The sequence below is a fragment of the Bacillus sp. TL12 genome (genome assembly GCF_022625245.1).
GTDB lineage: Bacteria > Bacillota > Bacilli > Bacillales > Bacillaceae_G > Bacillus_A.
The window spans coordinates 1-56,843 of sequence record NZ_JAJJBY010000026.1 but is presented as its reverse complement, the minus strand read 5'-3'; the positions used below and the strand labels follow the sequence as shown (position 1 = coordinate 56,843).

Here is a 56,843-nt window from a genome sequence, read left to right as displayed (position 1 = left end):
AGGTGGTGTTGGTGATACAACTACGCTTGTGTTAGGTCCGTTAGTAGCTGCTTTAGATGTACCAGTTGCAAAAATGTCTGGCCGTGGTTTAGGACATACAGGTGGTACGATTGATAAATTAGAAGCAGTTCCAGGATTCCATGTAGAAATTGAAAATGACGAATTTATTCGTCTTGTAAATGAAAATAAAATTGCAGTTATCGGGCAAAGTGGAAACTTAACACCTGCTGATAAAAAGTTATATGCACTTCGCGATGTAACAGCGACAGTAAACTCTATTCCGCTTATTGCAAGCTCTATTATGAGTAAAAAAATTGCTGCTGGTGCAGATGCAATTGTGCTTGACGTAAAAACAGGTGCAGGTGCATTTATGAAAACAGATGAAGATGCAAAACGTTTAGCAGAAGCAATGGTACGCATTGGTAATAACGTTGGCCGTAAAACGATGGCAGTTATTTCGGATATGAGTCAACCGCTTGGCGAAGCAATCGGTAACGCATTAGAAGTGAAAGAAGCAATTGATACACTGCAAGGTAAAGGGCCGAAAGATTTAGAAGAGTTATGTTTAACACTTGGAAGTCAAATGGTATACCTTGCTGGAAAAGCATCTTCTTTAGAAGATGCTCGTGAAAAACTAATTGAAGTAATGAACAATGGAAAAGCGTTAGACGCATTTAAAACGTTCTTAGCAGCGCAAGGCGGAGATGCTTCAGTTGTTGATGACCCTTCTAAGCTTCCACAAGCACAATACAAAATTGAAGTAGAAGCAAAAGAAGACGGATACGTATCTGAAATTGTTGCAGATGAAATTGGTACAGCGGCGATGCTTTTAGGTGCAGGACGTGCAACAAAGGAATCTGAGATTGATTTAGCAGTTGGGCTTATGCTTCGCAAAAAAGTGGGCGATAGCGTGAAAAAAGGTGACTCACTTGTTTCAATTTACGCAAACCGTGAAAATGTAGAAGATGTAAAAGCAAAAATTTATGAGAACATGAAAATTGCGAAAGACCATGTTGATGCACCGAAACTCGTGCATGGCATTGTAACGAAATAATCTAAAAAGCTAAGGAGCCTTCTCCTTGGCTTTTTTTGTTGGTTTTTGTTTATAATAATAACGGGTGAAATTATGATTAGAATTTGCGCAGTAACGAAAGAAGATGAAGTATTATATGATGTTTCATTAGAAGACACAAAGAGAGAAGATATTGTATGGTATTGGCTCGATTTATATAAGCCAACAAAAGAAGAGTATACATATATTTTACGAGATCATTTTAAGTTCCATCCCCTGGCGATTGAAGATTGTGTAGAGTATGTACAGAGGCCAAAAGTGGATTTCTATGATGGATATAACTTTTTAGTTCTCCATGCATTTGGAGAAGATGGATTAGAGCCACATGAAATTGACTTATTTGTTAGTGAAAGTTATATCGTCTCTTTCCATTTCTCACATAATAATGCGATTGAAAGAGTGTGGAAAACGCTCGGTGAGAAGAAACGGATTAAGAAGAGTCCTTTGCATGTAGCGCATACGATCATTGACCAAATTGTTGATGATTATTTTGCACCTGTTTATTATATTGAGGATCATTTAAATGCGATTGATGATAATTTAACAGGAGATACAGCAGGAAGTGTATTAGAAGAAGTATTCGATATTCGGGCAGATTTATCGAAGCTTCGTCGTACGATTATTCCGATGCGTGATTTGTTGTATCGTATTTTAAACTCAACTCGTTTTTATGGTGTGAGTGATCATGAAATTTATTTTAAAGATATTCATGATCATTTGTTAAAACTTTCGGAAATGATTGAAGCAAGTCGAGAGTTAACAGCGGACATTCGAGATAGCTACTTTTCGTTAAACTCGCATCATATGAACAACATAATGAAAACATTAACCGTATTCTCGACTATTTTTATGCCATTAACATTTATTGTTGGTGTATATGGGATGAATTTCGATAATATGCCAGAATTAAAATGGGAGTATGGTTATTTTATTTGTTTAGCACTTATGGCCTTTATAGGTGGGGGCATGATGGTTTGGTTTTATAAAAAAGGATGGTTTAAGTAAACAACCGCTAGGGAGTTTAGTTTCCCTAGCGATTGTTTTATTAGCCAATAGCATGTAAGACAAACATTGCTAAGAATAGGCATGTAATAATATACATGGACGGTGCGACTTCTTTATGCTTTCCAAGAGCAACCTTTAAAATAGGATAAGCAATAAATCCGAACGCAATACCATCAGCGATGCTATATGTGAGTGGAATCATAACGATGATTAAAAACGCTGGAAATCCTTCTGAAAAGTCATTAAGAGGGATTTGTAGAATGTTTGTAATCATTAGACCACCAATAATAATTAAGATCGGTGCAATGGCACTATCAGGAATTAACTTGACAAACGGAAGAGCAAACAGTGATGCGAAGAATAACATCCCTGTAACGATAGACGTCAGACCTGTTTTTCCTCCCGCGGCAATACCGGCAGCACTTTCTACTGTGGAAACGGTAGGGCTTGTGCCAAATAGACCACATGTCATTGCTGAAATTGCATTTGCTTGATAAGCACGTGGGAATTTACGATCGTCTTCTAATAATCCGTGCAATAGCCCCATGTTCTCAAAAATAAGTACCATGCTTAAGGAGAATGTTGCAATCCAAAACGGTAAGGAAGAAAGTTTTCCAAATGACATAGCTCCGAATACATCTCCGTAGTTAGCGAATGAAAATGAGCTATTCCCTACTTGGCTTGTATCAACAAGACCAAATAGCCACGCAATACCAGTTCCAATTGCAATCGTCCATAAAAAGTTTCCACGTACGTTACGAATAAATAAGACAAGTGCAACAATAAGAGTAAGTAGTGTTGCAAGAACAACAGGGCTACTTAATTTTCCTAATGCAACAGCAGTGTTCGGATGCGAAACGACTAAACCACCTTTTTGCAATCCGATGAAAGCTAGGAATAAACCGATGCCGACAGTTATTGCTTCTTTTAACGATTTTGGAATCGATAGTGAAAGCGTGCGAGCAATCGGTGTAAACGCGGCAATTGCAAAAATAATACCGGCGATAAAGACAGCTGCTAATGCCTCTTGCCAACTTAATCCAAGCGTATGCACAGCTGTGTAAGTGAAAAATGCATTTACACCCATACCTGGTACAAGAATAGCAGGTGCATTTGCCCAAAATGCCATCATTAGACATCCGACAAATGAACTAAAAACAGTTGCCAAAATTCCAGCTTCAAGTGGAATGCCGGCATCTGATAAAATAGACGCGTTGACAATCATAATATAAACGATTGTAAAAAATGACGTTACTCCAGCTAATATTTCTTGTTTTGTTGATGTGTGGTGTAGGTCTAATTTAAATGTTCTTTCAAGAATTCCTTTCATGTTAAACCTTCTTTTTTATATCCCTCTCCCACCCGTGATATCCCTTTTGTAAAGAGCTCACCGTTCTTTATTATATCAGAACATAATCTTTTTACAATAAATAAAATGAGAACGTTTACTTAAAAGCTAACTGGTGCTACAAATAAGTAAAAATCGCACGAACAGTAGAGATAATTTCTAGTTCCCCAGATTGAATTGGAGGAGCAGCTTGTGCTTGTAAAGTAGCATGAGTCGTAAATTCGCGCGGCAATTGTGCCGATTCTTCGACGAGTGACAGAGGAACAGGATTAATATTTAAATTATATGAATTCGCAATGATGCGAGCCTTCTCTTGAGCATGCTGAACTGCTTGTAAGAGTGCTTGTTGATAATACGCGTTTGGATGGGAAATACGGAAGCGTAGTCCTCTTGCGACATTTGCTCCATTTGTAACGGCTATATCATATACTTCCCCAGCTTTCTGTACATTTAAAACGGTAATTTCATACAAATGCTCTACTCGGTAACCTTGTAATAATGCTTTTTCATTTACGTATTCATATTGAGGAGTAATTGTATAGGAGATGGTTTCTATATCTTTATCGGCGATACCAATTTGTTTAAGTGCAGCAAGTAATTGATTAGATTGGATTGCATTTTCCTCTTGTGCTTGTTTGACATCTTTATTATCTGTTCGAATACCGATTGTTAATATAACAACATTTGGTTTTGCTTTTATAACGCCTTCTCCTTGTACAGTAATCGTTGCTTGCTTTCCATTACGGACATCGGGTGAATAAGGATTCATGCCAACCTGCATTTTTGCTCACCGTCCTTTTTTATATGTATATGAGTAAAAGTGTGAGAAAATTGTATGTAAAAAGTTACATAATTGAGAATCAACAGGAAAGAAAACATATACAACGTAGGCATTTATAGATTATAATATGTATAAATATGATGAAAAAGGGTCGAGGCTAGTGAACGAAAAAAGAGAAGCGCTGATTTTAGATTTATCTACATCATTTCGAAAGATGATACGTTTATTACAAAATGATATCAATACACGTTTTTCAGAGCATATGCCATATAATGAATTTTCTGTATTGCGTGCATTGTTCTTGAAAAGCCCGCAAATGGCTTCGCAAATAGCTAGTGAAGTAAATGTAACATCCAGCCATATTACAGCAGTAACAGATCGGCTTGTACGAAAAGGTTTTGTAACGAGAAAACGTTCTGATTCAGATCGTCGTATCGTGTATTTAGAAATTACAGAGCATGGAAAAGAAGTTACACAAAAACTTGAAGCTGTACGTAAAGAATACTATAAAGAGAAATTTAAAGAGTGGAGCGATCAAGAGGTTGAGATGGTATTAGAACTATTTGGTCGTGTACTATAATTACGATAAATGAGGATAGGAGGCAACATGCTTTCCTATCTTTTTCTTTTGAATAAAAATATTTTGAAATTCCAATACTTTAAGTAAAAAGTATTCGGAGGAAAAATAATGAAATATATCGTTTCACTTGCAATTATTATTGGAAGTTTTATATGCTCAAGCACGTTAAGTTATGCAAAAACACCAATCCAAGTTGTACAAAAAGAACTACATTATATTACGAGTGATCAGCCTATTCTATATTCAAAACTATGGATTCGTTCTATGCAGAATACTATTCTTTTTCAACATAGTAATAACATTCGTGAGCAGGATACAATGCGTAATGTCAAGAATTCTTCTCTCGTAAAAGTGAAACAGCTTTCCCTTGAAAAGGCTTCACATTACATCCCGAGATTATCTCAATATGTCTCTAAGTTTGAAAATAAAAATGTTCAAGTTTATTACGTTGCTGTTCGTTATGAAGTGAAAAAAGAAACTCCATATCAATTGAATGGAATGAATTACTTTCTTCAAGTATTTGTACAAGAACAAGGTGATTGGAGGATTGCTGAAAGTATTGTAGCTCCTACAGATCAAATGATAGAGAATGGTGATGGATTTGGGATGAAAGAAGAGAAGGAGTATGGAAAAAGAAGAGAGAGCGTGAAATAATCTTTTATATAGTAATAAGGCATTGCTCGGAAGCAATGCCTTGTTTATTTTGCATATAAAGAAAGTTTATGCTTTAAAAGTAGCTGCAAGATAACATATGTCAGTACGCCAGACCCTATAAAATAAATATAGTAAAGAGGTAAAGAATTACTACCATCAATAAAAACTGTACCACCAAGAAGCCCAAAACAAAGAGAAGTACAAATTAAGAAATACTTATGAAGTTTTGGATATAGCAGTATTTTTCCGTTATGCTCGTTTGGAGCACGCGTATATAAATAAGTTCCTAGTGGAAGAAAGATGAGTATATAGATAACAGGGCTTAATAGTATCCAAGCGGACGGGATGTGATGGTAAGTAGGTCCTGTATGTCTGTTTCCGTATTCATCTTCTATAGGCTCCCTTTGTAGATTGTAGTCATAGTTAATGCGAAAATGAGTAAGAGGAGATACAATACTTACATTTTCTGTATAAAGGGCATATTTATTATAATTATAATTGTACTCTTCTCGTGATAAATCTATATGTAGTGCGAAAAAAGGGAACGCGAGCTGAAAGATGTATGAAGGTAAAATGATAATAATGTAACTTAAAGCGCTTTGTGAGATAAGGTTCCCTGTAATCGCCCCAATAAAGAGCGTAAATGTATAAACTGCAATTAGTGTAATGATTGTATAAGCAAAGTATACATGAAATAGTGAAAAGGATTGATACTGAGCATGTATCGTATTCTTGTGAATAATATACATAAGAAACCAACTAAGGCTAAGGGCACCTACGATATGAACGATGCCTAGTAACCATTTTGATAAAAATAAGTGTGACCGTTTAAATGGCATAGACCAAAGGAAATCGATTGTTTGATTATTGCGTTCCCATCCGATTAAAAGAATCGCTAATCCCATTAAAAGAAGAGCTGGGAATAGTATGTTAGCTCCTTGTAAAAAATAGTTGTAATAAGTATCTGTTGTGTCGCGTAAATACTCAGTAGTGTGCTGTGCATTCATATAATATTTATATGGTAAGGCGTATAAAGTGCTTAGCCAAAAAAAAACAATGACATATTTCCCCTGCTTATAGTTTCGTATCCATAAAGCTTTATGAAACATATATCCACCACCTCAATTTGTATTTATCCCGCATTAACGGGCAGTAAGACCCACACCTCAAAATTCAGAGAAAAACGAGGAAGATAGGTAGGGGATCAACTGCCCGTAAAAGCCCGATTGGTTCAACTAATATTCAGTGGGGGATACAGAAAATCCCTACTGAATAAAGTTTCACTTTATTTCCCTCCAAAAGCAAACTTCAATTTTAATAGACGTGTAAAAATGAAGTAACTTATGATAGCGAATAGGAAAAATCCAATATAATAAGACAGGAGTGCATCTCGTCCACCTAATATTCTACCGCCAAGTAATCCGAAGCACAGAACCGTACAAAGCATGAACCACTTTTGTAAGTTAGGAAATAATAGTATTTTTCCGTTTTGTTCGTTGGGTGTACGTGTATATAGAAAAATTGATAATGGTAAAAGGATCATGATGTAAGCAAATGGTGTTAATAGTGTCCAAGGAGAAGGCACAGAAGTATGCTCCATTGGATTGTCCTGTGGTACACTAGAAAGTTTATTTCCATAGTCATCAAATGTTTCTACCGGGTGGTAATCATAATTAATAGAAAAAGATTCTAATGGTGAAATAATCCCTACATGTTGTAAGTACTCATGAGTCTGCACCTCTATTTCTCCCATCGCCTCTAAAGACCATTGTGTATGGGTATAAATGAATCCAGAGATTAATAATATGGAACCGTATGGTAAAAATAATAAAATTGCTGTTAAGCTACTTTGGGAGAAAATATTTCCAGTAATCGTTCCGATAAATAAAGTGAATGTATAAATAGCAATGAGTACAACCGTAGCATATACAAAGTAACTATGAAACGGAGTAAAGACTTGATACTCATTGTGAAACGATATGTTTTTTATTCCGTACATGCTAATCCAGCAAATTACGTGTACTGTAATGATATTCAAAACGCCAAACAACCATTTTGTTAAGAAAATATCTTTTCGCTTAAAAGGCATCGAGAATAGAAAATCAGTAGATTGATTGTTACGTTCCCATCCAATTAAAAGACAAGCGAGCACAATAAGAGCAGCTCCTTGAAAGAGGACGGCACCATCGGATGTTTGAAAATAGTAGGAGTAGTAGTACGTATAGTCATCAATCTTCATTTTCGAATGATTTAGCGCCATTTGTGCTGCTTGATAATATTTATAAGGGAGTTGATACAAACTAATTAACCAAAACAATAGAATTATATATTTTCCTTGTTTCCATTGCCTCATCCATAAAGCTTTATGAAACATGCGAATCCTCCTCAAACGTTGTGACAAAAATATCTTCGAGTGACATTGGTAATTCTTCTAATAAAAGGGGCTGTTCTTTATGAAACTTTTCTAATGTAGCTGCTACGTTTCCTTCAATTAAGATGGTATATACTTTTCCAGTTTGATTTAATATTTTTATATTTGCTAAGTTTTCTAGTTTTTGTGGTAGTGAACGCTCGTAAGCAACTTGGATTTTTGCATAATGAGATTTCGTATCTTCTAATGCTGTAATCGATGCGATTGTATGATCTTTTAAAATAATAACCGTGTCAGCAATCTTTTCTACTTCATCTAAGTGGTGAGTCGAAATGAGAATGGTAATTTCACGATCTGCTACTTCTTCAATTAAAAATTGTAAAATTTGTCTTTTTACAATTGGGTCAAGTCCATTGGTTGGCTCATCTAAAATAATGTATTCTACACCTGTACAAAACGCTAAAATCATAGCAAGAAGTGCTTTCATACCGCGTGAATAACTACGAATGCGTTTTTCAGGTAATTTGAAGCGTTCTAGCAGCTGATAGAAATGTTCTTCATTAAAATTGTGATAAACAGCCTTATAAAACTTCGCAATTTCCTTTACTGTATATCCGCTTAATATATTAGTAGAATCCGGCACATAAGCTATCTTCTGCTTTATTTCTGGATGCCCATGAACATCCACATCATCATATGTAACAGTACCTTCATCTGGATCTAAAATGCCAACAAGTGTCCGAAGTAAAGTCGTTTTCCCCGCACCGTTTCTTCCGAGTAATCCAACAATACTTCCTTTTTGTAATGTGAAAGAAATATTGTCTAAAATGACTTGGTTATCAATTGTTTTCCCTAGATTCGTCACTTTTAGCATTTTTATTTCCCCCTAGTTCTTTATAGTATGAATCTATCCAATCGTGAATTTTCTCTTTCGTAATTCCAAGGTAAGAAGCTTCTAGTAGTAATTGATGGAATTGTTTTTCAACCATGGCGATTTTCCTTTCATCTAATATTGGTGTGATCGATTGGGAGACAAATGTCCCTTTTCCTCGCAGTGTTTCAATAATTCCTTGCCGTTCTAATTCTTGATACGCTTTGCTTACTGTATTTGGATTAATGACAAGAAGTGAAGCGAGTTCACGTACAGATGGTAGTTTATCTGTTGGAGCTAACATATTTTTTAGTACAAGCTCTTTTATATTGTGAACGATTTGTTCCCATATCGGAGTGTTGCTTCTCGGATCGAGTTGAATGTGCAAGAGCAATGTCTCCTTCCTAATGTTTTTAGTGTGCTACTACATGTAATACACTTAATACAATATATGTGGTATATTTGTTTGTCAATATAATTTTATAGGAAAATATGGTATAAAAACGAACAATTTGGAAAAAATAGGTTTGATATAGAATGGAGGGTTAGTCATGAGGCGAGTTTTTGGAATACTTGTTTGTTTCATGTTGTTATTTTCTGGTGTTTCTGTTGGCTTTGCACAGTCTGAGAAAGCACAGTCTGAGAAAAAAGAAGTAGAAACAGGGCCGAATTTAGCAGAGCAAGCATCGTCAGCGATTGTGATTGAGCAAGATACAGGAAAAGTTCTATTTGAGAAAAATCCAAATGAAAAACTACCACCTGCTAGTATGACGAAGATTATGACGATGCTACTGATTATGGAACAAGTTGAAAAGGGAAAACTAAAACTAGAAGATAAAGTCAGAACAAGTGAACATGCAGCATCAATGGGTGGTTCGCAAATTTTTCTTGAGCCAGGTGAAGAAATGACAGTGAATGAAATGCTAAAAGGAATTGCGATTGCATCGGGAAATGATGCATCTGTTGCGGTTGCTGAGCATATCGCTGGTTCAGAAGAAGGCTTTGTAAACATGATGAATAAAAAAACAAAGGGTTTAGGACTGAAAAATACACATTTCCAAAATCCAACGGGTCTTCCGGCGAAAGATCATTATTCAACAGCATATGATATGTCAATTATGGCGAAAGAATTGATGAAGTATCCACTCATTCGAAAATATACAGGAAAGTATGAAGATTATTTACGTGAAAATACAGAGAAAAAATTTTGGCTTGTGAATACAAATAAATTAGTTCGTTTTTATCCAGGGGTAGATGGGGTGAAAACAGGTTTCACGACAGAAGCAAAATATTGTTTAACTGCATCAGCTGAGAAAAATGGCATGCGTGTTATTTCTGTTGTCATGGGAGCGCCAACATCAAAAGAACGTAACAACCAGGTAACAAAGCTCCTTGATTATGCATTTGGACAGTATACAACGAAAAAATTGTATAAGCGCGGTGAAAAAATTCAAACTGTAAAAGTAGGAAAAGGTAAGAAAGAAAATGTAGATTTAGTGGCATCGGATAATGTATCTCTTCTTATGAAAAAAGGCGAGAATATGGACAAGGTAAAACAGGAAGTTATTGCTGAAAAGAAAGTAAAAGCACCAATTAAAAAAGGTGATGCACTCGGTACACTTGTTATTAAAAAAGATAAAGATGTTTTATTAAAGCAAACGATTGTAGCGAAAGAAGATGTTGCCGCAGCAAGCTGGTGGGAATTGTTTAAAAGAAGTTTAGGAATGTTTTCAACATCGAAATAGCGACAAATAGATTGTTGCTTTTCTATATGCATGCATGAAAAAAGTAGAATAATTGCTGAAAGTTTTCACATTATGGCGAAATAGTACTTCTTTTGTCAACAGGAAGGATTCTTATTTTATTTTCACGAAAAGTTACCTTATGTAAATGAGTAAAGTTTAAGCGTAAGGAGGAAATTGTGTGAGTCTTTCCATGCATTTAGAAATAAAGCGTGATGTCTTATGTGTTCGGTTAGCGGGTGAACTAGATCATCATACTGCTGAAGAGTTGCGAGCAAAAGTAACAGATATGATTGAGACGCATCGCGCTCATCATATTGTACTAAGTTTAGAGAAGTTAACATTTATGGACAGTTCTGGTCTTGGTGTTATATTAGGCAGATATAAGCATGTTAAAGGTTTAGGAGGGGAGATGGTCGTTTGTGCAATCTCACCTCCTGTAAAACGTTTATTTGAAATGTCAGGTCTGTTTAAAATCATTCGCTTAGAAGAAAGTGAAGCGCATGCGCTCGCGACATTGGGGGTGGCATAAATGAGAAATGAAATGAACCTTCAATTTTCAGCATTAAGTCAAAATGAATCGTTCGCTCGCGTTACAGTTGCTGCTTTTATCGCACAATTAGATCCAACAATGGAGGAATTGACAGAGATTAAAACGGTTGTATCTGAAGCAGTCACAAATGCAATTATTCACGGATATGAAGGGAATGCAGAAGGTCTTGTTTACATTTCAGTGATTTTGGAAGAAGCAATGGTGAAACTCACGATTCGAGATGAAGGGGTTGGCATTTTTAACTTAGACGAGGCAAGGCAACCTCTTTTTACAACTAAACCTGAATTAGAGCGTTCCGGAATGGGATTTACTATCATGGAAAATTTTATGGATGAAGTAGAAGTTATTTCAAATGAATCTTTCGGGACAACAATCCATTTGACAAAATACTTATCAAATAGTAACGCTCTATGCAATTAAGGAGAATTGCCTATGGACATAGAGGTCAGAAATGAGAAAAAGAAACCTCAGTTAAAGGACCACGAGTTAAAAGCGTTAATTCAAAAAAGTCAAGATGGAGATCAAGGGGCGAGGGATACGATAGTCCAAAGCAATATGCGTCTTGTATGGTCAGTTGTACAACGATTCCTCAATCGAGGATATGAACCAGATGATTTATTTCAAATTGGCTGTATTGGACTCTTGAAGTCGGTAGACAAATTTGATTTGTCTTTCGAAGTGAAATTTTCAACTTATGCAGTTCCAATGATTATTGGCGAAATACAGCGCTTCTTGCGAGATGATGGATCCGTGAAAGTAAGCCGTTCTTTAAAGGAGACTGGAAATAAAATCCGGAAAATGAAGGATGAACTTTCTAAAGAATATGGTAGGGCTCCAACGATTAATGAGGTTGCTGAAGCACTCGAACTGACGCCAGAAGAAGTTGTTCTTGCGCAGGAAGCGAGTCGTACTCCGTCATCCATACATGAAACGGTTTATGAAAATGATGGGGATCCCATTACGATATTAGATCAAATTGCAGATCAAACAGAAACGAAATGGTTCGAAAAAATCGCACTAAAAGAGGCGATTCGAGAACTAGATGAGCGCGAACGTCTAATTGTGTATTTGCGCTATTATAAAGATCAAACTCAATCGGAAGTAGCGGAGCGAATTGGGATTTCACAAGTTCAAGTATCAAGGCTTGAAAAGAAAATATTAAAACAGATGAAAGATCGAATAGATGAATAGCCATCTATTCGATTTTTTGTTTTGGACTAGAAGGTGGCAATATTTCAGATCAACTTTTGAAAAAGCTGAATCTTGTGTTATTGATGTTATCTTTTCCGAAATCTAAAATTTAACTCGTTCAAAAAATTAACAGAATTTATTGATAATTTAGTAAATTCAAAATATAATCCAAGTATAAACTTGTTATAAAGGGGGAAGAAAACATGGAAACAAGGCAGCAATGGGGAACGAGAGCTGGATTTATTTTTGCAGCAATCGGCTCTGCAGTCGGACTAGGGAATATATGGCGTTTTCCGTACACTGCGTATGAAAACGGAGGGGGCGCATTCTTTTTACCGTACTTATTTGCATTATTAACGACTGGTATTTCATTATTAGCTTTTGAATTTGCTCTTGGGCATCGTCACCGTGGATCAGCGCCACTCACATTCTTTCGCATAAATCCACGTGCTGAATTTATTGGCTGGTGGCAAATGGCTGTTACATTTATTGTTTCTACGTATTATGCCGTTATTATTGCATGGTCGATTTCTTATACGTATTTCTCGATTACTGGAGCATGGGGGAAAGATACAGAAGCCTTTCTATTTAAAGAGTATTTACAAGTTGCTGATAAGCCAGGACAATTTGGGGGCCTTGTACCTGAAGTGTTAATTCCACTTGCGCTTGTTTGGATTATTGTACTTGGTGTAGCATTTAAAGGAGTTAAAAAAGGGATTGAGGTTGTAAACCGTATTTTTATTCCTTTACTTGTTGTAATGTTTCTAGTTATTGTTGTTCGAGCTGTCACGATGGAAGGAGCAATGCAAGGGCTTGATGCCTTTTTTAAACCAGACTGGAGTCGGATTTTAGATGGGAAAGTATGGCTTGCCGCTTACGGACAAATTTTCTTTAGTTTATCGTTAGCATTTGGAATTATGATTACTTACTCTAGTTATTTACCGAAAAACTCTGATACAACAAATAACGCTTTTATTACTGGTTTTGCGAATTCGGGATTTGAATTATTAGCTGGGATTGGTGTCTTTGCAGCACTTGGCTTTATGGCAAATAACATGGGGGTACCAGTTGATAAAGTAGCGAGTGCTGGCGTTGGACTTGCGTTTGTTGTATTCCCGCAAATTATTAATGAATTACCGATGTCGCCACTATTTGGCGTATTATTCTTCCTATCTTTAACTGTAGCTGGAATTACATCGCTCATCTCATTAGCAGAAGTATGTTTTGCAGCTGTATCTGAGAAATTTAGTCTAAGCCGTGAAAAGACAATTGGAATTATGGGTACTCTTCTTGTGCTAGTTTCACTTGTATTTGCGACACGTGGTGGACTTATGTTCCTAGATGTTGTAGATTATTTTGCAAATAACTTTGGACTTATTGTAATTGCATTGGTAGAGGTTGTTACGGTAGGACTTATCCTTCGCCGTTTACCAGTATATCAAAATCATGCGAATTTCACATCGGATATTAAACTAGGGATGTTCTGGAGAGTTAGTTTACTTGTTATTACACCGCTTATGTTAGGATATATGCTTATTGATGGTACGATTCAAAACATTCAAAAGAACTATGGTGATTATCCGACACAATTTGTCGTGACGTATGGTTGGGTTCTAGTAGCAGCGTTTCTGGTTGTTGCATTGATTATTAGTTTGAAAAAATGGAATTCGCAAATACATTCAGATTCTGCCCAGCTTGAAAAAGAATGGAAAGATCGAGGTGTTTCATAATGAGTGGATCAGCAATTATGATGATGATCATTGGAATTGTAGTCATTTGGGGAGGATTAGCTTTAAGTATTATGAATTTATTTAGAAAAAAGAAGGCATAAAGAAAAAACATCTGCGCCAAAAAAGGTGCAGATGTTTTTTCTTTAAATGTGTGGGGAAACAGGAGTCAGCAGGCTTCTGTTTTTATTGTTATTTGTGGCAATGTCGATATATTTGAAATTGTACCGATAAAATTTCACTCACCATTTTCTTCCATACAATCCTATTACTAAAATTTCTGTTTTCTTTATTCACTGTGATTGTTGATAAAAATTCACCGTACAAAGTTTATTTTATAAAAATGTTGTATTAGAAAATTTTCCAAAAACCATACTACAACTACGAGGAAAAGTGAAGAGGTGAGCTTTAAGTGGAACAAACAATCTATCTTAAAATGCGAAATCGTCTGCAAGTATCACCTTCATATGAGGTGAAGATTGAAGATGTTGCACAAGTAGTTGGAGAGTCTGATGTAGTAGAAAAAATAAAAAAACAGCTCGTCTATAAAATCACAAAACGTGATAAAACACATGTCGTAATTGATGCGATGAAAATTATTCAAGTCATTGGGCAAACTACGCAGCATACACAAATTAATTTAGTTGGTCCTGGACAAACACTTGTTGAAATCGTCTATGAAAAAAAGAAAGTAAACCCCGTTTTCTTTGGATTGGTTTGGATATTACTTTTTGTCGGGGCGGCTCTGGCAATTATTTATTTTCATGAGGACGTAAGTATGCAACAAGTACATGGACGTCTATATTACATGATTACAGGAGAAATCAACTATAAACCGCTCTTATTTCAAATTCCTTATTCTTTAGGACTTGGATTAGGGATGGTCCTATTTTTTAATCATGTGTTTCAAAAACGAATTAATGAAGAGCCAAGTCCGTTAGAAGTGGAAATGTTCCAGTATCAACAGTCACTCGATCAATATGTCATGATTAATGAAAATAAAGAGAGTGCAAAACAAATTGCAGATGACTGAATATGGTTTGGTAATCGTAATGGGGCTTGCTGGTGGTATTGCAGTTGGAGGGGGATATGTTGCATTTTTAGCTGTGCTCGGCGTTATTCCGCGATTAGCTCAGTTAACAAGGAGTGGCCATCGTATTCAAATTTTTGAATGGGCTGTAATTGGTGGTTCTTTGGCCGGGGCATGGTGCAGTTTAAGAGATATAACCTTTCAAGTATCTCAGTATTGGCTTATTTTACTTGGCTTATTTTGCGGAACATTCATTGGTATGCTTGCTGCGGCTTTGACAGAAGTATTAAATGTTTTACCTATATTAGCTAAACGGGTAGGAGTAGATGGGAAAATTGTTATTTTACTCGTTGCACTTGTACTTGGAAAGGTAATGGGTTCTTTATTTCATTGGATTTATTTTGCATGGTAGGAGGCAGCAAGATGACACAAGATAAATTAAAAGATGATTACATAAATAAAGTAAAAGATTATCATCCAAAGCCAAATTATGTGATGAATTGTGTGAAAGCGTTTGTTGTAGGAGGAGCAATTTGTACAGTAGGAGAATGCTTGATGAAGTTTTATATGCATTATTTTCATTTCAGTGAGAAAACTGCGGGGAATCCTACTATAGCAACGCTCGTACTATTATCGGCCATATTAACTGGATTTGGTGTATACGATAAAATTGGTCAGTTCGGAGGAGCTGGTTCAGCAGTTCCTGTTACTGGGTTTGCAAATTCAATGGCAAGCGCAGCAATGGAACATCGTAGTGAAGGAATTGTACTTGGAGTTGCTACAAATATGTTTAAGCTTGCTGGAAGTGTAATTGTATTTGGAGTTGTTGGAGCATACATTGTTGGACTCATTCGATATACGTTTAAACTTTGGCTGTCTTAAAGGAGACTAGATATGAGATTGACAGGAAAGCAAACATGGGTATTTCAAAATCATATATTTGTGAATGCAACAGGTACTGCTGTCGGTCCAAAAGAAGCGGAAGGTCCTCTTGGAAAGTGTTTTGATATTTCATACGATGACTTACACTGCGAGGAAGAAAATTGGGAGCTCGCTGAAAGAAGGTTGATGAATGATTCAATTCAGCAGGTTATGCGAAAGGGGGATATAAAACCTTCCCAAATTGATTTTTTTTTAGCAGGTGACTTATTAAACCAAACCGTTACAGCGAATTATGTGGCACGAGAGCTCGGAATTCCTTTTTTAGGTATGTTTAGTGCTTGTGCAACCTCGATGGAGACACTAGCAATTGGATCGGCTTTTATTGATGGCGGCTTTGCTAACCGTGTGATAGCTACGGTTAGTAGTCATAATGCAACTGCAGAACGGCAATTTCGTTATCCAACAGAATATGGGGGGCAAAGGCCTGGTACAGCTACATCAACTGTTACAGGGGCGGGAACAGCTTTAATTAGTAAAGAACCGAGCAATATTAAAATAACAGCTGCCACCATTGGGAAAGTGCAAGATTTAGGAATTACAAATCCTTTTGATATGGGATCGGCAATGGCGCCTGCAGCTGCTCATACGATTCAACAACATTTTGAAGATTTAGGGAGAAGTGCAGCTGATTATGATCTTATTGTTACAGGTGATTTATCAGGTGTTGGAGCGCCAATTACGAAGCAGCTTTTACTTGAGGAAGGATATGATTTAGGGCATGTATATAATGATTGCGGATTAATGATTTATCACAAGGATCAAGAAGAGGTTTTTGCAGGTGGAAGTGGTTGCGGTTGTTCGGCAGTTGTAACATACGGTCATTTACTAGAAGAAATGAAAAAAGGAAACTTACAGCGTATTTTTGTAGTTGCAACAGGGGCATTGTTAAGCCCGATTATGATACAGCAAAAAGAAACGATTCCAACAATTGCACATGGCGTTGTATTTGAAAGGGTAAAAGGAGTGTGAATTGTGGATTTTGTATACGCGTTTATTGTTGGGGGAGTTATTTGTGTGATAGGACAACTTTTATTGGATTTTGCTAAATTAACTCCTGCACATTTAATGGCCACTTTTGTAGTGATTGGAGCGATTTTAGATAGTTTTGGATTATATGATAAACTCATAAAATTTGCAGGGGCAGGTGCAACTGTTCCTATAATGAGTTTTGGGCATTCCCTTCTACATGGGGCATTAGAGGCAGCTGAAAAACATGGCTATTTAGGAATAGGAATTGGTATGTTTAGTTTAACTTCCTCAGGTATTTCAGCAGCGATATTATTTGCGTTCTTTGTGGCACTTATATGTAAACCGAAAGGATAAAAGAAATGAGACGAAGGGTTATTTTGGTGACAGACGGAGATGAATATGCAAAGCGAACAATTGAGTTGTTAACAAAGGAATTGGGTGGCAGGTGTATTTCAGCCTCCCAAAGCAATCCCACTAAATTGACAGGAAAGAAGATTGTTGAGCTGATTATGCAAACGCCATATGACCCTGTATTTGTCATGTTTGATGATAGTGGATTTATTGGAGAAGGTTCAGGTGAAAAGGCATTAAAATATGTGGCGATGCATAAAAACATTGATGTTCTCGGTATTTTAGCCGTTGCGTCTAATACACATCATTGGGAGTGGGCCCGTGTAGATGTCAGTGTAGATCGAGAAGGCAGATTAACAGAATACGGCGTTGACAAATTTGGATTGCCCGATGGTGAAATTGGCAGGATTAATGGAGATACGATTTACTGTTTAGATGAATTAAATGTCCCTGTCATTGTTGGAATTGGTGATATTGGAAAAATGTGTGGAAATGATGAATGGGAACGAGGATCGCCCATTACAAAAAAAGCAATTCAATTAATTTTAGAAAGAAGTGGATTTTATGACGAAACAGAAGAACGTTAATATCCCGATTTCTTCTTTTTTAAGTGACAATGAAAATTATTTAAAACAAACAGTTGGACTCGGTGTTACATTTGATGTTGGAATTCGTAAATTTCAAATTCTAGATAAAGAAATCGGTGTATTATTTGTAAATGGATTGTGTGATACAAACTATATCATTCCAATTTTGGAAGAAGCAGTGGATACGAATGAGATAAGGGATTACGAAGGAGATACAGTAAAGCTTTTAGAAAATCGACTTATTCATCAACAAGTAAGTAAAGTGAAAACGATGGATGATGTAATGACACAAGTTTTATCTGGCCTTATTATTATTTTTGTAGAAGGTGAAACGGAAGCTTTTGTAATTGATGTCCGTAGTTATCCAGGCCGAACACCAACAGAGCCAGATACAGAAAAAGTAGTACGCGGAGCGAGAGATGGCTTTGTAGAAAATATTGTTGTAAATACAGCATTAATAAGAAGGCGTATTCGTGATCCACGCTTACGAAATGAAATTATCCGGGTAGGGGATCGATCGCAAACAGATATTTGCATTACATATGTTCAGGATGTCGCCAATCCAGATTTAGTAAAGATTATTAAGCAAGAACTAGAGAGTATTGAAGTAGATGGAATTACAATGGCTGACAAAACAATCGAAGAATTTTTAGTAAAGCAGGGTTGTAACCCTTTTCCGCTTATTCGTTATACAGAAAGACCAGATGTAGCGGCAAATCATTTATTAGAAGGGCACGTATTAGTTATTGTTGATACATCACCAAGCGTCATGATTACACCAACAACTTATTTTCATCATGTGCAGCACGCGGAAGAGTTTAGACAAAACCCAGCAGTTGGTACATTTTTACGATGGGTTCGTTTTATTGGTATTATATTTTCTTTGTTTTTATTACCATTTTGGCTCGTGTTTGTATTTGAGCCAACGTTGCTACCAGAGAAACTTGCTTTCATTGGCCCAAATAAAATGACTAATCTTCCTATTTTATTACAAATAATTCTGGCCGATATCGGACTTGAATTTTTGCGAATGGCATCCATTCATACACCAACTCCGCTATCATCAGCTACCGGCTTAATTTCAGCGATTTTAATTGGGCAAATTGCCATTGATGTTGGATTATTTGTACCTGAAGTCATTTTATATACAGCAGTTTCAATGATTGGGATATATGCAACGCCAAGTTATGAATTGGGTTTAGGGAATAAATTAGCGAAGCTATTCGTTATTATCTTAACTGGTTTGTTCCACGAAATGGGATTTGTGATTGGAATGACAATGCTAATTTTATTTTTAACATCTATTAAAAGTTTACAAACACCATATTTATGGCCGTTTTTACCATTTGATTGGGGCGCATTAACGAAAATTTTGGTACGTCCAACTATGTCCAGCTTAAAAGTACGTCCAAGCATTGTCCATCCGCAAAATATACGTAGACAAAAGTAAGCAGGGGTATACTCCTGCTTATTTTTTATTATAAATTTATCGTTTTTTAACAAAAACACAACATTTTTTTCGTACACTTAGAGTAGACATTGTGTATGAAAGGGGAAGAGAGCATGATCAAATTATTTGTAAGTGATTTAGATGATACACTTGTTTATAATGTGAGTCATATTCATAAGGAAGATGAAAAAGCACTTTGTTGGTTAGCAGAAAAAGGGACAAATATTTGCTTTGCTTCTGGCCGTTTTACACATAGGATTCACGATGCAGTTAAAGGGTTCACATTTCCATATTATACAACTGGTTTAAATGGAGCTACGATGCTATTACCAAATGGGCAAATATTTCATGAATCGAAATTTAACGATGGAGTTGCCAGGGAAATATATCGATATATACATGAACAGAGACTAGCTGATATTGTGTGTGCAAACGAGCAGAGATATACAAAAAAGAAAAATGAACATCATTACGTTTTTGAAGAATATATGGGTGTGCATATTGCTGAAATCGAAACATTAGAAGAAGAGTTTGGTAAGACTGTTCATCCAGCAAAGTTGTTTGTATATGGAGATGCAGAAAAGATTGTAACATTGGATCGAGAATTAAGAGAAACGTTTCATGAGCAAGCTGAAGTTTTTATTTCTGGAAAAGGTTATGTGGATATTATGCCAGTAGGAGTTAGTAAAGGAAGTGCTTTAAAACGTTTAATGGAGCATTTGAAAATTGAAGCGCACGAAGTAGCATGTATCGGGGATTCTTTTAATGATATCTCGATGTTTTCAGTAACACCACATTCGTTTACTCTTCATCATGCACATCCTTATGTAAAGGAAAAGGCATGTCACGTTGTTCGCTCAGTAGAGGAAGCTGTTATGAAATTGCCTTTGCTTATATAATATATAAATCTATTTTGATTTTTTAACATATAAGTTGCTGTTACGGAGAACAAAAGGTGTTTTTCTCTCTGTATTCACAAGGCATGGTGCTAAAAAAGGCCCTGACCGCTCTATGCAGAGGCGGATAATCTCTCCCGCCTAAAAAGCAGAGGGTTTATCTCATTTTTTAATTCGGATGTATAAAGAAAAAGCTCGTCAATGACGAGCTCTTTCTTACTTAAATAAGGATTTAATAAAATCAATAATACTAGAGAAAAAATCTTTTACTTTATCTAGGAATCCTTGTCCTTCTTCAGATCCTAAGAAGGCTGAGACATGTTCTTTTGCTTTATTTAATTGGCTACCAACTTGGTTCCAGTCAATATTTAAATTTTTCATTTTATCAAATAATGAAACTAAACTATCTAATTGCTCATCTGTTAGTGTAATACCAAGTTGCTCAGCAATCTTTTTAATTAGCGCACGTAAATCCTCTGTTGTTTTTGGTTGTTCCTTAGCAATCTCTTCTTTTACTTTTGCAACAAGTTGAACAGCTTTTTCTTCACCAATTTGGTCACCGAGCTTGGCTGTTTGTACCATTTCTTCATTGGCTACTTTCTTTACTTCTTCAGGAATTTCTTTTTTTGATGTTGTTTCGTAAGCTTTCATTAGTCCTGTTAAAGCAGCTGTTCCTGATACTTTAAAGGGTGCTGTGATTTGGATTTCTGCATCTTTGACACCCGCTGTAATGAGTGCGTTTGTATACATTGCATCTGTTACCCAATTAATGTTTTTCGCTCGCACAATAAGACCTGATCCTGGCTTTGTATACGTAATCATAGAAGAGGAAATCGCTCTCGTACCAATTTGTGCTTTTGGTACAATCCCCTCTAAAAATTTATGTTCTTCCGCATTAGAAACAGTAATAATTTGCGCATCTTTTGGCGCTTTCATTTCTTTTAAAAGATCTTGTTTTTGTTGTTCAGATAAATTTTCTCCTAATGTAACGATTGATTCTCCCTCAATCACGTCTGCAAATGAAGCTGCTGGAATCATAAATACTGTAACAGCTAGTAGCAGAGCTAATAGTTTCGTTCTCACGAAAAATCGCTCCCTTTCTCTTTCTGGAATTTTCGGGCAACACAGTTATTATAGTATATTTTTCTGATTTGTCATCTGTCTTCTTCTTGATTTCAAAAAAGAAGTATACAGATTGTCGGATTCTTTTTGTTTCTGGACACGAATATGGTAATATAGTGCTGAGATAGTTGAAAGGAGAAATATACGTATGAAAACTTTAGGATACATATTAATGGAGAATGGTGAAAAAATCGAATTAGAATTTTTCCCAGAAGAAGCACCAAAAACAGTTGAAAACTTTAAAAAATTAGCTGACCAAGGATTTTATAATGGTGTTACATTCCACCGCGTTATTCCTGGTTTCGTAAGTCAAGGCGGAGATCCAACAGGAACAGGTGCAGGCGGTCCTGGTTACTCTATTCCATGTGAAACTGATGGGAATCCTCATAGACATGTAGTTGGATCACTTTCTATGGCACATGCTGGCCGTAATACAGGTGGTAGCCAATTCTTTATCGTTCATGAACCACAACCACATTTAGATGGTGTGCATACTGTATTTGGTAAAGCGACAAGCGGTATTGAAACAGTATTAAACATGCGTCAAGGCGATGTAATGAAAGAAGTTAAAGTTTGGGAAGAGTAAGTGAAAGAGAGAGCAATTTAGCTCTCTTTTTTTGTACTTATTCTTGCTATGATCAGTTTAAGATAATTCTTTTACAATCAATATGAAAAGGGAAGAGCAGTTTTTTATGCTATAAAGAGGAATTGATGATAGTTGTACAGTAAATGATAATGTAGAGAATAAAGTTATTATACGAAGAACTAGTTTTTGTAAACACACATAGGATATAGTAAAATTTTTTATAGGTGTTATCATTGAATTATATTCAATTTTTATCCTTTGTTTAATTTGGCGTGGGGCAGGAAAAGGGTTTGAACATTTCTATGCATGGATGAATGCTCTCCTCATGCATAAAAGGGAAAAGTTTTATGTCGATTTTTAAATTTATTCTGCTATTTGTGGGAGTGAAAAAACACTGATTAAAGTTTCGTTTTACATGTAGTTGACTTTCCTAAACTCTCTTTGTATGATTATCAAGTTGTTTTGGTAGCTCTTCTCACTATAGTGAAAATATTGTAGAATGGATATGATGTAGAAATAGTGGTAGAGGGGATACATGGTTTGTAACTTTTGTAAGAAGGGATAAGGTTTATGTTAATTCGTTTTAAAAAAAGTTATGAAAAGATTGCGATGGGACTTCTTTCTTTTATGCCGACTGAAAAAAATGTGAAAACTTTACAATTAACAATGAAAGAGTATGATAAAAACGATAGTTGGCAACTGTATTTGTGGAAACAAAATGATGATTTTGTTGGGATAGTTGGAATTATCAATGAAGAAAATGTAATAGAGATTCAACATCTTAGTGTGAATCCATCTCATCGTCACATGGGGATTGGTACGAAGATGGTACAAGAATTAAAAAATAAGTTTCAAGGTGTTACGGTTTGTGGCAATGAACAAACTACTAGTTTTTGCGAAAAGTGTAAGGAATTTGAACAAAATATACATTCATAAAAGCAGAGATAAGAACAATGTCATCTCTGCTTTCTCTTTTTTAGTTGTTCGTTTCGTTCGGCAATTACATCATTTCTGTTACGTAATTTATGTTTATGGACAATGTACTCAGTAGGTAGCGAATGAGCATTTTTCCAGGGAAGCATTTTTTCTGTACACAATTGCAAACATGTATTTTCCAAAGAAGAGTCTGAAAAGGGTAAAAATATAGGTGTAAAAGGTTCTTTCTTTTGAATAGATTGTAATTGTTTTTGCAAAATAGTTAAAAGTGTTGGGTGATTAAGACCTAATTCATGCACTTGTTTACTTTCTTCTTTTAAAATAGCAATGGCGCTTTTCATCATTCGTATGGAACCATTCCAATTCGAGCGTCTGTGATGGTATAAAGAAACTGCTATTTGAATAAAACCAACCCAGTAGTTGTCACGTTCTCCTCGTGGTTTTAATTTCCAATATTCTTCTAGTACTTCGTGACATTCAAAGTAATCATAATCTCCATGAAAATGAATTAAAAACTGTATGTATGCAGTAGGATACATTTTTTTCTCTCCTATCTAAACGGTCTTACGTACAGTGTATCATGAAGTGAAACTATAATGTGAGTAGGGGAGAGTTCTAAAGCCTTTATTTTTTAGGGCTGTGAGATAAAATGAACCTTTAATTAGTGGGAGTCTTACTGCCCGCAAATAGTGGAATAAATAATAAACGACTAGAGAATCTCTAGCCGTTTATTATATTCTACATTAGCAGAAGCAAGCCGCGCCCACAATAATTAATAAGATAAAGAGCACAACAAGTAAAGCGAAACCGCCGTTAAAACCACAATCAACATGGCCCATAGTTTTTAACCTCCTACATTGAACTTACTACACTTTTATCATATGAAGGGGTGGGCATTGTTGCATGGGCAGATGTCTATTTTTAAGTAAATTTCTTAAAAAGGTTGGATAGAACATAAGTATGCTCTATACTTATGTTGTTATAGAAAAAATGTGGTGGGATGCTTTGTGCAATATAATTTTAAAGTAGAGGCTTTTGAAGGGCCTTTAGATCTATTGTTACATTTAATTCATCGTTATGAAATTGATATATATAATATTCCTGTAGCGGAAATTACAGAGCAATATTTATCTTATATTCATACGATGAAAGACTTGCAACTGGATGTTGCAAGTGAGTATTTGGTAATGGCTGCAACGCTATTGCAAATTAAAAGTAAAATGCTGTTACCGAAACAAGAGGAAGATGTACCTGATAATGGTGAAGACTTTATAGATGATCCCCGTCAAGAGTTGATGGAGCGGTTAATTGAATATAAAAAATATAAACAAGTTGCTACTGAATTAAAAGAGAGAGAACAAGAAAGAGCGCAACTTTATACACGTCCACCAATCGATTTTGCACCGTTTCAGCAAGAAGAGGAGACAAGCTTACCTCTAGATGTCACACTGTATGATATGTTAGCAGCATTTCAAAAACTTATGCGTCGAAAAAAATCAAAGCGTCCAGTAACAACGCGAATTGCTCGTCAAGAAATACCGATTGAACAACGTATGAGTGATATTTTACAGCAATTAGAAACAGCGGAAGGACGTCAAAGTTTTTATGATTTATTTGTTGATGAAGAGCGTGAAGTAATGGTAGTAACGTTTTTAGCCGTGCTCGAACTTATGAAAAATCAACAAATTATTATTGAGCAAGAACACAATTTTGATGAAATCTTTTTGATTCGTTCTAAAGCTTAGTAAAACTCTAATTTCAAGAGTGTGAGGGAAGTTAACAGTAAGTCATGATTAGTGGAGATAATTCTCGCTAATCATAGTTTTACATGATCTTGTTTGGAACAATAGAAGGAATGTTGGACCGAGCGCAATATACTGTGATTCGGTCTTTGTCATGGATATTTTTGCACGGAAAGATATGAGAAAGGAGATTGTATGTTGGATAGAAAAGAACAGATGGCAATAATTGAGGGGCTTTTATTCGTTGCGGGTGATGAAGGGATTTATCCGGAACAAATTGCAAAAGTACTTGAAATTGAAGTGAAAGATGTAATTCAGCTTATCGAAGAAATGCAAATGGAATGCCAAGGGATGCAGCGAGGATTGCAAATTGTGCAATTTGCAAAAGTGTATCGCCTTGCTACAAAAAAAGAACATGCATCTTATTATCAAAAATTAATGGATACGCCAACAACAGCATCTCTTTCCCAGGCTGCTCTTGAAACATTGGCGATTGTTGCCTATCGTCAGCCAATTACAAGAACTGAAATGGAAGAGATTCGAGGTGTGAAAACGGACAGGGCATTGCAAACATTGGTATCGCACTTACTAATAAAAGAAACAGGCCGAGCAGAAGGTCCAGGGCGCCCTATTTTATATGGTACGACGAAAGAGTTCTTAGATACGTTTGGACTTCAAACATTAGAGGATTTACCAACCCTTTCTGAAGAAAGTGAACAAATGAATGAAGCAGACTTATTCTTTGGTTCTTTGCAAGAACTGTCAAAAGCGTAGCTTAGCATATTGCTAAGCTTTTTTTGTATATGAAATACGCCTCGTGCCATACTAAATGAAAAAAGGAGACGAATTATGAAAAGTGTACGGATTATTCTATTGCTAGTTTCTGTTTTATTATGTTTTTCATTAAACAGCACATCTGCCAAAAGATATATGACGTCTGTTCATACTGCGCCCTCTTTTTCCATACAACGACCGCATTTAGGGAGAATGAAAGTAAGTTTTTTTAAGGTAGGACAAGGTGATGCCACACTTATTATTTTACCTAATGGTCAAACAATGTTAATTGATGGAGGTCCTTATGAGGCTGGAGAGGTAATCATTCAAAAATTGGTTGAAAAGGGAATTAACCATTTAGATGTTGTTGTAGGAACTCATCCAGATATGGATCATATAGGCGGACTTATACCAATTATAGAACAAATGCCAGTGTCACTTGTATTAGATAGTGGCAAAACCTATAGTTCTTTTACATATCATACGTATAGGAACAATATTAAAAAGAGAGGGATTCCGTTTGTTCGTGTAAAACAAGGACAGTACATCCCATTAGATCCTCAAGTTTCTATACAAGTTTTAAATAATGGAAAATCGAAGGATGAAAATAATGAATCATCAATTGTTTTAAAAGTTCGATATGGTAAAGCTGATTTTTTGCTAATGGGAGATGCGGATGTACAAACTGAAAGGGAAATAATAAAGCAGTATGATGTACATGCAGATGTTTTAAAGGTAGGTCATCATGGTTCGTATACGTCAACTAGTGAAGAGCTTTTAGAAAAGGCAAATCCTCAATTTGCTATTCTTTCTTATGATAAAAAAAATCCATATGGGCATCCACATCAAAGTGTAGTAAAAAGGTTAAAGAGGCATGGTGTGATGACATATACAACAGATAAGCGAACGGTAGAAGTTGAAACAGATGGAGAGCATATTGTAATGTGGTCTAATTTGCTACTTCCGTTATTAAAGTAAACTAGTATGATTTATTGATACTCAAAATCTAAGTAAAATAAGGAATCGATACCAAATTTTGTGAAAGTCTACTGTCTTCTTTTGGAAAAAATGCATAATATATATTATAATTAGGGAAGAAAAGTGAATTTCCTTTTTGATCATAAAAGAGGAAATTTATTTTTAATGTATAGACAACTACTCGTGTATATATTAAGATGGAATTAGGCAAATAGGTAATAATGACAAGTAGGTATTTTATGGGAAAGGATCGATGAAAATGAAAACGCAAGTTGTCATCAATGCCAAAATTTATACAGGTCACGAAGTAATGGAAAGTGGATTTATTCGTTACGCAGAAAAAATTGAAGAAATTGGTTTGATGGCTCAATATGTGTCACAAGAAAATGAAACTGTTTTTGATGCAGAAGGAAAAATTGTGATTCCAGGTATGATCGATGTTCATATTCATGGTGGATACGATATTGATGCGATGGATGCAAATAGCGATGGATTAGTAACTCTTGGTAAAGAAATGTTAAAAGAAGGAGTTACAACTTACTTCCCAACAACAATGACACAAGCTCCAGAAGCGATTGAAGCGGCTTTAAGTGCTGCAAAAGAAGCAAAAGAAAAAGGAGCACATTTTGAATATATTCATTTAGAAGGACCATATGTTTCAAAAAAACGTGCGGGAGCACAGCCACTTGAGCATATCGTCCCTGCGGATATTGAACAATTTAAACAATGGCAAGAAGCAAGCGGTAATTTAATTAAATTAGTAACGTATGCACCAGAAGAAGAGGATGCGGTAGAGTTTGAACAGTATCTTGCTGAAACTGGTGTTGTTGGTACAATGGGACATACAGATGCAATTGATGCACAATTAAAAAATAGAAATATTACACATGCTACACACTTATACAATCAAATGCGTGGTTTACATCACCGTGAACCAGGTGTTGTCGGTCATGTGTTATTAAACTCAAATGTAATGGTTGAAGTGATTACAGATGGGATTCACATTCATCCAGACATGGTGAAATTAGCATATAAATTAAAAGGACCTAAAAAAGTAAGTGTCATTACAGACGCGATGCGTGCAAAAGGTTTAGAAGACGGATTATATGAACTTGGTGGACAACCTGTACATGTAAAAGATGGCAGTGCTCGTTTAGAAGATGGAACATTGGCAGGTAGTATTTTAAAAATGGACCAAGCATTCCGAAATGTAATTGAATTTACAGGATGTTCCATTGAGGATGCTGTACTTATGACATCAGTTAACCAAGCAGAAGAGTTTGGCTTAACGAATAAAGGTGCATTAGCAGCAGGAAAAGATGCTGACTTTGTTGTCATGACTGAAGATTTACATGTATATGATACCGTTCGATTAGGAATTCATATGAAGGAAGGGAAGTAAGTAGATGAATATTCTTGTTGTAAAAACTCCAGAAGAATTAGCGGAAGCAGGTTATAAATTAATTGAAGAAGTTGTAAAATCAAAAGAAAATCCAACATTAGGAATGGCTACAGGAAGCTCTCCACTTGGTATTTATGCAGAAATGAGAAAAAATAAACTTGATACAAGCCGTGTAACCACTGTAAACTTAGATGAGTACGTAAATTTACCACACGAAGATAAAAACAGCTACCATTATTTTATGCAGGAACAGTTGTTTAATCATCTTCCATTTAAAGAAACTTATGTACCAAATGGGATGGCAAGTGATTTAGAAGAAGAGTGCAAGCGTTATGAAGGCATTCTAGCAGCTAACCCAGTTGACCTACAGATTCTTGGAATCGGTGAAAACGGTCACATCGGATTTAACGAGCCAGGAACAGCTTTTGATTCTCCAACTAACATTGTAGAATTAACAGAGTCTACACGCCAAGCAAACCTTCGTTTCTTCGAAAAAGAAGAAGATGTGCCAACTCATGCAATTACAATGGGAATTGGTAGCATAATGAAAGCGAAGCAAATTTTACTTGTTGCTATGGGACCGAAAAAAGCAGAAGCAATCAAAGAACTGCTTCAAGGTGAGTATAGCGAAGCGTGTCCTGCTACAGTATTGCAACGTCATCCGAATGTAACCATAATTGCTGATCCAGAAGCTCTATCTTTATGCAGTGAGGCGATTGCTGATGAACATCGACAAGTATTCACCATTTCCGATCTATTATCAGATTCAAGAGTGGGTGAAACAGCTAATTGAGGACGGTGAATGGACGCCGGGAGATAAAATTCCATCTGAGAATGAACTTTGTGATAAGTTCGAAGTAAGTCGCATGACAATCAGACAGGCAATTAATAACTTAGTGGAACAAGGATATTTATATCGAAAACGTGGAATTGGAACGTTTGTTCAACTTCCAAAAGTGGAGCAGAAACTGCAAGGGATGACGGGATTTACAGAGGATATGCTTTCCCGTGGTTTGAAACCAAGTAGTCAGTTATTGAGCTTCCATCTAGTTCCAGCTACTGCTAAAATAGCAGACCGGCTTAAAATTCAAGAGGGAGAATCGGTATATGAAGTAAGGCGTATTCGCCTAGCTGATGATGAACCGATTGCCTTTGAGACAACATATTTGTCACCAACTCTTGTAAAAGATATTAACGAAGAAATTCTGCAACAATCTTTATACGAACATTTAGAGAAAAAGTTAGGCTTTAAACTTGTTCGTGCTACCCAAGCAATTGAAGCTTCAATTGCAACAGATGATGAAGCAGAGCATTTGCATATACCTAAAAAAGCACCTGTGCTTGTAATGCGACAATGGTCATATGCAGAAGGCGAATTACCGTTAGAATATGTAAAATGTATTTATCGTGGTGATCGTTATAAGTTTATTACGAGTATTTCACGAAATAAGTAATATACTTCATTTTTTGAAACATAGTAAACATTCGATTGATTGGATATGTAAAGAAATAAAAATACGACTCATCCTTATATGGAGTGAGTCGTATTTTTATTTTGCTTTGAATTGTAGGCTAGAACGCGTTCCACAGCATCTTTTACAGAGTCTACGACATAATGAGAATGCTCTTTTACAGCGTCATCTGCTTGCGCCATGGCAAAGCTATGAGGAGTTAGTGAGAACATTGGAATATCGTTATAAGAGTCACCAATACAAGCAATTTCTTCAGGATTTATTTGGAACTCTTGTAATAGAACAGAAATAGCAGAGCCTTTACTAATATTGGGTGGCATAACATCTAGGCACTGTTCAGCAGAAATAAAAGTGCTGACCTTCCCATGAAATTTTTCATCAATTTTCTTCTGAAGAGCTTGTAAGTCCTCTTTCATGCCACCAACAGAAATTTTATTTGGAAAGATTGTATCATCAATTTTTTGTAATAAATTTGGTTCTTCCACAGAAGTCATTGTGACTTGTTTTTCAAGTTCATGGATAAAGGGCGTTTTTTCTTCGATGTAATAATTATGTTCATCACTTACATAACGGAAATAAGGTTCTTCTTTTGTCATTGCTAACAAATCTGGTAAAATGCTTGAATCAAATGTGGCAGACAATAACTGTTTATTCTCATGAGTATATACAAATACACCATTTACGCTAATGCGGTGAAAATCAGTGCCAATTTCTTTCATTAAACCAGCGATTTCATTATCAAGCCTACCAGAGGCAAAACAAAGTATCACATTTTGTTCTGCAAGGTTACGAAGGGCAATAATGTCTTGTTCATCAATAATTCCTCCATGTTGCATCATTGTACCATCAATATCGCTAACAAACATTTTAATCATGCTGTGCTCTCCTTTCTATGTACATGTGCTCTTACATTATACGCATCTTGTGCAAACATGTCTAAAAAATGAATTTTTCTAAAATGGTAGATGTTTTGCATTGACGAAAAAGAAGAAAGTTCTGTAACATAAAAGCAGGCTATTTAAGTACGAGGGTGGTGTTATATGAATAATTATCTAGAAATTAAAAAAGTTTTAAATAATAATGTCATCATTGCGAGCCATCCGGAACATGAGGAAGTAGTAGTGATTGGCAAGGGAATAGGGTTTGGAAAAAAAACAAAAGATGTATTAGAAGCGGAACAAATTGAAAAAATGTTTGTTTTAAAGAATGAACGGGACCGTGAACAATATAAGCTTTTAGTGCCACATGTGAGCGAAAAGTTAATTGAACTGATGAACGATATTATGTTGTACATTCAAGAGAAGGCGCAGTCACCATTAAATGAGCATATTCATATTGCCTTAACAGATCATATTTCTTTTGCAATTAAAAGACTGAAACAAGGATTTACAATAGATAATCCTTTTTTAGTTGAAACAAAAATGCTGTACCCAGAAGAATATAAAATTGCTGAGGGCGTTGTACAACTCTTGAATTCCCGTTTGCAAATTACATTACCAGAAGGGGAAATTGGTTTTATTGCACTTCATATCTATAGTTCACTCACAAATTCTGATTTATCTTCTGTTAATCAAAACTCCCGTCTTATTGTGCAGCTTGTTTCTTTAATTGAAACAAATCTACACCTTACATTAGATCCAGAAAGCATTCATTATTTACGTCTTATTCGTCATTTGCAATATGCAATTGAACGAGTGAAAAAGGGAGAAAAGGTGGAAGAATCACAAGGATTTGCTGATTTGTTAAAAGCAGAGTATCCAGTTTGTTATAATTTAGCTTGGAAGCTTGTGAAGGTGATGCAAAAAGAATTACAGCTTCCTGTATATGAAGCAGAAAGCATTTATTTAACGATGCACTTGCAAAGATTAGTAAAAGCAGAGCATGTGTAAAAGACATATATTTTTGTCTAAAATGAAAACGTTAAAAAAAATGATTGAATCGCTTACAATTGTTTTGTATAATAAGTCATGCAAAAGTTATACAAAATTCGACAAACAAATGAAAGCAAATACCGAAAACGTTTGCTTTAAAATAGTGAACTTATACGTAAACCTATTTTTGACACGTGTTACTGATTCGATCAGGCATGAGTGGAGAAAAGTCAGGAATGTAAGCTAGAGAAAGGGATATACTACCCTTTGTATAGCTATCGTTCTATCTTTTTTTCCTCATGCCTTTTTGGCGTTTGTCGAAAAGTACAATATAGATAAGAGAGGAAGGGTTTCCATGTTTAAGAAGATCTTTGGTGTTCTTCAAAAAGTCGGAAAAGCGCTTATGCTTCCAGTAGCGATTTTACCGGCAGCAGGTATTTTACTTGGATTTGGTAACGCATTTCAAAATGAAACGTTAACAAATTTCATTCCTGCTTTAAAAGCAGATTGGTTTGTAATGGTTGCAAAAATCATGGAACAATCTGGTGATATTATTTTCGCAAACCTGGCGTTATTATTTGCAGTTGGGGTAGCGATTGGACTTGCTGGTGGAGACGGAGTAGCTGGGTTAGCAGCTTTCGTTGGCTACTTAATTATGAACAAAACAATGAGTGTGTTCCTAGAAGTAGACAAGCTAGTAAAAGTAACGAGTGTTGGATCTGATCCAGTTAAAATTGGTTTTGCAGATCCAGCGTATGCAAACGTATTAGGAATTCCAACACTGCAAACTGGAGTGTTTGGTGGTATTATCGTCGGGATATTAGCGGCGTATTGCTATAATAAATATTTCAATATTGAATTGCCACCGTATTTAGGGTTCTTTGCAGGTAAGCGTTTCGTACCGATTGCAACAGCAGCATTCTCTTTACTATTAGGGATTTTAATGTGCTTTATCTGGCCAACAATTCAAGGTGGCTTAAATACATTCTCGCACCAAATGATTGATGCAAACAAAACATTAGCAGCATTTATTTTCGGCTTAATTGAACGTTCCTTAATTCCATTTGGACTACATCATATTTTCTATTCACCGTTCTGGTTCGAGTTCGGTCAATATACAAATGCGGCAGGCGAATTAATTCGCGGTGACCAAAAAATCTTTATGGCACAGCTAAAAGACGGTGTAGAATTAACAGCTGGTACATTTACAACAGGTAAGTATCCGTTCATGATGTTCGGTCTTCCAGCAGCAGCGTTAGCAATGTATCATGAAGCTCGTCCGGAAAACAAAAAATTAGCAGCAGGTATTTTAGGCTCCGCTGCGTTAACATCTTTCTTAACAGGTATTACAGAACCACTTGAATTTTCATTCTTATTCGTAGCACCAGTATTATTCGGAATACATGCTGTATTTGCTGGTTTATCGTTTATGACAATGCATATTTTAGGTGTTAAAATTGGTATGACATTCTCTGGTGGTTTAATTGACTTTATCTTATTCGGTGTACTTCAGAACCGTACACCATGGTGGTGGGTAATCGTTGTAGGTCTTGTACTTGCGGTAATTTACTACTTCGGATTCCGTTTTGCAATCCGTAAATGGGATTTAAAAACACCTGGTCGTGAAGTAACAACAGATGCTGATGGCGTAGGAAAAACAGAAGCAGGCGAACTTCCACGTGAAGTATTAGTGGCGCTTGGTGGTAAAGAGAATATTGCTTCTCTAGACGCTTGTATCACACGTTTACGTGTTCAAGTTAATGAACAAAAAAATGTAAACAAAGATCGTTTAAAAGAACTTGGAGCAGCTGGTGTACTTGAAGTTGGAAATAACATTCAAGCTATTTTCGGACCGAAATCAGACACATTGAAATCACAAATTCATGATATTATGTCAGGTCGCACGCCTCATGTTGAAAAAGAAGAGCCTGTAAAAGTAGAAGAAACTCCTCAAAAAGTGGATGAAAACGAGACAATCGTATCACCAATTGAAGGGAAAATTTTACCGATTACAGAAGTACCTGATCAAGTATTCTCAGGGAAAATGATGGGAGATGGATTTGCAATCGAACCAACAGAAGGAACAGTAGTTTCTCCAGTTAACGGTGAAATTGTGAATGTATTCCCTACAAAACACGCAATTGGTATTCAATCTGAAGGTGGAAAAGAAATTTTAATTCACTTCGGTATTGATACTGTAAAATTAAATGGTGAAGGTTTTGAAGCGCTTGTAGCACAAGGTGATCAAGTGAAACAAGGACAACCTTTATTAAAAGTAGACCTAACATTTGTAAAAGAAAATGCACCATCTATTATCACACCAATTATTTTTACAAATTTAGGCCAAGGACAACAAGTTGAATTGAAAAAAGAAGGTAATGTCAAGAAAGGCGAAGCATCTATTATTGACATTCAGTAAGAAATTGACGCAAAATGTTTATAATTATAATGGGCGATGTGGTTGACCGAACATCGCCTATTATATACAATAGATGATGTAGTACTAACGTCTATACAACCAAAAAATACTGTATTTAAAGGAGATAGATTATTATGGAAAAAATCTTTAAAGTAACTAGCGACTCAGGAATTCATGCTCGTCCAGCAACTTTACTTGTTAACACTGCAAGCAAATTCGGTGCTGATATTAACTTAGAATATAACGGTAAAAACGTTAACTTAAAATCAATCATGGGTGTTATGTCTTTAGGTATTCAACAAGGCGCAGAAATTAAAATCACTGCAAATGGTGATGATGCAGCTCAAGCACTAGCAGCTATCGAAGAAACTATGAAAAACGAAGGATTAGGAGAATAATGACTCTTAACATTCAAGGGATCGCTGCATCAAGTGGGATTGCTATTGCGAAGGCTTTCAGACTTGAAAATCCTGAATTCAACATTGAAAAGAAAACGATTACGGATGAAGCTGCAGAAATTGCACGCTTAGACGCTGCGCTTGAAAAAGCAAAATTTGAATTAGAAGCAATTAAAGACCATGCTTTTGCTGAACTTGGTGCTGATAAAGCTGCTATCTTTGAAGCACATTTACTAGTACTAAATGATCCAGAACTAGTAAATCCAGTAAAAGATAAAGTAAATAGTGAAAAAGTAAATGCTGAATTTGCAATGGATGAAGTTGCAACGATGTTCATTACTATGTTTGAAAACATGGATAATGAATATATGAAAGAACGTGCAGCGGATATTCGCGACGTAACAAAACGCGTTCTTGCACATTTACTAGGAATTAACTTCTCAAATCCAGGTACAATTGCTGAAGAAGTCATCATCATTGCTGAAGATTTAACACCATCTGATACAGCTCAGTTAAACCGTAAGTATGCAAAAGGTTTCACAACTGATATCGGTGGACGTACATCTCACTCTGCAATTATGGCTCGTTCTATGGAAATTCCAGCTGTTGTTGGTACGAAAGTTGTTATGGAGAAAATCCAAAACGGCGATATCGTAATTATCGACGGTCTAGATGGAGAAGTAATTGTAAACCCTTCTGAAGAAACGCTTCGTACTTTCGAAGAAAAGAAAGCAAAATTCGAAGAGCAAAAAGCAGAATGGGCGAAATTAAAAGATCAAGCTACTGTAACAAGCGACGGACACCATGTTGAGCTTGTTGCTAACATCGGAACACCAAATGATGTACAAGGTATCATCGACAATGGTGGAGAAGGCGTTGGATTATACCGTACAGAATTCTTATACATGGGCCGTGACAATCTTCCAACAGAAGAAGAGCAGTTCGAAGCGTATAAAGCAGTTCTTGAAGGTGTAAAAGAAGGTCAACCAGTTGTTGTTCGTACACTTGACATTGGTGGAGATAAAGAACTTCTATACTTACATTTACCAAAAGAAATGAACCCATTCTTAGGTTACCGTGCAATTCGCTTATGCCTTGAAGAACAAGATGTGTTCCGTACGCAACTTCGTGCATTACTTCGTGCAAGTGTATATGGTAATTTAAAAATTATGTTCCCAATGATTGCAACTCTTGATGAATTCCGTCAAGCAAAAGCGATTTTATTAGAAGAGAAAGAAAGACTTGTTGGGGCTGGTACAACTGTTTCTGACGATATTGAAGTAGGTATGATGGTTGAAATCCCTGCTTCTGCAGTATTAGCAGATCAGTTTGCTAAAGAAGTTGATTTCTTCTCTATCGGAACAAATGATCTAATCCAATATACAATGGCTGCTGACCGTATGAATGAACGTGTATCTTACCTATATCAACCGTATAACCCATCTATTTTACGTCTTGTAAAAATGGTTATCGATGCTGCTCATAAAGAAGGAAAATGGGCTGGTATGTGTGGTGAGATGGCAGGAGATTCGCTTGCAATCCCATTACTACTTGGATTAGGTTTAGATGAATTTAGCATGAGTGCAACATCTATCCTTCCTGCAAGAACACAACTAAGTAAGTTGTCAAAAGCACAAATGGAAGAGTTAGCACAAAAAGCATTAACAATGTCAACTGCTGAAGAAGTTGTTGAATTAGTTAAAAGTATTTAATAGTAAAAAGAAAACCTGAGACCGATTTGAAATCGGTCTCAGGTTTTTTGTACAAGGCTAATCTTCTAACAAATTGCAATTGCGATTATATCCTCTGGGCAAACACGTAATAATCCTTTAAAATCGTCTTTGTGTTTGTTATCACATGGCTCATGGTGATTATCGTTTCTGCAGTTATTCTTGGAGAAGAGAGCCACCCCACAAGAAAACCCTTCAAATACTACATCACGGAACGTACCACAATCTTTAACTTTTAGAAGAGAAATTTTTGTTCCAATTGAAATGTTAATAAGGACATTGCATAGTGATTTTTTGTGAAAATCATCATCTCTGCGATCATCTCTTTTACACCCATCGTCAAAGTTACAACCTCTGAAGTCATCACGACATCCAAAAGATCCAAACATAATTCTTCACCCCCTTCACACTTATAATGTATGTAAGTTCCATATGTGGTGATTGGACATAGCGTGGAATTTTTGTTGGGATATTTACTTATTTTAAATGACTAGATGGGTGTTTGTTATTTAATGGTATTTGGATAAGGACAAATGACAGGGGAAGATAGATTGCAAATTTTATTCGTGTTTTTTCTTTATTCAAGCATCGGAATTTTATGGGGAGTTATCCTGTGTTTCTCATCTTTGAATCAACAAGAATCTTTAGGAGAGGTTCGACTATTCACGAATAACCGGATACATAGAAAAAGACACCTTCATTTATAACGAGGTATCCTTTACACTTTTTTACTTTTATATAAAACGATTGCATATACGGGAAGAGCCAACAGTAATGGTACGATAGATTGTGAGATATGTAGTCCTTCTTCTAGCTGTAGTGCTTTTTCTTTTGGAAATTGTAACATTGTAATATTTGTGGCATCTCCAATAAAGTATAGAAGCAGTACAGTTACGGTATAGCTTAAAAATGCAATAAAGCTTCCATATGAATTCAATGAAAATCCCTCTCTTGTTATCTATTTGTTACTATTGTATCACAATTGTAACAAAAAAGCACCCCTTATATTTCAGTATGTAACAAAGTTCGACAAAATATTTCGGTTCAAAGGGGGAGAGAGGGGTGAATCGTTATTTGTATATGTTGAAATATTACAAAGAAATGACATAAAAACCGAAGGAATCTCCTTCGGTTTTTATGTCATTGTGGGACTGTTTATTTTACCCACTCAGTCACTTGTTCGACATTCATACGTGGTGCTGGATGTCCTTTTAAAGTCGATTCCCCAATTGTAATTAGCATGATTGGTACATAGCGAGAAGAAACATTAAATTCATCCATTAGTGCTTGTGGATTAAAGCCGCCGATCGCACAAGTATCCCAGCCAGTTGCTTTTGCTGCAAGCATAAGCTGCATTGCTGCTAGTGATGCATTAGAGAAGGCTGCATCTCGTGGATATTGTTCACGCTTATATGCAGATTCAATATTTTGTGCCAAACGTTCTTTGGCCTCTTCTTTCATAAATCCTTGCTCTACAATTGGTCCATATACAGGATCAATGTTTTTATTCGCTTCTAGGTCACCTAAAATAGCGACTACTGCAGAGGCGTCAAGAATTTGTTGTTGATTATAAGCGATTGGATGTAAACGGCTTTGTACATCTTTACCTTGGAAAACAAGAAACTTCCAATGTTGTAAGTTCCAAGCTGACGGTGCTTGGCCCGCTGCTTTCAAAATTTCTTGTAATTCTTCTTTTGAAATTTCCCTTTCAGGATTGAATGCACGATTAGATGTTCGTTCATATAAAACAGTAAAAAAATCTTGCTGTGCCATAATATACCTCCAAGTTGTATGTCGATTTACAAAAAATACTATATGTAATTTTTACTTACGTTTTGTAAGTTATCACTGTAAAAGAGTATAATACCTTTATTTTAATTGTCAAGTTGTTGAGAATAGAATAAATAAAAAGAGGACATTCGTACAATCGCTATCATTCATGAAATCATACAATAAAAAGATGATTCACAGATTAAGAAAGAAATATGTAAAGTGAAGCTCCTGTCAGTGGGAGGGTTCTTCGTTCCTGCTGATACTCAGCCCTCATCAATCGGGTTCTTTTGATAGCGGTCCCTTATAGAAAAGGATAGTGAAGAATTCAGTAGAACAGGATATATGAAGTGAGTGAAGACCAGTGGTGAACATACTACATTTTTTATTAGAGAATACGGTTTTTCAAAATGTATTACAAGATCTCCATGTAAATGTACTTTATATAGAAGAAGGTTGTAATCACCAGTATACGATTGACAATATACATCCCAAATGTATGTTTATAGCAAATAGTTTTGAAGAAGGAGAACTATTATATGAAAAAGTGCGACCACAAATTGTAATCATTTATGTGTCGAATGGTGCACAAGTAGAGCATATAAAACACATATATAATTCAATGAGTTCTTTTATAGTTATTTGGGATCAGCCGGTGACGTCAAAATTTGTAGATCTACTTACAATAGGGGTACGAAATATTGTGATGGCTCCTGTTACACCGCAGGTTGTGCTAGAAGAGGTAAACAAAAGCCTTTATCAATTATCACTATTGCAGCAATTAACTATTCAACAAGAGCTTCTTCAAATGATGTTTGATTTTCAAAATGATTTATTATTTATTGTAGAAGATGATGAAATCGTCGACTGTAATACGAACTTTTTGAGTTTTTTTGGATATGAAAATTTATTTTCATATCATGAGAATCATATGGTATTTGCGGAACATTTTATTCAAGAGCATGGATATTACACAACAAATCACGATATAACTTGGCTCGATGATTCTTTAGAACAATCCAGAAAAATAAAAATGTATAATTATGAAGGTGAAGAGTTCATTTTTTTATTACGTGCCGTATCTGTACCAGAAGATTTGTCTAGGTTTATTGTTAAGTGTACCGATATTACGGAATTAGATGAATTATATCAAGAGCAAGAACAGCTTGCTGCAATTGATTCTTTAACAGAAATATACAACCGTTTGAAGTTTCAACAAGTATTAGAAGAAAACTGGAAAAATGAAAAACGAATGAATCAAACAATGGCGGTTATTCTTTTTGATATAGACGATTTTAAAAAAGTGAATGACACATATGGGCATGATTTTGGTGATTTAGCATTAATTCAGTTAGCTGAACTTATGAAATCTAAAATAGCATCCCAGCATATTTTTGCACGGTGGGGTGGAGAGAAATTTAGTATATTAGTAATAAATACAACGGAAAAAGAGGCTTTCCAAGTTGCTGAATCTTTACGTTTTTTTATTGAAACGAAACAGTTCTCTAGTATTTCAAAATTAACTGCAAGTTTTGGTATTGCTTTGTATGAGCAAGGAATTACAAAAGAGGAGTTAATACAGCGAGCAGATATTGCTTTATATGAAGCGAAAAAAAATGGAAAAAACCAAGTACGTTTATATAGAGAAGAAAAAATGTGAATTTTTCGCAACAAAGTGTTGCGATTTTTTTCTGTTGTTTGATAATAGAGATAGGAGACCATTTATGATGAAGTAACTGCGGAGGTTTTTAAATGCTAAAAAGATTGATTATGATGGTCTTGTGTTGCTTTTTAGTATGCGGAATTGTGTACTATTTTTGGGATACGCTGGAGAAGTCAGAGGCGCCAATATCAAAGGTAATCCCTTCTACTAAATCTGAATTACAGGATAATTTGGAAGAAAAAAAGCAACCACCAATTGATTATGCTAGTATTGCACAAAAGTTAGACCAATATTTAATAGACAAAGACTTTAATGGAACAGTTCTTGTCGAGGATAAAGGTCATGTATTACTCAATAAAGGTTATGGATATGCGGATGTGCAAAATAAAATTAAAAATACATCGCAAACAAAGTATCGCATCGGTTCAATTACTAAGACTGTTGTGGCAACATCCATTTTACAGTTGCAAGAGCAGGGGAAAGTAAATATTCAGGACAATGTAAATAAATATATCCCTTCATTCCCCGCAGAAAAAAATATTACATTATACCACCTTCTCACACACACTTCTGGCTTACCAGGGAAGGGAAAGGGAAAAGTGAATGCTACATCCCGTTTGGCGTTAGTTACTTGGATTGGAAACCAGCAAGTAGCTTTTCCACCTGGTACTGGTTGGGAATACACTGACTATAATTATATGGTGCTTGCTTATATTATAGAAAATATATCTAAGAAGCCTTTAGAAGAATACGTAAAGGAAAATATATTTGCGCGAGCGGGCATGCATGAGTCAGGTATGGGGAATATGGCGCTAGGAGAGAGATATTTCACGAAAGGGTACAAAAAGGAAAATAATATACTTGTACCAGCTCCAAAATTAGCAATGAACTGGCTATATGGCTGCGGTGAGATGTATACTACAGTTGGGGATATGAAGAAATTAGATGAAGCAATTATAAATGGAAAACTTCTTTCACTGCAAAGTATACAAGCAATGTTTATGCCTTCAGCAGAAAAAAAGTATGCATTTAGTTTTTATATTTATCCTGATTATTTTCATAATCATGGTGTAGTAGCTGGTTGGAATACATTTAATAATTTTAATAAAGATAAGGGAACGTTTGTTATCTTATTTTCAAATGTACAAAATAGTATAAATGATGATTTCAATAAGGAATTTCGAAAAATGGTAAGTGACTTATTAGAACAAAGGGGATGAGTGGATGAAACAAGTAATTTCGTCAATTGGTTTTATAGGTACAGGTGTTATGGGGAAAAGTATGGTACATCATTTATTACAAAGTGGTTATACAGTATATGTATATAACCGTACGAAAGAAAAAGCAACTTCTTTATTAAAAGAAGGAGCGCATTGGTGTAATTCGCCAAAAGAATTAGTAAAGAATGTAGATGTTGTTATGACGATGGTAGGATATCCGCATGATGTAGAAGAAATTTATTTTGGAACAGAGGGAATTCTGGAACATGCAAATGAAGGGACAATTACAATTGATTTTACAACATCGACACCAACGTTAGCAAAACGTATATATGAAAATGGAAAAACAAAAAATGTACATACTTTAGATGCGCCAGTATCGGGAGGAGATATTGGTGCAAAAGAAGGTAGACTGGCTATTATGATTGGTGGAGATCAAGAAGTATATGAAGCTTGTTTGCCGTTATTTGAGAAGTTAGGAGAAAATATTCAATTACAAGGGTCAGCAGGAAGTGGACAGCATACAAAAATGTGTAATCAAATTGCGATCGCTTCTAATATGATAGGAGTTTGTGAAGCGGTAGCGTATGCAAAGAAAGCGGGATTAGATCCAGATAAAGTATTAAAAAGTATTTCAACTGGAGCAGCTGGTAGTTGGTCATTAAGTAATTTAGCTCCGCGTATGCTAAAGGAGGACTTTGCGCCAGGGTTTTATGTAAAACACTTCATGAAGGACATGAAGATTGCATTAGATGAGGCTGAAAAGTTAGAATTACCTGTACCAGGTTTAACCCTCGCGAAAGACTTATATGAACAATTAATAGAAGCGGGAGAGGAAGATAGTGGAACACAAGTATTATATAAAAAATACATAAGGGGGTAATATGATGAATTTAGAAACATTTGATGGAATGATTGATGCTGTGCAGCGTACAACTTGTATGCCGATTAATGATAAACAACAAGCAGCATTTAAACAAAAATATGATTTTGAGCCAACATTTGAATATGGACGTGATGAGAATGGCCATTATGTTATTCGAACATCAAAGAAAATGCTAGAAGAAATGGAATTTTATTTAGCTTTAAAGTATGACCGTGAAGGTATCGCTCTTTATATGCATGCTGAAATTGATGGAGTATGTTATGTATCTGTTAGTTATGGAGAAGATGCTCTCCATTTACAAGAACTATTTCAGTTTTTGGAAGCTAATAAATAAAAAAGTCCTCAAATGAGGACTTTTTTATTATGTTTAAAATGTTTTTTGGAATTGGAAGCTAAATTTGACAAGGGTAGGCTGTATTAAAGTAGATATATTGTGAGGATATAATAATGAGATTATAAGCTTGAAGCACGACGAGAGCGTTCAATTGGAAATGGAATGATTTGGGCCATATGGTTTCGATTGAATTGCTTTGTGCGAGCATGACGTAATATATATAATGAAAAGAGAATAGCGACAGGAATAGCACCGTACAAGCCAAAAAGTAAAGCGCTTACAGAAGATGCGACAAAACCTAACATACCAATTTCTAATTCCTCCATAATTGCACCGAGAATAGCAGGAATAGCTCCACAAGTAACCCCAAGTATAAGTGCTATAATTAAATTCATGTTCTTCCCCCTCTTTTACAGTTTTTTCGATACATTTTCTATTATTTGTATTATAACACAATTTAAACAGAATTTTCAGAAAAAAGTTCAAAAAATGTTCAAAAATTATTGATAAATATACTTGATAAAATGGAAAAAGAAAAAATAAGGGGATCATTTATTCTAGGTGATGAATCTGCGAGGCGGGAGAAAATAAAAAAGCAGGCTTATTTCATATTTTTGAAATAAGCCTGTTCCATAGGAGGATGTATATATGTAGAGTGAATAAAAGGAAGGAAAAGGGGGTCCAATTCCTTTTATTCAACTAACTACCTTAGTAAAGTGAAGCTTTAATCAGTGGGGGGCTTTATCCCCCACTGATTATGAGCCCTCACCAATCAGGCTTTTATGGGCAGTTGATCTCCCGCCTATCTTCCTTGTTTCTCTCTCAAGCTTGAGTGGAGAACTTACTGCCCGCGAATAGCGGGGTAAATAGGAACCCAGCCTTCCGTTGTAACAAAGATACGAATGGCTACAACTTGGCGATCATCTTGTAATGTGAAATAATGTCTTGCATTTTCAGGTACAGAGATTAAATCACCAGGTTCAAGTTCAACATCGAAGAAGCGACCATCTTTGTCTTGGATGGCAAAGATGCCATGCCCACTGACAATAAAACGAACTTCATCGTCTGTATGATGATGTTCTTGTTTAAAGTTAATTAATAACTCATCGAGGTTAGGTGTTGCATTTGAAAGGGAAATAACATCATGTGCTTTATAACCTCGACGCTCTGAAACATCAGCAATTTCTTTAGAGAATATTGTTAAAACTTCTTTTTTGTCTTCATCAGTTAAGGAGTAGTTTTCTTTTAAATGAGCAGGAAGTTTTGAAATATCCCATTTCTCATATAAAACGCCTTCTCCTTGTAAAAATTGCTTCACTTCTACTTCATTTTCAATGCGGGTATTTATTTCATGAATACGAATTTGCGCCATGTGAAACGCCTCCCTGAATTGATAATAGTTTTATATGAAATTGGAATAAAAACTCATATGCTTCTAATCGTTTCTTTGTGTCAAAGCTATCTTTTCCCCAAACGGTAATACCGTGGTTTCGGATTAATATAGCTCCTGAATCTTCATGGATGTGCTTCTTGAATTTCTCTCCAAGTGAAGGGATGTGGGCATCATTTTCAATAATTGGAATGTGAATGGTTGCACCTTCTTCCCAAATATCAAGAGCTTTAATAATTTCTTGGTTACGAAGAATAACTTCTTCCTTATATAAATTTGTGATGACATTATTATCAGTTGTATGGACATGCAGGACGCAACCAGCATTTGTATGATTGTAAATATGCGTATGCAATATGGTTTCGGCAGAAGGACGTAAATCGGTATCTAAGACAGGTTTTCCTTGATAATCAACTAATAGGAAATCATCAGGTGTTGTTTTTGTTTTATCCTTCCCGCTTGCTGAGATAAGAAAAGTAAGTGGTTCGTGATTTACTTTTATAGAAATATTTCCACTTGTTGCTGGAAACCAGTTGCGACTGGTTAATTCTTTTTTTAGTTCACTTAGGTTATGCCATTGATGAAAAAGTTGTTTCATAGCTTTACCTCCAACAAGTGCCGTAATTCAGTTTGAATATCATAAAACGTTTCAAATGGTGTGTAAGGAATATGGTGTTCTTCACATTTTGTAATAAGAAAATCCCGGGCGAATACTTTATCAGCTTGTTTAGCTGCTTGTAAATCTGTGATGGAGTCACCTATTACAATATGAAAAGCATCTTTACAACTAAGCTGTCGAATTAATGTTGATTTACAAAGGCCGCAGTTATAATTACAATGTTCATCGCAAGGGTGTGGCCATTTTACTTTGATGTATTCTTCAGAAAAATCAGTTGTATTGCAATAAATTCGGTTTTCCGGAACGAGCCCTTCTAAGAGGGGATGAACGAAGAAATCCATTCCTCCAGAAATAATATAAAAAGAAATGTTATGTTCATTTATAAACTGCAAAAACTCTTCAAAACCAGTGCGTATATTAGCCGTTTCTTTTAGAAACTTGATGATATTATCATGCAAAGTTGTTGGTAATAATTTAAAAAGTTGTGAGACTCCTTCTTGAATAGAAAGATCTTGTGATAATATCCTTCGTTTTATCTCCTCAGATTCTGGTGGAGCGAATTTCTCCATAATGGCAATGATATTATCATTGTTCGTAATCGTACCATCGAAGTCACAAAAAATCTGAAGGTTCATAGTTTCACCTCGCCAGATGGGTTTCCCCATAATTGCAGTGCAACATGTAAATCAGTGTTACCGACTTCATGTAATGGTGTTCCTTGCAAAGTAGCATCAATTGCTGCTCGGAACGCTTTTCCTCCGCCTTGTGCACCGCTTGGATGACCGTGAATACCACCACCTGCATTAATGACAACCTCCTTACCAAAATCACGAAGGATAAATGGAACAAAACCAGGATGGATGCCAGCCGATGGAACAGGGAAGCTTTGTTTTAAAGATTGATCTTGTTCAGTTAATGCATTTGTAATAAGAAGAGTTTCGTTTTTATCTAATGCAACACTGCCGTATGGTGATGGAAATAAAGAAAAATCTGCACCAGCATAACGAAGTAGCTTTCCAAGTAGCAATGGATAAGAAAGGCCATATAATTCCGATGAAGCGTATGCACCGCTTACAGCAGGATGAGCCATAATTGGAATGGATATATCATTATCTTCCACAAGAGATTGTAATACATCTAATCCATACGAGAATACATTGAACAGAAGAATATCTGCACCAGCATGTGCAGCGCGTTTTGCGTTTTCCTTAAGGTCATATGTGCGTCCCGTTAAATTCACTGCATATAAAGTCTTATGACCATATGTTTCGTATACAGATTGTAATACTTCTTTTCCAGTATGAATTCGTTTCGTAAGTGGCGTTAATGAGTTTTCAAATAAAATCTCATCATCTTTTACAATATCTACACCGCCAATTGCTTGATCGCGTAGCTGGGTTTTTAAATATCCGATATTGCGTCCAATCATTCCTTTGAAAATACTCATTAGAAGTGGACGGTCATGAATATGTAAGAGATTTCGAATTCCTTCAATACCGAATCTAGGACCAGGGAAATGCTTTTTTAAGTCATCTGAAAATGTTAAATCAATCAATTTAATTTCGCCATCTAATGATAATTTTCCAAATGTTGTTGTTAAAATGGCCGGTAAATCAGGGCTGAAATTTAATGATGGATAATGAATTTTAATGAGTCCACGCGTTACTTTTTTTCCAAGGTACACATTTACATGTTCTTGTTCTTCTAATTTTTCAACATGAATGACGTGGCCTTTATGTTGTTTTAATTGTTCTTGTAATAAGTGTGGTAAATGAGTCCATGAACCAATTGTCAAACCGAGAGCGATTTGCTCCGCTTTTTGGTTTAAATTATGAGAATCATCATGAATTAAATAAGTTGCTGTTATTCCGCTCATTTTCATAACCTCCTAGTTAAATAAAAAAACCTCTCAGCTAAGGAGAGGTTTTTTTACAACCAGCTCCTTATCTGTCAGCGTAATGCTGCGAGAATTAGCACCGTGCCTACAATTGTAGATCGGTTGCCGGGTTTCGTCGGGCTCGTCCCTCCACCTGCTCTTGATAAGAAGTATTTAGAAATGTTTAAATTTTTTCGATATCTGAATTTTGACAGAGTTTTTTTATGGTGTCAATGGTTTTTTGAAAATTTTTAATTTATCAATTCGCTGAACTGCTTCTTGTAACCGTTCTTCTGTATGTAATAATCCGACCCGAACGTAACCTTCACCGTGTTCGCCGAATCCGACTCCAGGTGCGACAGCTACATGAGCTTGTTCTAATAATATATCAGCAAACTCCTCAGATGAAAGACCTGCTGGAACAGGAAGCCAAGCAAAAAAAGAGCCTTTTGGTGCGAGTACATTCCAACCGATTGAATGACATACTGAAATAAGTGCATTTCTTCTAGATTCATATCGATCAACTAGCTCTGTTACACAAGATTGTGAGCTTAATAATGCAACGCTAGCAGCCTCTTGTACAGCGCCAAATATACTAACATACATATGATCTTGCAATAAATTAATCGTTTCAATGACGCTTTCGTTACCAATTGCAAAGGCGATTCGCCAACCAGCCATATTAAATGTTTTTGATAGTGTATAAATTTCAATGCCAACATCTTTTGCACCGTCTACTTGTAAGAAGCTAGTTGGTTTGTTGCCGTCAAAACCAATTGCTCCATAAGCGAAGTCGTGAACTACTAAAATATCATTTTCATTTGCAAATGATATTGTTTCTTCAAAAAATTCTTTTGATGCAATAGCACCAGTTGGATTATTAGGATAATTTAAAAACATCATTTTAGCTTGTTTGGCAATAGAATCATTGATTTTAGTGTAATCCGGTAAAAAGTCATTTTCTGCTAATAATGGCATCGTCTCAAACTTTGCTTTCGCTAAAGCGACGCCTGATAAATAGTCAGGATATCCTGGATCAGGTACAAGTATTGTGTCACCAGGGTTTGTAAAACAAAGCGGCAATTCAACCAGCCCAGCTTTACCACCAAATAAAATAGCGACTTCTGTTTTAGGGTTTATTTTGACTCCGTATTCACGTTCATAGAATGTCGCAACGGCTTTTTTTAAGCTTTCATGTCCGCGAAATGGGGGGTATTTGTGATGAACTGCTTTTTCTGCTGCACGTTGTAAAGCTGTTACGATATGCGGCGGTGTTGGTTGATCTGGATTACCTTGACCTAGATTGATAACATCGTGCCCTGCTTCGACGACTTTGTTAACTTTTGCAACAAGTGAAGCGAAAAATTGCGTTGGTAATGATGTTACAATCTCGGAAGGTTGAAAATATTTCATACTTTCCACCTCTTTTGAAAGTTGTTACAATTCTAGTGACAAATGATATAACCTTTCTAAGTTTTTGTAAAGAAAAAATAATTGAAGATGGGGTGGATAAAGTGAAAGTCGCATGTATTCAAATGGATATTGCTTTTGGTAATGTAAAAATAAATATTGAAAATGCAAAGAAAAAAATAGAAGAGGCGATGCAAGGAAAACCGGACGTTATCGTATTACCAGAACTTTGGACGACTGGTTATGATTTGGAGAGATTGCCGGAAATTGCAGATGGGGATGGGATTCAAACAAAGCAACTTCTTTCAGATTGGGCACAGCAATATGGTGTGAATATTGTCGGTGGTTCTATTGCGAAGCAAACAAAGCATGGTGTTACGAATACGATGTATACAGTGAATCGTGAAGGAAAACTACAAAGTGAGTATAGTAAGGTTCATTTGTTCCAGTTGATGAATGAACATAACTATTTAATAGCAGGTGATGAAACAGGAGAATTTACATTGGATGGTGTACAGTGCGGTGGTGTCATTTGTTATGATATTCGTTTTCCAGAATGGATGCGTGTTCATACTGTAAAAGGGGTAAATGTATTATTCGTTGTAGCAGAATGGCCACTTGTTCGCTTAGCTCATTGGCGTTTACTTCTTCAAGCGAGAGCAGTTGAAAATCAATGTTATGTGGTTGCATGCAATAGAGCAGGAGAGGATCCAAATAATGTATTTGCTGGACATTCTCTTATTGTTAATCCATGGGGAGAAATTGTAGCAGAAGCAGGAGAAGAAGAGTCTATTTTGCATGGGAATTTAGAGTTAGAAAAAATTAAGGAAGTGCGTAAGGGAATTCCTGTCTTTGCTGATCGACGTCCAGAATTATATAAATAAAAATATTGACAAATGATTTTTATTCTTGTTATAGTCTGTAACAGAAACTTAAAAATTCGAATAAATCATGCAACTCTTATCAAGAGCAGGTGGAGGGATTTGGCCCGATGAAACCCAGCAACCGACCGTAATACCATTGTGAGATGGGGCGCTTATGCGCCAAAAAGGCACGGTGCTAATTCCAGCAGAAAGGATCGCTTTCTGACAGATAAGAGGGGAGAAGATCAACTTCAAACCTCTTTCTTCATGGAAAGAGGTTTTTCTTATGATGAAAAGCCTCTGAATTTAATAAAGGGGGATAAAAAATGGGATATCGTTCATTAACAAAAGAAACAGCAGTTGAGTATGCAAAAGAGCAGGGGTACTTTGAGAAAAAAGCAAAGGTAACTTGCCATGAAATAGGGGATGGAAATATAAATTATGTATTCCGGCTTCATGATGGAGAACGCGGTATCATTGTAAAACAAGCTCTCCCATATGCGAAAGTCGTTGGGGAAAGTTGGCCACTTTCACTAAGAAGAGCCACAATTGAAAGTCAAGCATTGCAAGTTTTTGCAAAATATGTACCAGAATATGTTCCGAAAGTATATGGTCATGATGAAGAATTAGCTGTGACAGTAATGGAGGATTTATCATCTCTTACCATTACTCGAAAAGGTTTGAGTGAAGGGGAAGATTATCCACTTTTATCTCAGCATATTGGACGCTTTTTGGCACACGTTCTTTTTTATACGTCAGATTTTGGTCTATTAACAGAAGAGAAAAGGGTGCTAGATGGAAAGTTTGTAAACCCTGATCTTTGCAAAATTACAGAAGATCTTGTGTTTACAGATCCATTTGGAAACTATGATACAAATGATTATGAGAAAGAATTACAGCCTACATTAGATGAGCTTTGGTGTGATAAGAAATTGAAATTACAGGTAGCACAGTATAAATATAAATTTTTAACGAGAAAAGAAGCATTAATTCATGGCGATTTACATACAGGTAGTATTTTTTCATCACCTTCTGAAACAAAGGTAATTGATCCAGAGTTTGCAACATATGGACCATTCGGATTTGATCTAGGTCAATTTATAGCAAATTTATTATTAAATGCGCTATCAAGGGAAGAAGAGAAGCGAAGTGTATTATTCTATCATATTGAAAAAACATGGAGTAATTTTGTAGAAGTATTTACAAAACTCTGGGTACTAGAAGGAGTAGAATCCTATACAAAGGAGAAACAATGGCTGGCAATTGTACTGCAAAATATTTTTGCTGATGCAGTTGGGTTTGCGGGGTGTGAAATCATTCGTCGAACAATTGGGTTAGCACATGTAGCAGATTTAGATGGAATTCAGGATAAGAATAGAAGAATACAAGCTAAAAAACATGCATTATATTTAGGCAGAGAACTAGTGATACATGAAACGACCGGTGCGGATACTCGATTGTTTCAAACGGTATTTCAATATATTGTTTCAGGAGGGGTGAAAGCATGAGTGCAACAGTTGCCGTTCCACGTTCTATAAGTTGGAAAGGAGATTCTATTGCATTATTAAATCAAACGAGATTACCGCACGTTGTAGAATATAAAACGTTAACCAATATTGAAGATGTGTGGAAAAGTATTGTTATGCTGGAAGTGCGAGGAGCACCTGCAATTGGTATTACAGCAGCTTTTGGTTTAGTGCTTGCAGCAAAAAGATATAATGCTACGAATATCGCTGACTTTGAAAAACAATTTAAAAGAGATTGTAATTATTTAGCAACCTCACGTCCGACGGCTGTTAATTTATTTTGGGCAATTGATCGTATGACTGCTTCTATCAAGCAAGTAACAACTATTAAAGAAGCAAGGAAAATATTAGAAGAGGAAGCACTTAAAATTCAGCAAGAAGATGAAAGTGTATGCCGTAGCATAGGAGAGCATGCTTTAACTAGATTTAAAGATGGTGATCACATTTTAACGATTTGTAATGCAGGAAGTATTGCTACAGCTCGTTATGGAACAGCGCTAGCTCCGTTTTATATTGGAAAAGAGCATGGGGTGAACTTACATGCTTATGCATGTGAAACAAGGCCGGTTTTGCAAGGAGCGCGCCTTACTGCCTGGGAATTGCAACAAGCTGGTGTTGATATAACGCTCATTACAGATAATATGGCGGCCCATGCGATTCGAACAAAAAATATTTCTGCTATCATTGTAGGAGCAGATCGAATTGTTGCAAACGGTGATACGGCAAATAAAATAGGGACATTGAATTTAGCTATACTAGCGAAATATTTTCATATTCCTTTCTATGTTGCTGCTCCGCTTTCTACATTTGATATTACGAAGAAAACAGGGGCTGAAATTGTGATTGAAGAACGCGATGAATCTGAAGTTACAAAGGTTTTTGGAAAACAAATTGCTCCAGAGGGCGTTGGTGTTTATAATCCTGCATTTGATGTAACTCCGCATGATCTTATTATTGGAATTATTACTGAAAAGGGAATTCTACAAGGAGATTATTCAGTAGAGATTGCTTCATTATTCGAGAACACAAGCTCAACAAATACGCATGGAAAGGCCGGCATAAAGTAGTGGAAGAGAGCATCCGCTCATGGGTAGAGGCGGTCAGTTCCTTTTTTAGCCACATGCCATATGAAAACAGATGGGGAAAATGAGTGGTGAACCTTTTTTGTTTTTATAACTGTGACTTATATGACGGAAAATGAAAAGGTATATAATATACAATATTTTATTTTTTTATTGCCAAATTTCCTTTCTTTTTTCTATTTATTTAAAAGAAGGGAGGAGAAATAGATGGAGGAATGGATATCTATGATCGGTAATGTTGGATTTCCAATTGTTGTGACATTATATTTACTGCATCGTATTGAAAGTAAATTAGATGGTGTAATTGTTGCGATTGAGAAATTACCACAACAGATGACAAGATATGAAGCTCCGCATGAAACAAAGTGAAGAAAAAGGCTTATGCTCTTCTAGGGCATAAGCCTTTTAAAAAGATTATTGTGCTGTATAACCACCATCAATGACAACAGCTTGACCAGTTACTCCTTTTGTTTTCTCACTTGCTAAAAATAAAGCATAATCGGCAATTTCCTCTACAGCTAGCAATCGTTTTTGTGGTACGAGTGGATAAATCACATCTTCTAATACACGCTCTAGGGGAACGTTTCTTGTTGCCGCTAAATCTTGGAGTTGGTTTCGAACAAGTGGTGTGTCTACATAGCCGGGGCAGAGGGCGTTTACCGTAATGCCATGTGTAGCTCCTTCTAAAGCAGCAACTTTTGTTAAACCAATTACACCGTGTTTCGCACTATTATAGGCAGCCTTTCCAGCAAATCCAACGAGCCCATTAATAGAAGCAACATTAATAATGCGTCCATACTTTTGTTTTTTCATAATTGGAAAAGCATGTTTTATTGCGATGAACGGTGCGATTTGCATAATTTGAATCAGAAGTTCAAACTTATTTGTTGGAAACTCTTCGATAGGTGAAACATGTTGCATACCAGCATTATTTATTAACACATCAAGTGATCCGAATGTTGTAACAGTTTCAGAAATCGCTTCTGATATTTCTTGCTCAGATGTAACGTCACATCTTAGACCTATTGCTTCATAACCTTCTCTGCATAACTGTTCAGCAGCTTCCTTCGCACGATCTTCAAGACGATCACTAATCACCACTTTTGCTCCTTCTTTTGCAAAAGCATTTCCCATTTCATAACCAATTCCACTTGCAGCACCTGTTAAAAAAACGACACGATTTGAAATCATGATGAGAGCACTCCTTTATATAAAATTTGTCTTAGTGCTCTATTTAGAGGGAATGTAATGAAAATCCTGCAAAGATTTGGAAAAATATACTGAACTATCTTGTTTTGCAAAATAGCTTTTGCTATACTATTTTGTAAAGCAAGATACTTACGCTTATCTATCTTGTAAAACAAGATAGAGGGAGGATTTTGATTATGTCGACAAGTCAAATGTTGAAAGGGATTTTAGAAGGATGTCTCCTTGCCATCATTTCTGAAGGAGAGATATACGGATATGAAATGAGTGAAAAGCTAGCTAAGTACGGTTTCACAATGGCAAGTGAAGGAAGTATTTATCCGTTATTAATACGGATGCAAAAAGAAGGATTAATAGCAAGTACAATGAAGGAATCTCCATCTGGTCCAAAGCGAAAATATTATACATTAACAGAAAAAGGTGAAGATGCACTGGATGAATTTATGGATCGCTGGGAAGCGATGCAAAGTAGTGTAGAGCGTTTACTGGAAGGAAAGGGGAGACGACGATGATACTATCTACCGAAGCGAGAAATTTCTTATTAGATATGAGAATGTTTTTAACGGCAAAGGGTGTAAAAGAAAGTGATGTTGAGAGCTTTTTAGAAGATGCAAAGTTACATTTAATCGAAGGTGAAATGGACGGGAAAAGTGTAGCAGATATTTTTGGAAGCTCACCAAAAGAATATGCAAATGAACTTGTTAAAGTAATGGAAAAAGATCGCAGGGAGAGCTGGAAACAAATCGGATATACAGTGATGAATATTGTTGCGTTTTGGATTATTGCCTCTATCTTAGTTGTAAATGATAGTGGGCAACTACAGATTTCAGTCGTTCAATGTATTGGTTATGGGATGTCACTAATGATTGCGCTTGTAGTACCCAATCTGGCTTTTCGTGAAATGGCTTTTCGATTACATTTTTCAAAACAATTGTTTGTCCAAGTGTTATTGATGGCAGTTCCGATGGTTTTATTAGGAGCAGTAATTATACTGGATATCATCTATCCTACACCAATGATTGAATTAACTCAGTTGCAGAGCTATATGATAGCAGGCGCAATCTTCATCGTAACAGTAATTATAAACGTGTACTTTGAAGGATGGTATAAAGTTTTATATTTAGTGGTTCCACTTGCTATTATGCTCGTCTTTAAAACATTTACATCAGAGGATTTAATGCCGATGTTATTTCAGATTGTGTGTTTGTATGGCAGTCTATTTATTCTTATTATTATTGAATTTATAAGGAAGGCGAATAAAAGAGAGGCAGCTAGGTAAATTTGGTAGCGTGTATTAAATAAAAGGAGGAAAATAATGTTTTCAAAGGAAGTACAGAAATTTCTAGATGATATAACAGTATATTTAGTAACGAAGGGAATAAAAAAGGAAGATATTGATTCTTTTATAGAAGATGCAAAACTTCACTTAATAGAGGGAGAAAAGGAAGGAAAAACAGTTGCAGATATTTTTGGAGATTCACCAGAGGTATATGCTGAAGAGTTAGCAAAAGAAATGGAGCTTGATAAAAAAGAAAACATGAATCTATTCATTTCTTTTATCATTGGAGTTCTTGCGTATTGGTCTGTTCCAGATCTTTTATTTCATGGTGTGAATGAGCTTGTATCTATATCATTAATTAGTTTAATCGGTTATCCAATAGTATTGGCTATTAGCATTCCTATGGGAATCATTGCTTTTCGTAAATCTGTATTTATAACAAGTAAATTAAAGGAATTCTCTATTTTATATATATGTATATCACTTTTACCAGTCGCGTTGATTGTTTTGGTTATGTTACTAAATAAATGGTATGAACCGCCACTCTTTTATTTATCCTCAATGCAAAGTTATCTATTAGGAGGATTATTACTATGTGTATTGGCTATTATCAATATGCGTTTAGCAAGCTGGATGGGCTTGCTTCAAGTAGTTGCATTATTTACCATTATGTTTGTATTTGAATGTACAGCAATTAAAGATACGAATTTCGGAGCACTGGAACCGCTCTTTCTATATGGAAGTTTAATTGTATTGATGAAAATAGATTTGAAAAGAACGGATACTTCGAATGTATAGATTGAGTAACGAAATATGATTGATAATAGAGAACGTTTGATAGAATAGAAAAGGGCTGTGCGGATGAGTTAGTAGTATAAAAAAAGATAGAAGACAATTTGTTCTATGACACAATACGATCCTTACAGCCAGAATGAATGATTTGAAACAGTAGCGTCCGTAGCTACTGTTTTTCTCTGTGTAATAAAGAACTCTGTAAAGATAATGATCGCTGTTCTTTTGTTAATAAAGATTCAATGAGTACTTGATCAGGACGAGGTACGATTGGATACATGAGGTTTGTGGAAGAAGGGTGATGCTCAGAACCGGTTGGAGAATGTGGATCTGCATGGGTAAGCTTTCCATTAATACGCCTTGTAAATAAAATATGTCCTATTTCATGAGCAAGTGTATATATATTTTTCATAGGAGAAGCAGCATTAGTAAGAATGATATAACCTGTGAGGATTTGGTTTATAACGAATGAGTAGGCACATGCAATTACAGATTGTTCTTTAAAATAATTACTCCCAATATAACAAATATAAATATCACAATCTGGAACTTCTGATGAACAGGTGTTAAAAAAGGAAGAAACTTTAGGTTGGTTCTGGACAGCATCCATATAGCTAATTTCACCATCATGGAATGTAAATGATTCATTTAGGATAATGACATCTTTAATTTGAAATGAAATGGGGTGCCATATTGATTCAGCAACTGCTAAATCTTTGGCAATGCGATCGTTTGTAATATCGGAGTCTGGGGCAATACAAATACATATATTTACGTACGGATCCATTAGAAACACCTCAAATGGAAAATAGTTTATTGATATACTATGTGAAATGAAACGGGTGTGTATGGATAGAATCCCTAAAAATTAGGTGTATTTTGATGTGTTGGAATTGGTGATAAAATATAATATATTTTATCCCACAGTAACAGGCAGTAAGACTCCTACCTCAAAATTTAGTGAAAGCAAAGAAGTTAGATGGGAGAATCGCCTATAAAAGTCGAATTGGTAAGGGTTGAATAAAGTTTTCCTTTATGTATAGCTATGTTTTTAACTGAGAAGATGTAGATGAAGGAATAGGATATACGAATGAATGGAAGAAGTCGGAAAATATTCATAGTTTAATTAAATTATATGCGGTTCATTTTGATATAGTAAAAGAAAAGGGGGGAGAATGTATGTATACATTAAAAATTGTTTCAGATCGAGAAGCTGTTTATCAGTTTGCAAGTTATGTAAGAGTGGTTCAAGGGGTAGAAAATGTATATGTAGAAGTTGGAGAAGTTTTATATGAACATCCACTTATGAAATTTTATGTACATGTAACGATTGAAGAGACATATGAAAAGCAAAAAGTATTACAGGAAATTGCTCGATTAGTAGAATTAGGACGCTTTACATATGTTCATTATCGAAATGAAGAGATTGAAGATGCGTTTGAAGCGGTTAAATATGAAAGTTTTCGAAAATAAAAATGATGAGAAGGGAGCAGATGCTTCCTTTTTTTGTTAGTAGGAATATTTTTTTGCATGTCACAAAAAAATAAAGAATTTTGCTATGATAAGGAAGGATGAGGAAAGGAGAGAGTTATAATGGGGTATATTGAGGAGTTACGAAAATCAGTCGGTACAAGACCGTTAATTCTTGTAGGATCAGCTGTGATCATATTAAATGAAAAGCAAGAGGTATTGCTTCAATACCGTTCGGATACATATGATTGGGGTATACCAGGTGGGGCAATGGAGTTAGGTGAAACAACGGAAGAAACGGCTCGGCGAGAGCTTTTTGAAGAAACAGGATTAGAAGCGAAGATGTTGCAGTTTCTTGGTGTCCTTTCTGGAAAAGATGTATATTATCGTTATCCAAATGGAGATGAAATTTATAATGTAATTCATCTATACCAAGCGCATCACGTGAGTGGTAAAGTAGAGCTTGATGAAGAAGGGCTGGATCTCAAGTATTTTCCTGCTGAAAAGTTACCGAATTTAAATAAAACAACAGAGAAAATTTTACAAAAATTCTTATACGCATTAACGGAATAGAGAGGGAATTCCCTCTTTTTTTACTATATGAAATATTTTGATTTTTTAGTATGTTTGTAGTATGATAAGTTCAGATATACATCTTCTGCTATTCCATCCAAAAACTTACTAGGGTACATAAGAGAGGGGCAAGTGCAAGATGCATAATGTTGTCATTACAGCCGCAGTTCGTTCGCCAATTGGAACTTTTGGAGGAGCACTAAAAAATGTAACGCCAGTAGAATTAGCTGTTCCTGTACTTCAAGAAGCTGTCAAAAGAGGTGGAGTAGACCCTCATGAAGTGGATGAAGTCATTTTAGGACACTGTATTCAAAGAACAGACGAAGCAAATACAGCGCGAACAGCTGCATTAGCAGCAGGATTTCCAGAAACAGTTACAGGTTATACAATTCAGCGTCAATGTTCTTCAGGTATGCAAGCGATTATGTCAGCAGCAATGCAAATTCAGTTAGGTGTAAGTGATGTTGTTATTGCGGGTGGAGTAGAAGCGATGAGCTCAAGCCCTTATGCATTAAAACAGCACCGATGGGGCCAGCGTCTTCAGCATGGAGAAATTCGTGATACGGTGTGGGAAGTTTTAGAAGATCCGATCCATCATATTATGATGGGAGAAACAGCTGAAAATTTAGTTGAACAATATGAAATTACAAGAGAGGAACAAGATGAAGTTGCGCTACGTAGCCATCAATTAGCGCTTCAAGCAATTGAATCAGGTTATTTTGATGAACAAATTGTTCCTATTACAATAAAAGAACGTAGAAAAGAAGTAGTATTTTCAAAGGATGAACATCCACGTGCGGATATTACAGCTGAAAAATTGGCTGGGCTAAAGCCAGCATTTCGTAAAGGTGGATCTGTAACTGCAGGGAATGCGTCCGGTATTAATGATGGAAGTGCAGTGTTAGTATTAATGAGTGAAGAAAAGGCTAAGGAGAAAGGTTTACAACCATTAGCTAGAATTGTTGGTTATTCTGTAGCTGGGGTAGATCCGAAGATTATGGGAATTGGTCCAGCACCAGCAATTCGTAAAGGGTTAGAGAAAGTAAATTGGTCATTAGAAGATGCTGATTTATTAGAAATTAATGAAGCGTTTGCGGCACAATATTTAGCGGTTGAGAAAGAGCTTGGATTAAACCGTGAGAAAGTAAACGTTAACGGAAGTGGTGTTGGTCTTGGACATCCAATTGGTTGCACAGGAGCGCGCATTACGGTAAGTTTAATTCACGAATTAAGAAGACGTGGACTAGAAAAAGGTATCGCATCTCTTTGTGTCGGTGGTGGCATTGGAGTAGCGTTATTTATAGAAGCGTTGTAAAAAAGAAGCAGCAATTTGC

General features: G+C 35.9%; 65 protein-coding genes and 2 riboswitches (1 of these 67 running past the window's edge). Of the genes, 44 read left to right on the top strand and 21 right to left on the bottom strand.

Features of this window, described 5'->3' with window-relative positions; translation table 11 throughout:
- Nucleotides 1-1,054, top strand: partial view of a pyrimidine-nucleoside phosphorylase gene (locus LOK41_RS20270; protein ID WP_241818036.1) — the 3' portion only. The gene continues 251 nt to the left of window position 1, outside the view; 1,054 of the gene's 1,305 nt are visible here — the last part of the coding sequence; its start codon lies beyond the left edge, outside the window; its stop codon occupies nt 1,052-1,054.
- Nucleotides 1,055-1,126: 72 nt separating this feature from the next.
- The gene (gene corA, locus LOK41_RS20265) at nt 1,127-2,077 is read left to right on the top strand and encodes a magnesium/cobalt transporter CorA (protein WP_174099147.1); all 951 of its coding nucleotides are present in this window, start codon (nt 1,127-1,129) and stop codon (nt 2,075-2,077) included.
- A gap of 40 nt (nt 2,078-2,117) precedes the next feature.
- Here corA and LOK41_RS20260 read toward each other — a convergent pair whose 3' ends face one another.
- Both LOK41_RS20260 and LOK41_RS20255 read right to left on the bottom strand, forming a co-directional pair.
- Nucleotides 2,118-3,407 carry an NCS2 family permease gene (locus LOK41_RS20260; RefSeq protein WP_241818035.1) on the bottom strand — a complete coding sequence of 430 codons (1,290 nt, stop codon included), beginning with the start codon at nt 3,405-3,407 and terminating at the stop codon, nt 2,118-2,120.
- A gap of 136 nt (nt 3,408-3,543) precedes the next feature.
- A complete protein-coding gene (locus LOK41_RS20255) occupies nt 3,544-4,206 on the bottom strand; it encodes an SIMPL domain-containing protein (RefSeq protein ID WP_174099149.1) in 663 nt (220 codons plus the stop codon).
- Nucleotides 4,207-4,366: 160 nt separating this feature from the next.
- On the opposite strand from LOK41_RS20255, the gene LOK41_RS20250 reads away from it, so the two are divergent.
- On the top strand, nt 4,367-4,786 hold the full coding sequence (locus LOK41_RS20250) for a MarR family winged helix-turn-helix transcriptional regulator (RefSeq protein ID WP_001003304.1): 420 nt from the start codon (nt 4,367-4,369) through the stop codon (nt 4,784-4,786).
- A gap of 108 nt (nt 4,787-4,894) precedes the next feature.
- A complete protein-coding gene (locus LOK41_RS20245; RefSeq protein WP_241818034.1) occupies nt 4,895-5,440 on the top strand; it encodes a hypothetical protein in 546 nt (181 codons plus the stop codon).
- A 44-nt stretch (nt 5,441-5,484) separates the two neighbouring features.
- Here the strand turns inward: LOK41_RS20245 and LOK41_RS20240 are convergent, their stop codons facing one another.
- The 4 genes from LOK41_RS20240 to LOK41_RS20225 form a co-directional block, all read right to left on the bottom strand.
- On the bottom strand, nt 5,485-6,549 hold the full coding sequence (locus LOK41_RS20240; protein ID WP_241818033.1) for an ABC transporter permease subunit: 1,065 nt from the start codon (nt 6,547-6,549) through the stop codon (nt 5,485-5,487).
- 176 nt (nt 6,550-6,725) lie between these two features.
- Complete coding sequence (locus LOK41_RS20235; protein WP_241818032.1) at nt 6,726-7,814, bottom strand: ABC-2 transporter permease; 1,089 nt, start codon at nt 7,812-7,814, stop codon at nt 6,726-6,728.
- Complete coding sequence (locus tag LOK41_RS20230; protein ID WP_241818031.1) at nt 7,804-8,685, bottom strand: ABC transporter ATP-binding protein; 882 nt, start codon at nt 8,683-8,685, stop codon at nt 7,804-7,806. The genes LOK41_RS20235 and LOK41_RS20230 overlap by 11 nt, the downstream gene beginning before the upstream one ends.
- Nucleotides 8,651-9,070 carry a GntR family transcriptional regulator gene (locus LOK41_RS20225; RefSeq protein ID WP_241818030.1) on the bottom strand — a complete coding sequence of 140 codons (420 nt, stop codon included), beginning with the start codon at nt 9,068-9,070 and terminating at the stop codon, nt 8,651-8,653. The genes LOK41_RS20230 and LOK41_RS20225 overlap by 35 nt, the downstream gene beginning before the upstream one ends.
- A 163-nt stretch (nt 9,071-9,233) precedes the next feature.
- Between LOK41_RS20225 and LOK41_RS20220 the strand changes: the two genes are divergently transcribed.
- The 14 genes from LOK41_RS20220 (at nt 9,234) to LOK41_RS20155 (ending at nt 20,123) form a co-directional block, all read left to right on the top strand.
- Nucleotides 9,234-10,427 (top strand): D-alanyl-D-alanine carboxypeptidase family protein, encoded by a 1,194-nt coding sequence (locus LOK41_RS20220; protein WP_241818029.1) that lies wholly within the window; start codon nt 9,234-9,236, stop codon nt 10,425-10,427.
- A 178-nt stretch (nt 10,428-10,605) separates the two neighbouring features.
- Nucleotides 10,606-10,956, top strand: coding sequence for an anti-sigma F factor antagonist (spoIIAA, locus tag LOK41_RS20215; protein WP_241818028.1), 351 nt, complete (start codon nt 10,606-10,608; stop codon nt 10,954-10,956).
- Nucleotides 10,957-11,397: an anti-sigma F factor gene (gene spoIIAB, locus LOK41_RS20210; RefSeq protein ID WP_098336151.1), complete on the top strand. Its 441-nt coding sequence runs from the start codon at nt 10,957-10,959 to the stop codon at nt 11,395-11,397. It abuts the gene before it with no gap.
- Nucleotides 11,398-11,409: 12 nt separating this feature from the next.
- A complete protein-coding gene (gene sigF / locus LOK41_RS20205) occupies nt 11,410-12,168 on the top strand; it encodes an RNA polymerase sporulation sigma factor SigF (protein WP_000350736.1) in 759 nt (252 codons plus the stop codon).
- A gap of 203 nt (nt 12,169-12,371) precedes the next feature.
- Nucleotides 12,372-13,898 (top strand): sodium-dependent transporter, encoded by a 1,527-nt coding sequence (locus tag LOK41_RS20200; protein ID WP_241818027.1) that lies wholly within the window; start codon nt 12,372-12,374, stop codon nt 13,896-13,898.
- On the top strand, nt 13,898-13,999 hold the full coding sequence (locus LOK41_RS20195) for a methionine/alanine import family NSS transporter small subunit (protein ID WP_082188779.1): 102 nt from the start codon (nt 13,898-13,900) through the stop codon (nt 13,997-13,999). The genes LOK41_RS20200 and LOK41_RS20195 overlap by 1 nt, the downstream gene beginning before the upstream one ends.
- 308 nt (nt 14,000-14,307) lie before the next feature.
- On the top strand, nt 14,308-14,928 hold the full coding sequence (locus LOK41_RS20190; protein ID WP_241818026.1) for a stage V sporulation protein AA: 621 nt from the start codon (nt 14,308-14,310) through the stop codon (nt 14,926-14,928).
- Nucleotides 14,921-15,337 (top strand): stage V sporulation protein AB, encoded by a 417-nt coding sequence (locus tag LOK41_RS20185; RefSeq protein WP_241818025.1) that lies wholly within the window; start codon nt 14,921-14,923, stop codon nt 15,335-15,337. The genes LOK41_RS20190 and LOK41_RS20185 overlap by 8 nt, the downstream gene beginning before the upstream one ends.
- A gap of 11 nt (nt 15,338-15,348) precedes the next feature.
- Nucleotides 15,349-15,807 (top strand): stage V sporulation protein AC, encoded by a 459-nt coding sequence (gene spoVAC / locus LOK41_RS20180; RefSeq protein ID WP_241818024.1) that lies wholly within the window; start codon nt 15,349-15,351, stop codon nt 15,805-15,807.
- A gap of 12 nt (nt 15,808-15,819) precedes the next feature.
- A complete protein-coding gene (spoVAD, locus tag LOK41_RS20175; RefSeq protein ID WP_241818023.1) occupies nt 15,820-16,836 on the top strand; it encodes a stage V sporulation protein AD in 1,017 nt (338 codons plus the stop codon).
- Nucleotides 16,837-16,839: 3 nt separating this feature from the next.
- On the top strand, nt 16,840-17,190 hold the full coding sequence (spoVAE, locus tag LOK41_RS20170; protein WP_174099161.1) for a stage V sporulation protein AE: 351 nt from the start codon (nt 16,840-16,842) through the stop codon (nt 17,188-17,190).
- A 5-nt stretch (nt 17,191-17,195) separates the two neighbouring features.
- A complete protein-coding gene (gene spoVAEA, locus LOK41_RS20165) occupies nt 17,196-17,774 on the top strand; it encodes a stage V sporulation protein SpoVABEA (RefSeq protein ID WP_174099162.1) in 579 nt (192 codons plus the stop codon).
- The gene (locus LOK41_RS20160) at nt 17,752-19,224 is read left to right on the top strand and encodes a spore germination protein (RefSeq protein ID WP_241818022.1); all 1,473 of its coding nucleotides are present in this window, start codon (nt 17,752-17,754) and stop codon (nt 19,222-19,224) included. Before spoVAEA ends, LOK41_RS20160 begins: the two co-directional genes overlap by 23 nt.
- Before the next feature lie 95 nt (nt 19,225-19,319).
- On the top strand, nt 19,320-20,123 hold the full coding sequence (locus tag LOK41_RS20155) for an HAD family hydrolase (protein ID WP_241818021.1): 804 nt from the start codon (nt 19,320-19,322) through the stop codon (nt 20,121-20,123).
- 213 nt (nt 20,124-20,336) lie between these two features.
- On the opposite strand, the gene LOK41_RS20150 is transcribed toward LOK41_RS20155, so the two are convergent.
- Nucleotides 20,337-21,203 (bottom strand): DUF1002 domain-containing protein, encoded by an 867-nt coding sequence (locus LOK41_RS20150; RefSeq protein ID WP_241818020.1) that lies wholly within the window; start codon nt 21,201-21,203, stop codon nt 20,337-20,339.
- A 187-nt stretch (nt 21,204-21,390) separates the two neighbouring features.
- On the opposite strand from LOK41_RS20150, the gene LOK41_RS20145 reads away from it, so the two are divergent.
- Both LOK41_RS20145 and LOK41_RS20140 read left to right on the top strand, forming a co-directional pair.
- A complete protein-coding gene (locus LOK41_RS20145; RefSeq protein WP_174099166.1) occupies nt 21,391-21,828 on the top strand; it encodes a peptidylprolyl isomerase in 438 nt (145 codons plus the stop codon).
- A 570-nt stretch (nt 21,829-22,398) separates the two neighbouring features.
- Nucleotides 22,399-22,764 carry a GNAT family N-acetyltransferase gene (locus LOK41_RS20140; protein ID WP_241818019.1) on the top strand — a complete coding sequence of 122 codons (366 nt, stop codon included), beginning with the start codon at nt 22,399-22,401 and terminating at the stop codon, nt 22,762-22,764.
- 20 nt (nt 22,765-22,784) lie between these two features.
- Here the strand turns inward: LOK41_RS20140 and LOK41_RS20135 are convergent, their stop codons facing one another.
- Both LOK41_RS20135 and LOK41_RS20130 read right to left on the bottom strand, forming a co-directional pair.
- Complete coding sequence (locus LOK41_RS20135; protein WP_241818018.1) at nt 22,785-23,303, bottom strand: DUF309 domain-containing protein; 519 nt, start codon at nt 23,301-23,303, stop codon at nt 22,785-22,787.
- Between the two features lie 204 nt (nt 23,304-23,507).
- On the bottom strand, nt 23,508-23,603 hold the full coding sequence (locus LOK41_RS20130; protein ID WP_000510192.1) for a YjcZ family sporulation protein: 96 nt from the start codon (nt 23,601-23,603) through the stop codon (nt 23,508-23,510).
- A gap of 168 nt (nt 23,604-23,771) precedes the next feature.
- Between LOK41_RS20130 and LOK41_RS20125 the strand changes: the two genes are divergently transcribed.
- The 6 genes from LOK41_RS20125 to phnF all read left to right on the top strand — a co-directional run bounded on the left by LOK41_RS20125 (nt 23,772) and on the right by phnF (nt 29,114).
- Nucleotides 23,772-24,509: a segregation/condensation protein A gene (locus tag LOK41_RS20125; RefSeq protein ID WP_241818017.1), complete on the top strand. Its 738-nt coding sequence runs from the start codon at nt 23,772-23,774 to the stop codon at nt 24,507-24,509.
- 195 nt (nt 24,510-24,704) lie between these two features.
- Nucleotides 24,705-25,280 carry an SMC-Scp complex subunit ScpB gene (scpB, locus tag LOK41_RS20120; RefSeq protein ID WP_241818016.1) on the top strand — a complete coding sequence of 192 codons (576 nt, stop codon included), beginning with the start codon at nt 24,705-24,707 and terminating at the stop codon, nt 25,278-25,280.
- A gap of 75 nt (nt 25,281-25,355) precedes the next feature.
- Nucleotides 25,356-26,258, top strand: coding sequence for a ComEC/Rec2 family competence protein (locus LOK41_RS20115; RefSeq protein ID WP_241818015.1), 903 nt, complete (start codon nt 25,356-25,358; stop codon nt 26,256-26,258).
- A 259-nt stretch (nt 26,259-26,517) separates the two neighbouring features.
- Nucleotides 26,518-27,660: an N-acetylglucosamine-6-phosphate deacetylase gene (gene nagA, locus LOK41_RS20110; RefSeq protein ID WP_241818048.1), complete on the top strand. Its 1,143-nt coding sequence runs from the start codon at nt 26,518-26,520 to the stop codon at nt 27,658-27,660.
- Nucleotides 27,661-27,664: 4 nt separating this feature from the next.
- On the top strand, nt 27,665-28,453 hold the full coding sequence (gene nagB / locus LOK41_RS20105) for a glucosamine-6-phosphate deaminase (protein ID WP_241818014.1): 789 nt from the start codon (nt 27,665-27,667) through the stop codon (nt 28,451-28,453).
- Complete coding sequence (gene phnF, locus LOK41_RS20100) at nt 28,383-29,114, top strand: phosphonate metabolism transcriptional regulator PhnF (protein ID WP_277818712.1); 732 nt, start codon at nt 28,383-28,385, stop codon at nt 29,112-29,114. Before nagB ends, phnF begins: the two co-directional genes overlap by 71 nt.
- 74 nt (nt 29,115-29,188) lie before the next feature.
- Here the strand turns inward: phnF and LOK41_RS20095 are convergent, their stop codons facing one another.
- Nucleotides 29,189-30,007 (bottom strand): HAD family hydrolase, encoded by an 819-nt coding sequence (locus tag LOK41_RS20095; protein WP_241818012.1) that lies wholly within the window; start codon nt 30,005-30,007, stop codon nt 29,189-29,191.
- Between the two features lie 165 nt (nt 30,008-30,172).
- Here LOK41_RS20095 and glcT point away from each other — a divergent pair, with 165 nt between their 5' ends.
- The 4 genes from glcT (at nt 30,173) to ptsP (ending at nt 35,532) form a co-directional block, all read left to right on the top strand.
- Entirely contained in the window at nt 30,173-31,021 is an 849-nt protein-coding gene (glcT, locus tag LOK41_RS20090; protein WP_241818011.1) for a glucose PTS transporter transcription antiterminator GlcT, read from the top strand.
- A gap of 337 nt (nt 31,022-31,358) precedes the next feature.
- Complete coding sequence (gene ptsG / locus LOK41_RS20085) at nt 31,359-33,422, top strand: PTS glucose transporter subunit IIABC (RefSeq protein WP_241818010.1); 2,064 nt, start codon at nt 31,359-31,361, stop codon at nt 33,420-33,422.
- Between the two features lie 134 nt (nt 33,423-33,556).
- Nucleotides 33,557-33,820 (top strand): phosphocarrier protein HPr, encoded by a 264-nt coding sequence (ptsH, locus tag LOK41_RS20080; protein ID WP_000411078.1) that lies wholly within the window; start codon nt 33,557-33,559, stop codon nt 33,818-33,820.
- The gene (gene ptsP / locus LOK41_RS20075) at nt 33,820-35,532 is read left to right on the top strand and encodes a phosphoenolpyruvate--protein phosphotransferase (protein WP_241818009.1); all 1,713 of its coding nucleotides are present in this window, start codon (nt 33,820-33,822) and stop codon (nt 35,530-35,532) included. Before ptsH ends, ptsP begins: the two co-directional genes overlap by 1 nt.
- A gap of 65 nt (nt 35,533-35,597) precedes the next feature.
- On the opposite strand, the gene LOK41_RS20070 is transcribed toward ptsP, so the two are convergent.
- The 3 genes from LOK41_RS20070 to LOK41_RS20060 form a co-directional block, all read right to left on the bottom strand.
- Complete coding sequence (locus tag LOK41_RS20070) at nt 35,598-35,939, bottom strand: DUF3915 family protein (protein ID WP_174099178.1); 342 nt, start codon at nt 35,937-35,939, stop codon at nt 35,598-35,600.
- A 329-nt stretch (nt 35,940-36,268) separates the two neighbouring features.
- Nucleotides 36,269-36,487 (bottom strand): hypothetical protein, encoded by a 219-nt coding sequence (locus LOK41_RS20065; RefSeq protein ID WP_241818008.1) that lies wholly within the window; start codon nt 36,485-36,487, stop codon nt 36,269-36,271.
- A gap of 218 nt (nt 36,488-36,705) precedes the next feature.
- Nucleotides 36,706-37,323, bottom strand: coding sequence for a nitroreductase family protein (locus LOK41_RS20060; protein ID WP_241818007.1), 618 nt, complete (start codon nt 37,321-37,323; stop codon nt 36,706-36,708).
- A 364-nt stretch (nt 37,324-37,687) separates the two neighbouring features.
- On the opposite strand from LOK41_RS20060, the gene LOK41_RS20055 reads away from it, so the two are divergent.
- The 4 genes from LOK41_RS20055 (at nt 37,688) to LOK41_RS20040 (ending at nt 41,423) form a co-directional block, all read left to right on the top strand.
- Nucleotides 37,688-38,980 (top strand): GGDEF domain-containing protein, encoded by a 1,293-nt coding sequence (locus LOK41_RS20055; protein ID WP_174099314.1) that lies wholly within the window; start codon nt 37,688-37,690, stop codon nt 38,978-38,980.
- A gap of 92 nt (nt 38,981-39,072) precedes the next feature.
- A complete protein-coding gene (locus tag LOK41_RS20050; RefSeq protein ID WP_241818006.1) occupies nt 39,073-40,203 on the top strand; it encodes a serine hydrolase domain-containing protein in 1,131 nt (376 codons plus the stop codon).
- A 4-nt stretch (nt 40,204-40,207) separates the two neighbouring features.
- Nucleotides 40,208-41,086: an NAD(P)-dependent oxidoreductase gene (locus tag LOK41_RS20045; protein WP_241818005.1), complete on the top strand. Its 879-nt coding sequence runs from the start codon at nt 40,208-40,210 to the stop codon at nt 41,084-41,086.
- Nucleotides 41,087-41,090: 4 nt separating this feature from the next.
- Complete coding sequence (locus LOK41_RS20040; RefSeq protein ID WP_241818004.1) at nt 41,091-41,423, top strand: DUF3909 family protein; 333 nt, start codon at nt 41,091-41,093, stop codon at nt 41,421-41,423.
- Between the two features lie 119 nt (nt 41,424-41,542).
- Here the strand turns inward: LOK41_RS20040 and LOK41_RS20035 are convergent, their stop codons facing one another.
- The 6 genes from LOK41_RS20035 to LOK41_RS20010 all read right to left on the bottom strand — a co-directional run bounded on the left by LOK41_RS20035 (nt 41,543) and on the right by LOK41_RS20010 (nt 46,721).
- The gene (locus tag LOK41_RS20035; RefSeq protein WP_241818003.1) at nt 41,543-41,818 is read right to left on the bottom strand and encodes a hypothetical protein; all 276 of its coding nucleotides are present in this window, start codon (nt 41,816-41,818) and stop codon (nt 41,543-41,545) included.
- Between the two features lie 446 nt (nt 41,819-42,264).
- Nucleotides 42,265-42,795 carry a 1,2-dihydroxy-3-keto-5-methylthiopentene dioxygenase gene (locus tag LOK41_RS20030; RefSeq protein WP_241818002.1) on the bottom strand — a complete coding sequence of 177 codons (531 nt, stop codon included), beginning with the start codon at nt 42,793-42,795 and terminating at the stop codon, nt 42,265-42,267.
- Nucleotides 42,773-43,411, bottom strand: a complete 639-nt coding sequence (locus LOK41_RS20025; RefSeq protein ID WP_241818001.1) for a methylthioribulose 1-phosphate dehydratase — start codon at nt 43,409-43,411, stop codon at nt 42,773-42,775. Before LOK41_RS20025 ends, LOK41_RS20030 begins: the two co-directional genes overlap by 23 nt.
- Complete coding sequence (locus tag LOK41_RS20020; RefSeq protein ID WP_241818000.1) at nt 43,408-44,067, bottom strand: 2-hydroxy-3-keto-5-methylthiopentenyl-1-phosphate phosphatase; 660 nt, start codon at nt 44,065-44,067, stop codon at nt 43,408-43,410. Before LOK41_RS20020 ends, LOK41_RS20025 begins: the two co-directional genes overlap by 4 nt.
- Nucleotides 44,064-45,308: a 2,3-diketo-5-methylthiopentyl-1-phosphate enolase gene (gene mtnW, locus LOK41_RS20015; protein WP_241817999.1), complete on the bottom strand. Its 1,245-nt coding sequence runs from the start codon at nt 45,306-45,308 to the stop codon at nt 44,064-44,066. The genes LOK41_RS20020 and mtnW overlap by 4 nt, the downstream gene beginning before the upstream one ends.
- 64 nt (nt 45,309-45,372) lie before the next feature.
- Nucleotides 45,373-45,478: riboswitch (SAM riboswitch) on the bottom strand.
- 52 nt (nt 45,479-45,530) lie between these two features.
- Nucleotides 45,531-46,721: a pyridoxal phosphate-dependent aminotransferase gene (locus LOK41_RS20010; RefSeq protein WP_241817998.1), complete on the bottom strand. Its 1,191-nt coding sequence runs from the start codon at nt 46,719-46,721 to the stop codon at nt 45,531-45,533.
- Between the two features lie 14 nt (nt 46,722-46,735).
- On the opposite strand from LOK41_RS20010, the gene LOK41_RS20005 reads away from it, so the two are divergent.
- The 4 genes from LOK41_RS20005 (at nt 46,736) to LOK41_RS19990 (ending at nt 50,558) form a co-directional block, all read left to right on the top strand.
- Nucleotides 46,736-47,602, top strand: a complete 867-nt coding sequence (locus LOK41_RS20005) for a carbon-nitrogen family hydrolase (protein ID WP_241817997.1) — start codon at nt 46,736-46,738, stop codon at nt 47,600-47,602.
- A 73-nt stretch (nt 47,603-47,675) separates the two neighbouring features.
- A riboswitch (SAM riboswitch) is annotated at nt 47,676-47,817 on the top strand.
- 90 nt (nt 47,818-47,907) lie between these two features.
- Nucleotides 47,908-49,089 carry an S-methyl-5-thioribose kinase gene (mtnK, locus tag LOK41_RS20000; RefSeq protein WP_241817996.1) on the top strand — a complete coding sequence of 394 codons (1,182 nt, stop codon included), beginning with the start codon at nt 47,908-47,910 and terminating at the stop codon, nt 49,087-49,089.
- Nucleotides 49,086-50,174, top strand: coding sequence for an S-methyl-5-thioribose-1-phosphate isomerase (mtnA, locus tag LOK41_RS19995; protein WP_241817995.1), 1,089 nt, complete (start codon nt 49,086-49,088; stop codon nt 50,172-50,174). The genes mtnK and mtnA overlap by 4 nt, the downstream gene beginning before the upstream one ends.
- 222 nt (nt 50,175-50,396) lie before the next feature.
- Nucleotides 50,397-50,558 carry a YvrJ family protein gene (locus LOK41_RS19990; RefSeq protein ID WP_017151057.1) on the top strand — a complete coding sequence of 54 codons (162 nt, stop codon included), beginning with the start codon at nt 50,397-50,399 and terminating at the stop codon, nt 50,556-50,558.
- 45 nt (nt 50,559-50,603) lie between these two features.
- Here LOK41_RS19990 and LOK41_RS19985 read toward each other — a convergent pair whose 3' ends face one another.
- Complete coding sequence (locus tag LOK41_RS19985; protein ID WP_241817994.1) at nt 50,604-51,380, bottom strand: 3-hydroxybutyrate dehydrogenase; 777 nt, start codon at nt 51,378-51,380, stop codon at nt 50,604-50,606.
- Between the two features lie 194 nt (nt 51,381-51,574).
- On the opposite strand from LOK41_RS19985, the gene LOK41_RS19980 reads away from it, so the two are divergent.
- From LOK41_RS19980 to LOK41_RS19970, 3 genes are read left to right on the top strand one after another with little or no spacing between them, the layout of a single operon-like run.
- The gene (locus LOK41_RS19980; protein ID WP_241817993.1) at nt 51,575-51,907 is read left to right on the top strand and encodes a PadR family transcriptional regulator; all 333 of its coding nucleotides are present in this window, start codon (nt 51,575-51,577) and stop codon (nt 51,905-51,907) included.
- A complete protein-coding gene (locus LOK41_RS19975) occupies nt 51,907-52,674 on the top strand; it encodes a DUF1129 domain-containing protein (RefSeq protein ID WP_241818047.1) in 768 nt (255 codons plus the stop codon). Before LOK41_RS19980 ends, LOK41_RS19975 begins: the two co-directional genes overlap by 1 nt.
- Nucleotides 52,675-52,710: 36 nt before the next feature.
- Nucleotides 52,711-53,472 (top strand): DUF1129 domain-containing protein, encoded by a 762-nt coding sequence (locus LOK41_RS19970; protein ID WP_277818710.1) that lies wholly within the window; start codon nt 52,711-52,713, stop codon nt 53,470-53,472.
- Between the two features lie 163 nt (nt 53,473-53,635).
- On the opposite strand, the gene LOK41_RS19965 is transcribed toward LOK41_RS19970, so the two are convergent.
- Nucleotides 53,636-54,253, bottom strand: a complete 618-nt coding sequence (locus tag LOK41_RS19965; RefSeq protein WP_241817992.1) for an ImmA/IrrE family metallo-endopeptidase — start codon at nt 54,251-54,253, stop codon at nt 53,636-53,638.
- A 392-nt stretch (nt 54,254-54,645) separates the two neighbouring features.
- On the opposite strand from LOK41_RS19965, the gene LOK41_RS19960 reads away from it, so the two are divergent.
- From LOK41_RS19960 to LOK41_RS19950, 3 genes are all read left to right on the top strand, one after another.
- Nucleotides 54,646-54,939: a DUF3928 family protein gene (locus tag LOK41_RS19960; RefSeq protein WP_241817991.1), complete on the top strand. Its 294-nt coding sequence runs from the start codon at nt 54,646-54,648 to the stop codon at nt 54,937-54,939.
- A gap of 120 nt (nt 54,940-55,059) precedes the next feature.
- A complete protein-coding gene (locus LOK41_RS19955; RefSeq protein WP_174099197.1) occupies nt 55,060-55,509 on the top strand; it encodes an NUDIX hydrolase in 450 nt (149 codons plus the stop codon).
- Nucleotides 55,510-55,648: 139 nt separating this feature from the next.
- Entirely contained in the window at nt 55,649-56,824 is a 1,176-nt protein-coding gene (locus LOK41_RS19950; protein WP_174099198.1) for an acetyl-CoA C-acetyltransferase, read from the top strand.
- Nucleotides 56,825-56,843: the final 19 nt, after the last annotated feature.

Coding starts and splice junctions, on each gene's coding strand:
- corA (WP_174099147.1), top strand. CDS start 1,127: ATGATTAGAATTTGCGCAGTAACGAAAGAAGATGAAGTATTATATGAT.
- LOK41_RS20260 (WP_241818035.1), bottom strand. CDS start 3,407: ATGAAAGGAATTCTTGAAAGAACATTTAAATTAGACCTACACCACACA.
- LOK41_RS20255 (WP_174099149.1), bottom strand. CDS start 4,206: ATGCAGGTTGGCATGAATCCTTATTCACCCGATGTCCGTAATGGAAAG.
- LOK41_RS20245 (WP_241818034.1), top strand. CDS start 4,895: ATGAAATATATCGTTTCACTTGCAATTATTATTGGAAGTTTTATATGC.
- LOK41_RS20240 (WP_241818033.1), bottom strand. CDS start 6,549: ATGTTTCATAAAGCTTTATGGATACGAAACTATAAGCAGGGGAAATAT.
- LOK41_RS20235 (WP_241818032.1), bottom strand. CDS start 7,814: ATGTTTCATAAAGCTTTATGGATGAGGCAATGGAAACAAGGAAAATAT.
- LOK41_RS20230 (WP_241818031.1), bottom strand. CDS start 8,685: ATGCTAAAAGTGACGAATCTAGGGAAAACAATTGATAACCAAGTCATT.
- LOK41_RS20220 (WP_241818029.1), top strand. CDS start 9,234: ATGAGGCGAGTTTTTGGAATACTTGTTTGTTTCATGTTGTTATTTTCT.
- spoIIAB (WP_098336151.1), top strand. CDS start 10,957: ATGAGAAATGAAATGAACCTTCAATTTTCAGCATTAAGTCAAAATGAA.
- sigF (WP_000350736.1), top strand. CDS start 11,410: ATGGACATAGAGGTCAGAAATGAGAAAAAGAAACCTCAGTTAAAGGAC.
- LOK41_RS20200 (WP_241818027.1), top strand. CDS start 12,372: ATGGAAACAAGGCAGCAATGGGGAACGAGAGCTGGATTTATTTTTGCA.
- LOK41_RS20195 (WP_082188779.1), top strand. CDS start 13,898: ATGAGTGGATCAGCAATTATGATGATGATCATTGGAATTGTAGTCATT.
- LOK41_RS20185 (WP_241818025.1), top strand. CDS start 14,921: ATGACTGAATATGGTTTGGTAATCGTAATGGGGCTTGCTGGTGGTATT.
- spoVAC (WP_241818024.1), top strand. CDS start 15,349: ATGACACAAGATAAATTAAAAGATGATTACATAAATAAAGTAAAAGAT.
- spoVAD (WP_241818023.1), top strand. CDS start 15,820: ATGAGATTGACAGGAAAGCAAACATGGGTATTTCAAAATCATATATTT.
- spoVAEA (WP_174099162.1), top strand. CDS start 17,196: ATGAGACGAAGGGTTATTTTGGTGACAGACGGAGATGAATATGCAAAG.
- LOK41_RS20160 (WP_241818022.1), top strand. CDS start 17,752: ATGACGAAACAGAAGAACGTTAATATCCCGATTTCTTCTTTTTTAAGT.
- LOK41_RS20155 (WP_241818021.1), top strand. CDS start 19,320: ATGAAAGGGGAAGAGAGCATGATCAAATTATTTGTAAGTGATTTAGAT.
- LOK41_RS20145 (WP_174099166.1), top strand. CDS start 21,391: ATGAAAACTTTAGGATACATATTAATGGAGAATGGTGAAAAAATCGAA.
- LOK41_RS20140 (WP_241818019.1), top strand. CDS start 22,399: ATGTTAATTCGTTTTAAAAAAAGTTATGAAAAGATTGCGATGGGACTT.
- LOK41_RS20135 (WP_241818018.1), bottom strand. CDS start 23,303: ATGTATCCTACTGCATACATACAGTTTTTAATTCATTTTCATGGAGAT.
- LOK41_RS20130 (WP_000510192.1), bottom strand. CDS start 23,603: ATGGGCCATGTTGATTGTGGTTTTAACGGCGGTTTCGCTTTACTTGTT.
- LOK41_RS20115 (WP_241818015.1), top strand. CDS start 25,356: ATGAAAAGTGTACGGATTATTCTATTGCTAGTTTCTGTTTTATTATGT.
- nagA (WP_241818048.1), top strand. CDS start 26,518: ATGAAAACGCAAGTTGTCATCAATGCCAAAATTTATACAGGTCACGAA.
- nagB (WP_241818014.1), top strand. CDS start 27,665: ATGAATATTCTTGTTGTAAAAACTCCAGAAGAATTAGCGGAAGCAGGT.
- phnF (WP_277818712.1), top strand. CDS start 28,383: ATGAACATCGACAAGTATTCACCATTTCCGATCTATTATCAGATTCAA.
- LOK41_RS20095 (WP_241818012.1), bottom strand. CDS start 30,007: ATGATTAAAATGTTTGTTAGCGATATTGATGGTACAATGATGCAACAT.
- glcT (WP_241818011.1), top strand. CDS start 30,173: ATGAATAATTATCTAGAAATTAAAAAAGTTTTAAATAATAATGTCATC.
- ptsG (WP_241818010.1), top strand. CDS start 31,359: ATGTTTAAGAAGATCTTTGGTGTTCTTCAAAAAGTCGGAAAAGCGCTT.
- ptsH (WP_000411078.1), top strand. CDS start 33,557: ATGGAAAAAATCTTTAAAGTAACTAGCGACTCAGGAATTCATGCTCGT.
- ptsP (WP_241818009.1), top strand. CDS start 33,820: ATGACTCTTAACATTCAAGGGATCGCTGCATCAAGTGGGATTGCTATT.
- LOK41_RS20070 (WP_174099178.1), bottom strand. CDS start 35,939: ATGTTTGGATCTTTTGGATGTCGTGATGACTTCAGAGGTTGTAACTTT.
- LOK41_RS20060 (WP_241818007.1), bottom strand. CDS start 37,323: ATGGCACAGCAAGATTTTTTTACTGTTTTATATGAACGAACATCTAAT.
- LOK41_RS20050 (WP_241818006.1), top strand. CDS start 39,073: ATGCTAAAAAGATTGATTATGATGGTCTTGTGTTGCTTTTTAGTATGC.
- LOK41_RS20045 (WP_241818005.1), top strand. CDS start 40,208: ATGAAACAAGTAATTTCGTCAATTGGTTTTATAGGTACAGGTGTTATG.
- LOK41_RS20040 (WP_241818004.1), top strand. CDS start 41,091: ATGAATTTAGAAACATTTGATGGAATGATTGATGCTGTGCAGCGTACA.
- LOK41_RS20035 (WP_241818003.1), bottom strand. CDS start 41,818: ATGAATTTAATTATAGCACTTATACTTGGGGTTACTTGTGGAGCTATT.
- LOK41_RS20030 (WP_241818002.1), bottom strand. CDS start 42,795: ATGGCGCAAATTCGTATTCATGAAATAAATACCCGCATTGAAAATGAA.
- LOK41_RS20025 (WP_241818001.1), bottom strand. CDS start 43,411: ATGAAACAACTTTTTCATCAATGGCATAACCTAAGTGAACTAAAAAAA.
- LOK41_RS20020 (WP_241818000.1), bottom strand. CDS start 44,067: ATGAACCTTCAGATTTTTTGTGACTTCGATGGTACGATTACGAACAAT.
- mtnW (WP_241817999.1), bottom strand. CDS start 45,308: ATGAGCGGAATAACAGCAACTTATTTAATTCATGATGATTCTCATAAT.
- LOK41_RS20010 (WP_241817998.1), bottom strand. CDS start 46,721: ATGAAATATTTTCAACCTTCCGAGATTGTAACATCATTACCAACGCAA.
- mtnK (WP_241817996.1), top strand. CDS start 47,908: ATGGGATATCGTTCATTAACAAAAGAAACAGCAGTTGAGTATGCAAAA.
- mtnA (WP_241817995.1), top strand. CDS start 49,086: ATGAGTGCAACAGTTGCCGTTCCACGTTCTATAAGTTGGAAAGGAGAT.
- LOK41_RS19990 (WP_017151057.1), top strand. CDS start 50,397: ATGGAGGAATGGATATCTATGATCGGTAATGTTGGATTTCCAATTGTT.
- LOK41_RS19985 (WP_241817994.1), bottom strand. CDS start 51,380: ATGATTTCAAATCGTGTCGTTTTTTTAACAGGTGCTGCAAGTGGAATT.
- LOK41_RS19980 (WP_241817993.1), top strand. CDS start 51,575: ATGTCGACAAGTCAAATGTTGAAAGGGATTTTAGAAGGATGTCTCCTT.
- LOK41_RS19970 (WP_277818710.1), top strand. CDS start 52,711: ATGTTTTCAAAGGAAGTACAGAAATTTCTAGATGATATAACAGTATAT.
- LOK41_RS19965 (WP_241817992.1), bottom strand. CDS start 54,253: ATGGATCCGTACGTAAATATATGTATTTGTATTGCCCCAGACTCCGAT.
- LOK41_RS19960 (WP_241817991.1), top strand. CDS start 54,646: ATGTATACATTAAAAATTGTTTCAGATCGAGAAGCTGTTTATCAGTTT.
- LOK41_RS19955 (WP_174099197.1), top strand. CDS start 55,060: ATGGGGTATATTGAGGAGTTACGAAAATCAGTCGGTACAAGACCGTTA.
- LOK41_RS19950 (WP_174099198.1), top strand. CDS start 55,649: ATGCATAATGTTGTCATTACAGCCGCAGTTCGTTCGCCAATTGGAACT.